48 protein-coding genes (1 of these 48 running past the window's edge) are annotated in these 57671 nt (G+C 29.6%); 12 read left to right on the forward strand and 36 right to left on the reverse strand.

Translation table 11 applies throughout. The features are described 5' to 3' along the window. The 6 genes from H612_RS09845 to nrdG all read right to left on the reverse strand — a co-directional run. Positions 1 to 396, reverse strand: a 396-nt coding sequence (locus H612_RS09845; RefSeq protein ID WP_035500109.1) for a YSIRK-type signal peptide-containing protein, incomplete at its 3' end; no start/stop codon positions are given. 222 nt (positions 397 to 618) lie between these two features. Continuing rightward, positions 619 to 972, reverse strand: coding sequence for a YlbF family regulator (locus tag H612_RS0101220; protein WP_027129797.1), 354 nt, complete (start codon positions 970 to 972; stop codon positions 619 to 621). A 175-nt stretch (positions 973 to 1147) separates the two neighbouring features. Continuing rightward, the gene (locus H612_RS0101225) at positions 1148 to 3172 is read right to left on the reverse strand and encodes a glycosyltransferase family 39 protein (protein ID WP_027129798.1); all 2025 of its coding nucleotides are present in this window, start codon (positions 3170 to 3172) and stop codon (positions 1148 to 1150) included. A gap of 1 nt (position 3173) precedes the next feature. After that, complete coding sequence (locus H612_RS0101230) at positions 3174 to 4175, reverse strand: glycosyltransferase family 2 protein (RefSeq protein ID WP_027129799.1); 1002 nt, start codon at positions 4173 to 4175, stop codon at positions 3174 to 3176. A 270-nt stretch (positions 4176 to 4445) separates the two neighbouring features. Next, the gene (locus tag H612_RS0101235; RefSeq protein WP_027129800.1) at positions 4446 to 6596 is read right to left on the reverse strand and encodes a YhgE/Pip domain-containing protein; all 2151 of its coding nucleotides are present in this window, start codon (positions 6594 to 6596) and stop codon (positions 4446 to 4448) included. A 325-nt stretch (positions 6597 to 6921) separates the two neighbouring features. Beyond that, the gene (nrdG, locus tag H612_RS0101240) at positions 6922 to 7572 is read right to left on the reverse strand and encodes an anaerobic ribonucleoside-triphosphate reductase activating protein (protein WP_027129801.1); all 651 of its coding nucleotides are present in this window, start codon (positions 7570 to 7572) and stop codon (positions 6922 to 6924) included. Positions 7573 to 7750: 178 nt separating this feature from the next. Between nrdG and pcp the strand changes: the two genes are divergently transcribed. From pcp to H612_RS0101255, 3 genes are all read left to right on the forward strand, one after another. Then, positions 7751 to 8398 (forward strand): pyroglutamyl-peptidase I, encoded by a 648-nt coding sequence (gene pcp, locus H612_RS0101245; RefSeq protein ID WP_027129802.1) that lies wholly within the window; start codon positions 7751 to 7753, stop codon positions 8396 to 8398. A gap of 160 nt (positions 8399 to 8558) precedes the next feature. Continuing rightward, positions 8559 to 8966 carry a MarR family winged helix-turn-helix transcriptional regulator gene (locus H612_RS0101250; protein ID WP_027129803.1) on the forward strand — a complete coding sequence of 136 codons (408 nt, stop codon included), beginning with the start codon at positions 8559 to 8561 and terminating at the stop codon, positions 8964 to 8966. Between the two features lie 17 nt (positions 8967 to 8983). Then, positions 8984 to 10357 (forward strand): MATE family efflux transporter, encoded by a 1374-nt coding sequence (locus tag H612_RS0101255; protein ID WP_027129804.1) that lies wholly within the window; start codon positions 8984 to 8986, stop codon positions 10355 to 10357. 58 nt (positions 10358 to 10415) lie between these two features. Here H612_RS0101255 and srtB read toward each other — a convergent pair whose 3' ends face one another. The 3 genes from srtB to lplA are packed head-to-tail and all read right to left on the reverse strand — an operon-like array spanning position 10416 to position 12608. Further along, complete coding sequence (gene srtB / locus H612_RS0101260) at positions 10416 to 11219, reverse strand: class B sortase, LPKTxAVK-specific (RefSeq protein WP_027129805.1); 804 nt, start codon at positions 11217 to 11219, stop codon at positions 10416 to 10418. 52 nt (positions 11220 to 11271) lie between these two features. After that, a complete protein-coding gene (locus H612_RS0101265; protein WP_027129806.1) occupies positions 11272 to 11595 on the reverse strand; it encodes a heavy metal-binding domain-containing protein in 324 nt (107 codons plus the stop codon). Between the two features lie 23 nt (positions 11596 to 11618). After that, positions 11619 to 12608 carry a lipoate--protein ligase gene (lplA, locus tag H612_RS0101270; protein ID WP_027129807.1) on the reverse strand — a complete coding sequence of 330 codons (990 nt, stop codon included), beginning with the start codon at positions 12606 to 12608 and terminating at the stop codon, positions 11619 to 11621. 188 nt (positions 12609 to 12796) lie between these two features. Here lplA and trpS point away from each other — a divergent pair, with 188 nt between their 5' ends. Together trpS and H612_RS0101280 are read left to right on the forward strand one after the other, a co-directional pair. Continuing rightward, the gene (trpS, locus tag H612_RS0101275; RefSeq protein WP_027129808.1) at positions 12797 to 13813 is read left to right on the forward strand and encodes a tryptophan--tRNA ligase; all 1017 of its coding nucleotides are present in this window, start codon (positions 12797 to 12799) and stop codon (positions 13811 to 13813) included. A 100-nt stretch (positions 13814 to 13913) separates the two neighbouring features. After that, on the forward strand, positions 13914 to 14660 hold the full coding sequence (locus H612_RS0101280; protein WP_027129809.1) for a DNA/RNA non-specific endonuclease: 747 nt from the start codon (positions 13914 to 13916) through the stop codon (positions 14658 to 14660). A gap of 225 nt (positions 14661 to 14885) precedes the next feature. On the opposite strand, the gene psiE is transcribed toward H612_RS0101280, so the two are convergent. From psiE to H612_RS0101305, 5 genes are all read right to left on the reverse strand, one after another. Then, positions 14886 to 15287 (reverse strand): phosphate-starvation-inducible protein PsiE, encoded by a 402-nt coding sequence (gene psiE, locus H612_RS0101285; protein WP_027129810.1) that lies wholly within the window; start codon positions 15285 to 15287, stop codon positions 14886 to 14888. Positions 15288 to 15785: 498 nt separating this feature from the next. Next, entirely contained in the window at positions 15786 to 17102 is a 1317-nt protein-coding gene (locus H612_RS0101290) for an APC family permease (RefSeq protein ID WP_027129811.1), read from the reverse strand. 104 nt (positions 17103 to 17206) lie between these two features. After that, positions 17207 to 18910, reverse strand: a complete 1704-nt coding sequence (locus tag H612_RS0101295) for an FAD-dependent oxidoreductase (protein WP_027129812.1) — start codon at positions 18908 to 18910, stop codon at positions 17207 to 17209. Between the two features lie 27 nt (positions 18911 to 18937). Next, positions 18938 to 20248: a YeeE/YedE family protein gene (locus tag H612_RS0101300; RefSeq protein WP_027129813.1), complete on the reverse strand. Its 1311-nt coding sequence runs from the start codon at positions 20246 to 20248 to the stop codon at positions 18938 to 18940. A 34-nt stretch (positions 20249 to 20282) separates the two neighbouring features. Further along, the gene (locus H612_RS0101305) at positions 20283 to 21557 is read right to left on the reverse strand and encodes a YeeE/YedE family protein (RefSeq protein WP_027129814.1); all 1275 of its coding nucleotides are present in this window, start codon (positions 21555 to 21557) and stop codon (positions 20283 to 20285) included. Positions 21558 to 22004: 447 nt separating this feature from the next. Here H612_RS0101305 and H612_RS0101310 point away from each other — a divergent pair, with 447 nt between their 5' ends. Next, positions 22005 to 22559, forward strand: a complete 555-nt coding sequence (locus H612_RS0101310) for a GNAT family N-acetyltransferase (RefSeq protein ID WP_051210082.1) — start codon at positions 22005 to 22007, stop codon at positions 22557 to 22559. Between the two features lie 152 nt (positions 22560 to 22711). Here H612_RS0101310 and lpdA read toward each other — a convergent pair whose 3' ends face one another. From lpdA to H612_RS0101330, 4 genes are read right to left on the reverse strand one after another with little or no spacing between them, the layout of a single operon-like run. Further along, on the reverse strand, positions 22712 to 24463 hold the full coding sequence (gene lpdA / locus H612_RS0101315; protein WP_027129816.1) for a dihydrolipoyl dehydrogenase: 1752 nt from the start codon (positions 24461 to 24463) through the stop codon (positions 22712 to 22714). Positions 24464 to 24520: 57 nt separating this feature from the next. Then, positions 24521 to 25909, reverse strand: coding sequence for a dihydrolipoamide acetyltransferase (locus H612_RS0101320; RefSeq protein WP_027129817.1), 1389 nt, complete (start codon positions 25907 to 25909; stop codon positions 24521 to 24523). 30 nt (positions 25910 to 25939) lie between these two features. After that, positions 25940 to 26932: an alpha-ketoacid dehydrogenase subunit beta gene (locus H612_RS0101325; protein WP_027129818.1), complete on the reverse strand. Its 993-nt coding sequence runs from the start codon at positions 26930 to 26932 to the stop codon at positions 25940 to 25942. A gap of 60 nt (positions 26933 to 26992) precedes the next feature. Next, positions 26993 to 27973 carry a thiamine pyrophosphate-dependent dehydrogenase E1 component subunit alpha gene (locus tag H612_RS0101330; RefSeq protein WP_027129819.1) on the reverse strand — a complete coding sequence of 327 codons (981 nt, stop codon included), beginning with the start codon at positions 27971 to 27973 and terminating at the stop codon, positions 26993 to 26995. A 562-nt stretch (positions 27974 to 28535) separates the two neighbouring features. On the opposite strand from H612_RS0101330, the gene H612_RS0101335 reads away from it, so the two are divergent. Continuing rightward, positions 28536 to 30185, forward strand: coding sequence for an L-lactate permease (locus H612_RS0101335; RefSeq protein ID WP_027129820.1), 1650 nt, complete (start codon positions 28536 to 28538; stop codon positions 30183 to 30185). Between the two features lie 53 nt (positions 30186 to 30238). Here the strand turns inward: H612_RS0101335 and H612_RS0101340 are convergent, their stop codons facing one another. From H612_RS0101340 to H612_RS0101360, 5 genes are all read right to left on the reverse strand, one after another. Further along, the gene (locus tag H612_RS0101340) at positions 30239 to 30430 is read right to left on the reverse strand and encodes a hypothetical protein (RefSeq protein WP_156882774.1); all 192 of its coding nucleotides are present in this window, start codon (positions 30428 to 30430) and stop codon (positions 30239 to 30241) included. 537 nt (positions 30431 to 30967) lie between these two features. Continuing rightward, positions 30968 to 32116 carry a mannitol-1-phosphate 5-dehydrogenase gene (locus H612_RS0101345; protein WP_027129822.1) on the reverse strand — a complete coding sequence of 383 codons (1149 nt, stop codon included), beginning with the start codon at positions 32114 to 32116 and terminating at the stop codon, positions 30968 to 30970. A gap of 25 nt (positions 32117 to 32141) precedes the next feature. Beyond that, positions 32142 to 32585: a PTS mannitol transporter subunit IIA gene (locus H612_RS0101350; RefSeq protein ID WP_027129823.1), complete on the reverse strand. Its 444-nt coding sequence runs from the start codon at positions 32583 to 32585 to the stop codon at positions 32142 to 32144. 189 nt (positions 32586 to 32774) lie between these two features. Beyond that, positions 32775 to 34754 carry a BglG family transcription antiterminator gene (locus H612_RS0101355; RefSeq protein WP_027129824.1) on the reverse strand — a complete coding sequence of 660 codons (1980 nt, stop codon included), beginning with the start codon at positions 34752 to 34754 and terminating at the stop codon, positions 32775 to 32777. A gap of 187 nt (positions 34755 to 34941) precedes the next feature. After that, positions 34942 to 36384, reverse strand: coding sequence for a PTS mannitol transporter subunit IIBC (locus H612_RS0101360; RefSeq protein WP_027129825.1), 1443 nt, complete (start codon positions 36382 to 36384; stop codon positions 34942 to 34944). A 244-nt stretch (positions 36385 to 36628) separates the two neighbouring features. Here H612_RS0101360 and H612_RS0101365 point away from each other — a divergent pair, with 244 nt between their 5' ends. After that, positions 36629 to 37009 carry a hypothetical protein gene (locus H612_RS0101365; protein ID WP_027129826.1) on the forward strand — a complete coding sequence of 127 codons (381 nt, stop codon included), beginning with the start codon at positions 36629 to 36631 and terminating at the stop codon, positions 37007 to 37009. A gap of 17 nt (positions 37010 to 37026) precedes the next feature. After that, positions 37027 to 37413, forward strand: a complete 387-nt coding sequence (locus H612_RS0101370; RefSeq protein WP_027129827.1) for a hypothetical protein — start codon at positions 37027 to 37029, stop codon at positions 37411 to 37413. Positions 37414 to 37905: 492 nt separating this feature from the next. Here H612_RS0101370 and H612_RS0101380 read toward each other — a convergent pair whose 3' ends face one another. From H612_RS0101380 to H612_RS0101440, 13 genes are all read right to left on the reverse strand, one after another. Further along, on the reverse strand, positions 37906 to 38505 hold the full coding sequence (locus tag H612_RS0101380) for a glycerol-3-phosphate acyltransferase (RefSeq protein ID WP_027129829.1): 600 nt from the start codon (positions 38503 to 38505) through the stop codon (positions 37906 to 37908). Then, positions 38495 to 39469, reverse strand: coding sequence for a lysylphosphatidylglycerol synthase domain-containing protein (locus H612_RS0101385; RefSeq protein WP_027129830.1), 975 nt, complete (start codon positions 39467 to 39469; stop codon positions 38495 to 38497). The genes H612_RS0101380 and H612_RS0101385 overlap by 11 nt, the downstream gene beginning before the upstream one ends. Positions 39470 to 39902: 433 nt before the next feature. After that, entirely contained in the window at positions 39903 to 40586 is a 684-nt protein-coding gene (locus H612_RS0101390; protein WP_027129831.1) for a 5'-methylthioadenosine/adenosylhomocysteine nucleosidase, read from the reverse strand. 5 nt (positions 40587 to 40591) lie between these two features. Continuing rightward, positions 40592 to 41080 carry a transcription elongation factor GreA gene (gene greA, locus H612_RS0101395; RefSeq protein ID WP_027129832.1) on the reverse strand — a complete coding sequence of 163 codons (489 nt, stop codon included), beginning with the start codon at positions 41078 to 41080 and terminating at the stop codon, positions 40592 to 40594. Positions 41081 to 41127: 47 nt separating this feature from the next. Continuing rightward, positions 41128 to 41754 carry a uridine kinase gene (gene udk / locus H612_RS0101400; protein WP_027129833.1) on the reverse strand — a complete coding sequence of 209 codons (627 nt, stop codon included), beginning with the start codon at positions 41752 to 41754 and terminating at the stop codon, positions 41128 to 41130. Next, the gene (locus H612_RS0101405) at positions 41754 to 43025 is read right to left on the reverse strand and encodes a peptidase U32 family protein (RefSeq protein WP_027129834.1); all 1272 of its coding nucleotides are present in this window, start codon (positions 43023 to 43025) and stop codon (positions 41754 to 41756) included. Before H612_RS0101405 ends, udk begins: the two co-directional genes overlap by 1 nt. Before the next feature lie 54 nt (positions 43026 to 43079). Further along, positions 43080 to 44006: a peptidase U32 family protein gene (locus tag H612_RS0101410; protein WP_027129835.1), complete on the reverse strand. Its 927-nt coding sequence runs from the start codon at positions 44004 to 44006 to the stop codon at positions 43080 to 43082. 83 nt (positions 44007 to 44089) lie between these two features. Beyond that, complete coding sequence (locus tag H612_RS0101415) at positions 44090 to 44737, reverse strand: O-methyltransferase (RefSeq protein WP_027129836.1); 648 nt, start codon at positions 44735 to 44737, stop codon at positions 44090 to 44092. Between the two features lie 217 nt (positions 44738 to 44954). After that, complete coding sequence (gene pta, locus H612_RS0101420; RefSeq protein ID WP_027129837.1) at positions 44955 to 45935, reverse strand: phosphate acetyltransferase; 981 nt, start codon at positions 45933 to 45935, stop codon at positions 44955 to 44957. A 12-nt stretch (positions 45936 to 45947) separates the two neighbouring features. Further along, entirely contained in the window at positions 45948 to 46115 is a 168-nt protein-coding gene (locus H612_RS09675) for a DNA-directed RNA polymerase subunit beta (RefSeq protein ID WP_084167225.1), read from the reverse strand. A 9-nt stretch (positions 46116 to 46124) separates the two neighbouring features. After that, positions 46125 to 47393 carry a UDP-N-acetylglucosamine 1-carboxyvinyltransferase gene (gene murA / locus H612_RS0101430; RefSeq protein ID WP_027129838.1) on the reverse strand — a complete coding sequence of 423 codons (1269 nt, stop codon included), beginning with the start codon at positions 47391 to 47393 and terminating at the stop codon, positions 46125 to 46127. A gap of 266 nt (positions 47394 to 47659) precedes the next feature. Continuing rightward, positions 47660 to 52000: a PolC-type DNA polymerase III gene (locus tag H612_RS0101435; RefSeq protein ID WP_027129839.1), complete on the reverse strand. Its 4341-nt coding sequence runs from the start codon at positions 51998 to 52000 to the stop codon at positions 47660 to 47662. 170 nt (positions 52001 to 52170) lie between these two features. Further along, positions 52171 to 53871, reverse strand: coding sequence for a proline--tRNA ligase (locus H612_RS0101440; RefSeq protein WP_027129840.1), 1701 nt, complete (start codon positions 53869 to 53871; stop codon positions 52171 to 52173). A 262-nt stretch (positions 53872 to 54133) separates the two neighbouring features. On the opposite strand from H612_RS0101440, the gene recU reads away from it, so the two are divergent. The 3 genes from recU to H612_RS0101455 form a co-directional block, all read left to right on the forward strand. Further along, on the forward strand, positions 54134 to 54709 hold the full coding sequence (gene recU / locus H612_RS0101445; RefSeq protein WP_027129841.1) for a Holliday junction resolvase RecU: 576 nt from the start codon (positions 54134 to 54136) through the stop codon (positions 54707 to 54709). A 59-nt stretch (positions 54710 to 54768) separates the two neighbouring features. Continuing rightward, positions 54769 to 56910 carry a transglycosylase domain-containing protein gene (locus H612_RS0101450; protein ID WP_245570431.1) on the forward strand — a complete coding sequence of 714 codons (2142 nt, stop codon included), beginning with the start codon at positions 54769 to 54771 and terminating at the stop codon, positions 56908 to 56910. 302 nt (positions 56911 to 57212) lie between these two features. After that, a protein-coding gene (locus H612_RS0101455) for a cation:proton antiporter (RefSeq protein WP_027129843.1) crosses the window boundary here: on the forward strand, positions 57213 to 57671 show its 5' end (the start). Its footprint extends 1659 nt past the window's final position; the window shows 459 of its 2118 coding nt (coding positions 1-459); its start codon is at positions 57213 to 57215; the stop codon falls past the right edge of the window.

The following is a 57671-nucleotide window of genomic DNA, read 5'->3' on the forward strand; positions in this document are numbered from 1 at the left end:
TTCTACTTTGGTAACTCCATTTTCATTATTTTTATGATTCATATCTTTTTTAGAACTTTTATCTTTACTTTGTGGTTTTGCTTCCATTACTTTGTCTGCTTCTTTTTTTTCTGTTTTAACATTTTCAGACATCATATCAGATTTTTTAGAGGTTTTTCCTGTCATTGTCATCTCTAACTTTTTATTAATATCATCGATACTTTGGGTTTTTATAGTTTCTTTTGCTTCTTTCATTTCAGCAATTTTATTAACTTTCGCATCATTTGCTTTTACTTCGGCAGCAGTCCCCACTAAACTACTCGCTACAATTACTGAAGCAACTCCTACTCCACTAAGGCGTCTAATCGACCACTTAGTACGTTTTTCATTATTTAAATTTCTAAGTTTGTTTTGCATAAATTATTCTCCTTATTTTTTCTTGTTGACTAAAGTATACAACATTAAAATTAAATACCTCTTAGAAAAAATTAAAATATTTCTTAAGTAATTCTTATTTATTCATTATATTTATTTTTTAATTGTGCTACCTATCTCTTACTTTCTGCTAACCTATATTTTAAATTATTAATAAAAAAACTAGAGATAAAAATTTATCTCTAGTTTTTTTATTAATAATTATTATTGATTTCCATATTTTTCAAATAATTCATCTAAAGGTTTATACATTATTTTATTCAAATCTTCAATTAAAAATTGTAATTTTTGTTGAACTTGTACAAATTCTAAAAACTTAGTATTCCCCATTAATTTTTGTTGAATTTCTTCAAATGATTTTAATTCTTCTTCTGACGGTTGTTCACCTGTTTGAGCACCCTCCATCAATTTTTTTTGAGTTGCTACAAATTCTGTATATAATTCCTTCGCTTCTGCATCTGCATATAATGCTTCTGAAGCTGAAATTGATGCTTTATACTCTTCACTTTCTCTTAATGCTCTTTCAAATTCATTTGCTTTATCATAAATATTTGTCATAACCTTTATACTCCTATTTTAATCTGACCTAATTATATCATAGTTTTACCTTTTTTAACAATTAAAATTGATTTTTCTAAATTTATACACATTCAATCGCTTCTTTTTCAAACATTTCTGCATTATTAATAAATATTATTGAAACACTAACTTTTTAAAATTTTAGTGTTTCACATTAATACCACCATAATTTTTTATATCTATGCCCTATTTGTAGGGATAAATCTTTTTTGTTTTGATCTACACCATTTATGTACAATTTCCCTGCTGTATACATATCAACTAACTCATTAGGAACACTTGATATTACAATACTTCCATTATTATCACTTTCTACTTGAGAAAATTTTACAGAATAATCCCCTGCTGGTAAATCATCGAAATACCAACGTAATGTATAAGTTTGTAGTGGTATTTCCCAATAAAGCTCTCTGTAAATGAACGTATGTTCTCTTACCACCTTATTTTCTTTTTTATCAATTATCTCAACTTTATACTTTGAGTTATTTTTTTCATCATATGATGATATGTATCCCCTAATATAATTAAAGCCTCTTGTAGCTTTAAAAGTTTGTTCTACTTCGGTATCTTTATTTACTCTAACTATTCCGTCTCTCAAATAATTATCTGTCGCATAAATACTTATTCCATTAATAACTCTTGAGTCATAGTCCAAGTTCATTGAATAAGATGGTCTTAAAAAACTATCACTCCCTATCTGGAGTGCAAAAACGATTCCAAATGCAATATACAATTTTTTCTTATATTTATCAAAAATTGTTGTCTCGTATCTTTCGGCAAATAATATTAATCCTTTTGCACCTAAAATAAAAATTATTGGCATCCATGCATAAACATATCTAGGTTTTGCTTCCCAAATCAGATGAAACATAAACACACCAAAAATTATTATTTGGAATAAAAAGCATGATGTTATGTATTCTTTTCGTCGTTTATAAATATAGTACACCATTCCAAAAAGAATAACTACATAAATCATCTGTGAGATATAAATGAAGAAACTATTATTACTACCATAGAATAATTGCCATAAGAAACCATCTCCACCACGTAATGCTCTTGTCCCATTCGTATAGTTTATAGAACCATCGCTCCAATTACCACGAATTTTTAACACTATCATTAATAAGTTCAAAAACAATGGTCTATGTGTTACTCGATTAAAAAATAAGCCAAAATCATCCGCCGCTTTATTTTGACTAAGATAAGTAAATTGGAAATCTTGCCAGTTATAACTTCCTCCCTGAATACTCATTCCCATCATTACCCAATGCATCATAGGGAATCTATATCCAGCATCTTGAATGAATCCATAATGATTCCAAAGCATATCAAATCCCTTGCCAAATAAAACAAAAGATATTCCAAATGTAACAATAAGTAGAATTAAATTCTTATACCATTTAAAAAATAACAGATAAATTATTAATGCAGGAATAATAATTATAATATTGGATCTCAAGTTCCAACCAAAAGCCACTAAAACTGCTACCGCAACTATATGTTTCGCTCTGAAAATAAAACTTCCATCAGATGGTATTAATACATATATTATTAATGCAACCATAACTACCATCAAACTGTCTGAATAGTAAAACAAGCTATACATTTGAAATGGAATATAAAGTAACATTAATCCAAAGATAATCGTTTGTTTTTGTTTTGATAATAGTTTCCCTGCTGTTTTGAAAGTTAGATACATAGTTAGTGAAGTTATTGCAAAACAAAAGATGTGCAAAGCCCACACTTCCGAGATATGTAAGAAATTTGCAATTCTATATATCCAATACAAAATTATTGTTGGATTAATATTATTCGGATAAACTAAAAAATACCTTTCTCCTGAAAACCTTCCATAGTTCAACATATAATGTGCTTCGTTTTCTATTTCCGCACCATCTGAAAAATTTAATGTATCCATTGATAAAATTATCGCTTGGAATATCAAATAAACAATCACAATTATCCTATTATACTTCGGAAGTATCTTTTCATCAGTAGCTAATATTTTCTTCACTGCATATATAAAAATAATAAAAACTACAGGAACTCCCAAAAGAAGTGCCAAAGGATTAAGTATTCTCTCATAAACAAAAGGAGCAACATAAGCCCATATCAATGCGACTGTAAACAAAGATATAAAGGTATACGAAAATACATTATGTAAAATTCTTCTCATATTAAATCCTTTCTTTCCTATTTAAGTGATTTGCAAATAAAATTGGTGACATATTAATCATAGTTCTATTAACAAAACTATCACTTGCAAAATATTCTTTTTTTGATTTTATTAATTCTAAAAGTTCTGTTTCTTCTGACATATTTTCATACATTCTTAAAACATCAAAAAGTAAATATCCACATAGTAAATTTAAACTAGATTCATATTTTTTCCCAACTTTAAACTCTTCAATTTTTTTTGTTGCTATCATTATTCTCCTTGTTGAAGCCTCTATCATAGCTTGATTGCGAATAGATTTTTTTTCTTGAATTTCTCTATAGCCTACCCTTGCACTTTGACACACTTTTGTCGCAAAATCAAAAGCTTTTAATTTAAAATATAAATTCTCTAAAGAAAGCATATCTTCTTGGAATCTCAAGTTATATACATCAAGAAATTTTTTTTTGAACATACACGATGTCAAGTTATAATCTAAATCACTTTTCAAGAGAGCTATTTCTTTTACCAAATGTTCAGAACCTGTTGTAACTCTTTCTGCTAAAGAACAAGTATACCCTCTTCTTGTTAGCATAGCTATATCTAACGAATGCACCGAAGCAAGAGAATATAAACTTTCTAAATAATTAGGTTCTAACCTTACATTTTCCTCTATAAAAATAATATAATCTCCCTTGGCAAAATCTAATGCACAATTTTTTGCTGAAGAATTAGAGCCAAGTTGTTTTTTTATGTAATTTATCTTAATATCATCATTTACAGAAATAAATTCCTCTATATCTTGTCCTGACGAATCATCAACAACCAAAATTTCAATATCTTTAAAACTTTGTTTGAAAAGATCTACTATTGTATTAGCAAAACTCGTTACACTTCTAAAAGCAGCCAATACTACCGTTATTTTTCTTTTATTAGTAGTCTTTATTTTTTTTATTAAAATTTCATTCCCCAAAAGCATCGTATCCAAAAAAATGTCTTTGGTTCTATCTAATGTTCTAGTCATAGTTCTTCCTCTACTTTAAGGTTTATATTTAAACAATTATAACATAATTTTTATTTTTTTTCATGCATGAGAAAAAATCAGAGTTACTAAGCACTCTGATTAAGGTTATTATTTTCTTTCCTATTCGTCCACTATATATAATTTCCTCGGTAATAATGATACAAAATAATCTATATACTCACTCGTACTAATAAGTTCAAATGTACATATTTTTTCACTACGCTATGTTTTAAAGTCATTCACTATAGATCATTTATTAAATATCAAAAACTATAAAAATAATTTTGATTTTGCTTTTTCTTCACTTAATTTTTTTGATTTTGCTTTTAAACTCACTAATACTGCCCCACCTATTAATACTATAATCAAGTAAATAAAGAGTATTTTCATATCCCTTTGAGCTGCTGGAATATAAACGCCACCTACTGCTTCACGAAGAAGTCTTATTGAATACGTAAACGGAACTTTAGGATATAAGATTTGGAAAAAATTTGAAGTCATCTGAATTGGAAATGTACCTCCCGAACTTCCAATTTGAAGTACTAAAAGTATAATACATATCGCCTTACCTACATTTCCAAAAATACAAACTATCGTATATATAATAGAAGAAAATAGTAATGCAATTAATAAACCATAAAATACGAATCTATATGGGGAAACTGCCTGCGTCCCTAATAAGTACATATCTCCTAATGTAACTACTAAAGTTTGGAATAACGAAATTATCACAAACAATAATCCACGACCAAAATATTTTTCATAAGGCTTATACTTATTCTCTTCATCTTCTACTTTTGTAGTTAAAAGTGAAGACATAAGAAGTGCTCCCACCCAAATAGACAATACTGTATAAAATGGTGTCATTGCTGAACCGTAGTTTTCGATATGATATAGTTTATTTTCTTGCAAACTTACTGGATTTGCAAAAAATTCTGCTTGCTGTTTATAGTCTACTTTTAATAAATTAAATATCGTGTTCGAATCTATTTCACTTTCTGCTTTTTTAATTTCTTCTGTTAGCTTTCCTAGTTTTTCTTTTATTGTTGGCATCTGTGACTGCAATTTTAAAAGTTTATTATGTGCGTCATTTATTTTTATTTCTGTTTCTGATAATTTTTCAGAAACGTATGGTAGTTGTCCTTGTGCATTATTAATTATATCATTTATTCCATTAATTTTTGCATCAGCTTTTTCTAATACTGTTTTTATGAGTGGTGCTACTTCATCATTCAAACCATTTTCAAAATTAGTTGCCAACTCATTAACATTCTGAGTATTCGTTACAAATTTTTCTTTTAATTCATCTGCAATTTCATCATAATGTTCTATATTATTATATAATGTAGTATTTAATTCGCTAAGTTTTGTTATACCATCACGTAGTGATTTTATTTTTTCTAACTGTACAAAAAATACATTCTCATCCGATAGATTATTAAAATATTCAAAAATATTTTTTACTATGTCTAATCTTTGAAGACTGATATCAAATCTATTATTCAGAGCTTGCATTTGAGATTTTAGATCATCTTTTTTACTCGGTTTTTCTCGAAAGTCTTTTGCAATCTCATTAGCTAGTTTTGATACTTCTTGAATAGATTCTAAATGTTCATTTATTTTTGGAACTAATCTCTCGTTAAAACTTTCAATATTGTTTATTGTAATATCTGCCTTTTGAGCAATCATAATACTATTGGTTGCAACACTATCTATCACAGGTAAAGTTTTTTGTACAGTATTTAAAATACTTTGGCCATGCTCTACTTTCCCAATAAGTTCTGTCAAAGAACTTTCATAACCATTAAAATGTGAGTTAAGTTTTAAAATCTCATTTTTTACTTTTTCTATTGAAGGAAGATTTTCTTCAAATTCGATTCCAGCTTCATGCATTTTTTCAAAAATAACTCCATTAGCCGTCTCAACAAACGATTTACTAATGTTATTAGCAATAGCTGATGCCCCACTATTAGTTATTTTAGGACTAATTGCATTAATTTTTTCGTTAACTGTATATTCTATTATTGCTTTTTTAGGCGTTCCTCTAGTAACAGATGTTATATCTTCACTAAAATTTTTTGGAATTACTATACTTGCGTAATAATCACCAATTTTCACACCATCTTCCGCTTCTTTTTTTGTATTAACAAATTGCCAATCTAAACTTTTATTATTTTTTAATCCCTCTACAAGATTTTCTCCTAAATTTATTTTTTTACCTTCTACCTCTGCACCAAGATCTTCTGTAGTAACAGCCACCTTAATATTATTTGCATGTCCATAAGGATCCCACGAAGCTAAAATATTTGGCCATGCATACATTGAAGGTAAGATAACTAAACCTATTATAATAATCCAAGTATTTGTTTTTCTAAAAACTTCTTTCAAATCATTTTTAAAAATTTGAAAAATATTCTCCACTTAAAAGACTCCTCTCTATATTAAAAAAACTAATTGGAGATATTAAAAATCTCTAATACTAAAAATCTATTTTATCAGAAAAAATATTTTTGGTCAAAAATATTTTTCTTTAATTTATCTCTGAATTAATTTCTGACTACTTTTTGTTTGAAAAATCAATAATACAAAAAAAGTATATAGAACGAAAATAAATTTTCTGGTTCTATATACATACTATTCTATTCTTAAAATATTCTTTAAAATAAATGATAATAAATAAAACTCTTATTTTTACATTTTTATTATATCTTTTAACTTTTTTGCTTGTAAATCAACTATTACCATTTTAACTAAGATATAATACCACATTATCTTTTGTTGATTTTTTTAAATCTATTATGCGCTGATTACTACTCCCTCTAAATTTCAAACTAAGATCTTTTAACGCTATTATAAATGGACCATCAACTAAAACATCACATAATGATAACAATTCCTTTTTATCTTCACTCCCTTCAAGAAGTTGCTCATAGGTATAACCACTATAAATCCATATATCTTTATTATTACCAAATTCTTTTCTAACTCTTTTTACTAGAGATAATGCTACTTGAGTATTTAAAAATGGTTCTCCTCCTAAAATAGTCAACCCCTGAACATAAGAATTTTTTAAATCTCTAATTATTACATCTTCTAATTCCTGCGTATATTCTTTACCTGCATTAAAATTTTGAATACTTTCATTAAAACATTCTTTGCAAGCAAACAGGCAACCGCTAAGGTAAATTGAACATCTTACACCTTCCCCATCAACAAATTGAAATGGTTTATAATCTGCATATTTTTTTTTTGAGTAAGTAGAAGCTAACCAAAAATCTTTTGCCTCTCTATAAGTTTTTATCTTACAATCTATTTCTATATCATCTTTTTTATTATTACTATACTCCGAACTGTCAATAGTACTAATAATAGTCCTCAATTTTTCTTCTCTTGACAAAAATATCACCCCTGTTCTAACTATCATATCATTTTTATTTTTGAAATACAATTTTAAATTAAATTTAAAAATAAAATTTTCAATTACTATTTTCAAACAAACAAAACTATTTTATAATATTATTTGTACTTATAAAAAATGTCAGCTATACCAATAATACTAATGGAGGTTATAAACTATGAAAGTTTTAGTTACTGGGTTTGATAGTTTTGGTGGTGAAAATCTTAATCCATCAAATTTAACCGTTCAAGAATTACCAAATAAACTTGGTAATATCGAAATAAAAAAGATAACTTTACCAACTGTTTTTAAAGAAAGCTCTAAAATTTTGGAAAAAAATATTGAAGATTTCAATCCAAATATTGTTATTTGTGTCGGACAGGCTGGTGGTCGAAGTAAAATAACCGTTGAACGAGTTGCAATAAATATTGATGATGCTCGAATTGGGGATAATAAAAATAATACTCCTATTGACGAAATTATTCGATACGATGGGGATAATGCTTACTTTTCTACTCTTCCTATTAAAGCAATAGTAGAAAATCTTAATATTAATAACATACCTGCGGCCGTCTCCAACACAGCTGGTACATTCGTTTGCAATCATATAATGTACGAAAGTCTATATCTTGCAAGCAAAAAATTTAAAAATATAACAACAGGATTCATCCATATTCCTTATATTGAAGAACAAGTTCAAAATAAACCTAATACACCTTTTATGAAGTTAGACACCATAATTGAAGCATTAAAAATTATTATAAAAACTTCTGCACACTATTACCTAAAAGAAGATATTAAAGTCACTGGCGGCCGTGAACATTAGCTTATAATTTTAAAAAAAAAAGAAGAAATAAATGATCTACTAATTTGAAAAGTCAAATAGTTTTGAATTAGTAAAATTAAAATTCTTCTTTTTTTATTGACAAATAGTATATTAAGTATATAATATATAAAGTATATTATTTTTTAGAGGAGGAGTTTTTTTGTTAAAAGACACTTTAGGTTATAAACTTGTAACTATTTTAGATAAAATAAAAAATTATTCCAAACATACTTTTTCTGAAATTGGAATTACTCATGGAAATTTTATAGTTTTACTTTATATTTCTGAAAATGAAGGTGTTACTCAAGCTAAACTTGCTGAAATAAGTAGAAAAGATAAAAATATCATAAGTAGAAATATAGATGTATTAGAAGAAAAAGGATTTGTTATACGTTCAAGAGGCGAACTAGATCGTCGTTCTTACACTTTATTTTTAACCGATAAAGGTAAAAATGTTATTTCTACTCATGAGCATTTAATTATAAATGGTGAACAAAATGTTTTAAAAAATCTAACATCAGAAGAGATAAAAACTTTATATATTCTATTAAATAAAGTTACTAAATAATTATTGGAGGAAAATATATGACAAATTCTACCATGAAAAATCCACTCGGAGAGAAAAGTATTAAAAAATTATTAATATCACTTGCATGGCCAGCTATTACTGCAAATATTATTAACTCACTTTATAGTATTATTGATCAAATTTTTATTGGACAAGGTGTTGGTTATTTAGGAAATGCCGCCACTAATGTTGCATTTCCAATTACAACTATTTGCTTAACAGTGGGGTTAACGATTGGAATTGGAGCTGCTTCTAATTTTAATTTAGAATTAGGGCGTGGTAATTCTGAAAAAGCGAAATCTGTTGTAGGTACTTCCGTATCATCATTAATTATTATTGGAATTATTCTTACAATTTTAATTCATATCTTTTTAAAACCATTGATGTACGCATTTGGTTCTACTGAAGAAATTCTAGAATATGCGATGACTTTTGCAGGAATTACTTCTTTAGGTATTCCATTTTTACTAATTTCTATCAGTACAAACCCTATTGTTAGGTCCGATAATAGCCCAAAATATTCTATGATTTCTATCGTTATTGGTGCTGTACTTAATATAATATTAAATCCCATTTTTATTTTTGGTTTCGGATGGGGAATTGCAGGATCTGCTTGGGCAACAGTAATAAGTCAATTTATTTCAGCAATGATTTTATTATTTTACTTCCCTAGATTTAAAAGTGTTAAATTTGAGAAAAAAGATTTTATTCCAAAATTCTCATTATTAAAAATCTCAGTTTCTCTTGGAATGACTTCCTTTGTCTTTCAAGGTTCTAATATGATTATCCAAATCGTAACGAATAATTTATTAAATATACATGGGGCTGAATCTGTTTATGGAAATGATATTCCTATAGCAGTTGCAGGCATTGTTGCAAAAATAAATATAATCTTTGTTTCTATTATAATAGGATTAGTTCAAGGTGCTCAACCAATTTTCGGTTTCAATTATGGTGCTAAAAAGTACGAAAGAGTTCGTGAAACTATGCGTTATATGATAAAATATGCCGTAATAATTTCTGTTTCCTTCTTTTTAATTTTTGAAATTTTTCCTAAACAAATAGTTAGCGTTTTTGGAAATGGTAATGAACTTTATTTTGATTTTGCTGTTAAGTATATGAGATTTTTCTTACTATTTACATTTATTAATGGTATCCAAATTTCTAGTTCAACATTTTTTGCTGCAATAGGAAAACCAAAAATTGGAGTTACGATAGCTTTAACTAAACAACTTATAATATTATTACCTATGCTACTCATTCTTTCACATTTATATGGAATTGATGGAATTATTTATGCTACACCAATTACAGACCTTTGTTCATTTTCAGTTTCATTGTTCTTTTTGGTGAGAGAATTTAAAACTATGCCTAAATATAATTTAGCATAATAAAAAATAAGAAATAACCATTTAGGTTATTTCTTATTTTACTTCATAATATTTTCTATTATCTAGTTGCTACATATTTTAATTCATCTTTGTGTTTGGCTATAAAATCATTCATTTCGTTATCTGGAATTTGACGAAGATATAAATTAGATCTTATAGTTTCATCTTCCTCACGACAAGTTGATAATACCAAGTATTTATCTTTTCCATCTAGTTTTACATTATCATTTTTAGTTTTTGCATCTTTTTTAACATTAGTTAATTGATTTAAGAAATCTTCATCATTTTCAAAATCTAAACGATAAAACGATGTTGTTTCTGGTACTATTGTTAAAAATGCTGCTTCATAATAATACTTTCTTTCTGGTGTTTCTACCACTACATATTTATGTTTATCCATATAATCTTGTTTATCATAAAAGTTTACGTCATTAAACATACGGTGATCTCCCACTTTACTTCCTCTTGCATGCCCAAATAACCAAGTTAATCTATCACCAAAATCTTTTTTATTATCCATATCCATGAATACTGTTCCTAAATATGGTGCATGTCCACCTTCAAAAGTTTTATCTAAGTATGTTTCGTTATCATTTGTTTGTACCACTGGCTCATCTAAATCAGTTCCTGGAGCATAAATATAAGCAACAACTTCATTATTTACTTTTGATAAATCGGTAAAACGTTTATTTAAATAGTCTTTTTCCTCTTTACTTACTTGATAAGTTGAAGTTTGTGAATTAGAATTATTTGACGCATCATCATTTTTACTACACCCTGATACAAAAACTACAGATGTAACTAATGCAACAACTAAAAGTAAAACAGAAAAAATCTTTCTGAAATTAAATATTTTTTTCATTTTTATATCCTTCCTTTTAACAATACTGTACTCTATTATATACTATATTCGCCTATCTTACAACTACTGCAGTACCGGTCGCTGTTACAAGAAGCATATTACTTCCATCACTACCTAGACCATCAAAATCTATTCTAATACCTACTACAGCATTAGCACCCATAGTTTCAGCACGCTCTTCCAGTTCTTTCAACACTTCTGTACGTGCTTTAATTATTTCTTCTTCATATCCTTGGCTACGTCCGCCAAAAAAATTTCTGAACCCTGCCCCAATATCCTTCAAAAAGTTAATACCAGCAACTATCTCCCCTGTTGCCAGTCCTCTATATTCTATTATTTCCATTCCGGGTACATTTTGTGTTGTTGTTAAAATCATAACCTTCCTCCTAAATTTATAAATTAATCAACTAGAATATCTAGTACTTCTTCTAATGTTGCACCTAAGAAATATGAATTTATATCTATTCGTTCCAATATATTTTTTATATCCTCTTTTTGGTATTTAATCCCCACCAGTTTTTTAGCAATATCTTCTACATCCATAACTCCGAAGAAATCCCCAAAGAATTTAATACTTGTGATAACACCTTGTTCTACCATAATATTAGCTTCTATTTTTCCAGTTTTTAATCTTCTGTTACGTTTAATATTAAAATCAGGATTTTTACCATATACCCAATCCCAAGAATTATTCTTTTCTTCTTGAATTTTTAGAATAGCTTTTTCATCTTCCTCTGTTGCAACGAAACTTACCATTTCATATTTTTCACTCATATATTTTTTCAGTGCTTCAACAAAGTCCCCCACAGTCATATCTTTGTTAGGTAAATGATTTTTGATATTCGTTACACGAGAACGAACAGATTTTATTCCCTTAGATTCTATTTTATCTTTTGAAACTTTTAGTGCATCTGCTAAAACAGTCGTATCGACATCAAACATCAAACATCCATGATGCATAATTCTTCCTGCACGAACATATTGTGCATTCCCGCAGAATTTTCTTCCATCAATTTCTAAATCATTTCTTCCTGTAAATTCTGCCTTAACTCCTAATGATGCTAACGCATCGATTACTGGTTGAGAAAATGATTTAAAGTCAAATTCTTCTCCGCTTCTTCCGTTAGAAATAATTGTATAATTTAAATTGTTCAAATCATGATAAACAGCTCCACCGCCACTTACACGACGAACTATTTTTATTCCATTTTCATCACAGAACTTCTGATTAACTTCTTCTGTTGTATTTTGATTTTTTCCAACCACTATACATGGTTCATTAATCCATAACATAAATACATCGTCCTTTTTTGCAAGTTCGTTAAATGCATAAAACTCCAATGCTGTGTTATAGCGTGGATCATTGCTTTTTGATTCTATGTATATCATTACTAATCTCCTTAAAATTAAACTTATTCCTTTACACTATATTATAATATAAAAATTACTTTTTAAAAACTAAAACACTAAATATTTTTTTTAATATAAGTTTTTGAGTTTATTCAACAAACTTTTGTAATAATGTGATATAATTAAGAGAAATTATTAAATTTTATTTTAAAGGAGTTTACCCACTTATGACAAAAATTATTTTAACTGGAGATAGACCTACAGGAAAACTTCACCTAGGCCACTATGTTGGCTCTTTAAAAAATAGAGTTAAATTACAAAATGAAGATGATACAGAAATATTTATTATGGTTGCAGATCAACAAGCATTAACTGACAATGCTGATAATCCTGGAAAAGTCATCGAGAATATCACTGAAGTCGCACTAGACTACCTTGCCGTCGGAATTGATCCTACAAAAACAACAATATTTATTCAATCACAAATTCCTCAACTTGCAGAACTTTATATGTATTATATGAATTTAGTTACAGTATCAAGATTACAACGTAATCCTACTGTTAAACAAGAAATTAACGACAAAAAATTTGGAGAAAGTATCCCAGCCGGTTTTTTCACATATCCAGTAAGTCAGGCTGCAGATATAACTGCATTTAAGGCAACTCATGTTCCTGTTGGAGAAGATCAAAAACCAATGATTGAACAAACTCGCGAAATTGTTAGAGATTTCAATAGGACTTACAACAAAGAAGTTCTTGTACTTCCTGAAATAGTTCTTCCACCAAAAAATCATGCACGTTTAGTTGGAATTGATGGACAAGGAAAAATGAGTAAAAGTCTTAACAATGGAATCTATCTTGGAGATAGTGAAGAAAATATTAAAGCTAAAATTATGAAAATGTACACCGATCCTAATCATATCCGTGTAGAAGATCCTGGGCAAGTAGAGGGAAATGTTGTTTTTAAATATCTTGATATTTTTGATTCTAGATCCGATGAAATTGCTGAACTTAAAGAACATTACAGTCGTGGCGGCCTAGGAGACGTAAAACTTAAAAAGCGTCTTAATGAAGTTATGCAAGAATACTTAAAACCTATTCGTACTCGTCGTGAAGAATTTGCGAAAGATAAAGCTGAAGTTTATAATATACTAAAAGCTGGAAGTGAAAAAGCAGAACGTGTTGCAGCCAAAACACTTGATGAAGTAAAAGATGCTATGGGAATTAACTACTTTAAAAAATAATAAATTATACTAATCTATTTGTTCATAAGTGTATTTAATTCAACTACATTGATTAATGTTTTATTTTTTATTAATATAAATTTATTTTTTAGGAGGTAATATGGCAAAAAAGAAAAAACAAAATTTGTCATTTTTTTCAATTATTTCTATCATAATAGTTGTTCTTGTTGCATTTATTATTAGTAGATATACTTACAATAAATCACATTCTACTTCAACTAGTCAAACTACTTTTTCTAGTACATCAGCTATTCCCCAAGATGTTATAAATTCACTCTCAGCACCTAAAGAAAATGAAGCATCAGACAATAATAAATATAAAGTTCTAAATAATAATAATCCTTATTTTAGCAAAGAAGATTTATCAACTTCTTCGTTTGAAAATTATAGTAATCTTGATAAACTTGGACGTGTTGGTCAAGCTAACGCTATTATTGGAGTTGATCTTATGCCAACTGAAAAACGTGAAGAAATATCAAAAGTTCGTCCTAGCGGTTGGCAAAGCAATAGAGGTTCCCATGTTTATGATCGTTCACATCTAATTGCATTCCAACTAGCCGGTGAGAATGCTAATGAAAAAAATTTAATGACTGGTACTCGATTTATGAATTTAAACATGATTCCATTTGAAAATCAAGTAGCAGACTACGTTAAAAATACTAAAAAACATGTTCGTTATCGTGTAACTCCTGTTTATAAAGATAATGACTTGGTAGCCCAAGGTGTCATAATGGAGGCTATGTCAGTTGAAGACAGTGGAGCTAGCATTAAATATAACGTATTTATTTATAACTACCAAAAAGGTGTAACCATAGATTATAAAACTGGCAAATATACGGTTAAATAACTGATCTTTATAAAATTTTCCAATATTAACTTGAACGTCTAAAATAATAACAAAATTTTACTAAATATATACAAAAGCAAAATTTTATCTGTTTCAAAATTAACTTCACAGAAAGATTTAAAAAATAGGAGTAACTTAAGAATAATGATTTCATAAAAATCTATTTTTTAAGTTATTCCTATTTTTTATTATTGATCATTAATACATAAAAGAGTGATTTTATTTCTAATCATTTCTTATAAATTTTTCCGCTATTGCTAAACTTATTATTAAAAGTAAAATAGCTCCAGCCCAAATTAAAACACTTTCAGGCTCATTATGTTCAACTATAATAAGTCTTACTATCGCTGTTATTCCAATATAAATGAAGTATCTTAATGGAAAATGATAGTTATTTTTAAAATATTTCACTATTAACGCAATAAACTCAAAGTATAAAAAGAAAATTACAATTTCTTCTATCAAACTTTGATAATTTCCATCTCCATTTAAAAATTTCATAGTTTGAATCACAATCTCTTTAGTTTCTATTAACAATGAAAATGATAAAATTATACCCATAACTATTAAAGCTATATTCATTATCCACAAAAATACATTTGATATTTTCTTAGCAAAATTATCCATGCAAACCTCCTTCTATTCAATAAACAATTCTACCACAACTATAACTATAATTCTACTTATCCTTATTACGTTTTTTAATAGTATCTTTACACACACTACAGTCCATTGATAATTACTTTTCTATATTTTTCTTAAAAAAATTAAGGAGTACTACTTTTAAAGAAATATTCTCAATATTCTTCTCAAGGAAAAATCGCTTAGCTTTCAAGATATAATAATCAAGTAAAATATTTTTTTGTGATTATCAAATAATAATCGGTAACCTCTTTTTTATTATTCTTTCAAAATAATAAATTCAATAAATAAAAAAGAGGCACTACTTTGTTTTTAATTCTTTTGTGTATTTTGGCATGAAAAAACCCCTCCATCCCTATTCCGGATTTTGGGGTTCGGCTCATATTTATTACCTCTTTTTTTATATGAAAATATAACTTTATAAAATAAATATTTGTAGCTAGTTTTTATAGAACAAAGATCTAAATATAAATTATTTCTTTTTTAGCTGGTAGTATGATTATAGTATACAATTATACCAAACACTGTCCACAATATTAAAAATATTAGTGCAGGCATCTTTAACATTGCAGGCGAATAAGGAAATAGTAATAATAATATAAATCCTATTGATACAATCATTGCAGCAAAACATAATATCTTGACATATTTTACTTTAGAATTTTTGTAACTAATATAACTAACATACCCATAAGCAACTGCTGCCAAAACACTTGCCATATCTACGATATACAAAATAACTTCTCTTCCAATCCATGGAGCAATTAAACTCACAACTGCTACAAAAATTATTGCATACGGATATACATCATTTGCATTTTTTTTGCTATATTTTTTATCCATTATACCTTTTTGTGAAAGTGAAGCAATTAGTTTGCTACTCGCAATCATAAAACCATTTATTCCACCTGTTATAGCCGCCCACAAAGCAACCAACATAATTGAAAAACCTACATATCCTAATTTACTAATAACAGAATCTGCTACTGCCCAATTTGTTTGAATGGCTTGTTCTCGAGAAAAACTAAATCCTGCTACAAGATTTAAACCTGCATATATAAAAACTCCAATTAATATTGATATCAGGGCTAACAGTGTTGCCCTATGTGCTTTAAACTTCAATTCTCTTGCTACTTGTGGAATCACATCAAAACCAACAAATAAAAATGGGACTATTGAGATTACCGTTGAAATCTCTTTAAAAGAAAAACTATAATTTTCTAAATAATTCTTTTGAAATACTTTTAAATCACTCTTATATCCTACAAAAAAAACTAATAAAAAAACTATAATAACCAGTAAAAAACTCATTATATTTTGAACTTTCGAACTCACCTTCAATCCTTTTATATTAATGTATGAAAAAATAATAATTACCAAACTCATTATTAAAACATCACTAACATAAACCTTATAACTGGCAACAGTATACAAATATCCAAAACTATATTTTTCTCCAAAAATAACCTTAAATAAAAGTACATATGCACTTGCATTTAGTGGTATCATACTCAAATAACACAGACTTAATGACCATCCTACTATAAAGCCATGTCCACGCCCTAAATTATTTAAAGTATAAGTAAATTCTCCACCTTCTTCTATATGTCCATGCAGCATAACATGATAAGCAACCTGAATTAACATTACAAGTACACCACCAGCAATTAAGCCTATTGTTGTATTAATTACACCTGATTGATTTAAAAATTGTTTTCCTGGTAATGTAAAAGAACCCCAACCAATAATGGAGCCAATTACTAGAGCTAGTACATCAAAACGTCCTAACTTTTTCTCCATTCTCAAACTCCTTTTTACATTTTTATTTTATTAAATATAAGAGTGGGACGAGAAACATAAATTCCCAACTCCCCACTCTTATTTTTCATCTAATTTTCTACCTATTATAGTAAATTAAATCTATAATTTGTAACAATAGGTTCTCTTCCTGTTGTAATATCTGTAAAATATTCATAAAGTGAGATTGCTAAAAATGAACCAGAAATATTGACTACATTTTTATATCCACGCATGTTTAATTCTCTAACCATATAATAACTACGTTGTGATGATAAACAATGTACATATACTGGACGATCTGTTGGAATTTCATCTAGTCTGTCTCTAAATTCACTAAGTGGAATATTTACAGCACCTTTTATATGCCCTTCTTCATACTCAACTTTTTCTCTTGAGTCAATAATAAAAGCTCCATCTTCAACTAATTTTCTAACTTTACTAGTTCTTACTTGTTTATATTCTCCATTTAGTAAGTTACAAGCTACTAATGCAGCCATATTTGTCGCATCTTTTGCAGTCGTAAAATACGGAGAATAACATAATTCTAGTTCTTTTAAATCTTCTATGTTAGCTCTATTCATTATCATAGCAGCAATAATATCCACTCGTTTATCAACAGTACCTTTACCTACAGACTGAGCTCCAAGAATTTGACCAGTTGGTACTTGGAATATTAATTTAAAATGAATTGGATTTGCTTTCGGCATTAGACCAACTTTGTCTTTCGGAATAACATATGCAACCTCATAATCTATTCCTAGTTTCTTACAATCTTTTTCATTTAATCCTGTACTTGCTGCATTATAATCAAAAATTTTCACTACTGAAGATCCTATAACTCCTGTGTTTCTATAAGTTCTTCCATAAATATGGTCTGCAGCTGCACGTGCTTGTCTTTGTGCTGGACCTGCTAAAGTCAAACGAACTTTTTTATTTGTAATAAAATGGGTTACTTCTATAGCATCACCTACTGCATAAATATCTGGATTTGAAGTTTGATAATGATGATTTACTAAAATACCTCCAGTTTCTCCAAACTCTAAGCCAGCGTCTTTTGCCAATTTGGCATCTGGAACTACACCAATCGCAAGTACAACTGCTCCTGCTTTAATTTCTTTTCCAGATTCTAAAACTATTTTACCATCCACTACTTCTGCTAATTTTTCATTATATAAAAGATTAACACCTTTATCATAAATTTCTTTATTTAACACTTGTACCAAATCATAATCCATCGGAGCAAGTATTTGATTCGTCCCTTCTACTAAAGTTACATTTTTTCCAACTTCTCTCAAGCTTTCCATAACTTCTAAACCAATAAAACCACCACCTATTACGGCAACATCTTCTATTTTGTTCGAATCAATGTATTTTTTTAATCTATCAATATCCACAACATTTTTTACTGTGAAGACATTCTCTCTGTCAACTCCCTTAATGGAGGAAGGTCGTATTGCTTTTGCCCCTGGTGATAAAATCAATTTATCATAACTTTCTTCATACTCTTCACCAGTATCTACTTTTTTTATAGTAATAATTTTTCTTTCTTTATCAATGCTAAGTACTTCATGCTGAACTTTCACGTTTAAATTATATTGATTTTTTAAAAGTTCTGGTGTCATTAAAATTAAATCATCTGCTTCCTCTATTATTCCAGATAAGTGAAATGGCAAACAACAATTTGAAAAACTTACATGCGGTCCTTTTTCAAATACTTGAATATCTGCATATGGATCTAATCTTCTTAAACGAGCTGCTGTAGACATTCCTCCAGCTACTCCTCCTACTACTAAATATTTTTTGCTCATATTTTGAGACCTCCTCTTATATATTTTTTATTTAAAATCATTAATATCTCTATGTCTTGGCGGAATTAGACATGAACTTCCTTTAAACAGTTTTAATCCAGCTACTGCTCCAAGCGAAATTGCTACTAAGAACACCCATCCTGAAATAGAAAAATTAGGTAATGAAGAATATAATGCTCCTATGTTACAGCCTTTTGCTAAACGAGAACCAAATCCCATAAGCAATCCACCAAGTCCAAATAAAAATGCATTGGTTGAGTTAAATTTTAAACTAAGTTTAAATCTTCCTGCCATAAGAAATGCTAAAAATGATCCTACAACAATTCCGATATCTAAAATTACTCCTGCATCTGCCAAAATTCCGTTTGAAATAGCTTTATAAACAGAATCAAAAGCTTTATCATCAAAGTGAATTCCAAATAATCCTAAAAACCATACTGCAATATGCGTAAACGCTGAAGTTACACCCCATGCTTTATTTGTAAAAATTATATAGCATCCTGAAATGACTGCAAGAATAAATGCACCAGTTTTAAAGCTCCATCTTTCCACAAAAACTTTATGATACAGTGCAGCTCCCCATGGACTAACATCTAAATTATCTTTTAATTCTTTTTCAAAATCTTCATAATCTGATTTAGGATCTAAATATGTTCCTTCTTTCTTTCTTCTATTTTCATATTTTTTAGTTATAATGTATAGAACTAATAACCCTATAAGTGTTAAAATAATTGCTCCTAAGTATCCTACATATTGAGGAAAATGCATCCTTACTCCAACTTTCCCTATAGGATTTCTATCAATTACTTCTCTTAAATAATGACCAGGAATAGTACCTAAAATAAATAATGGGAAAGCAATCATAGCATGACCTTCACCTTCACCAAAATCGGCAAGAGTTCCTGATGCACACCCCCCTGCAATTATCATTCCTATACCAAATAAAAATCCTCCTAAAACTGTCCCTATGTTAGTCATAAAAACATTTTGGGTTCCTGGAATTATAGCTTCACCATGCTTGGCCATGAAGGCTGGAATTGCCCCCTTAGTGCTTGCTGTCCATTGGATCGCACCATAAATTAATGTTACTACTGCAAAAGTAATTAATAGTGCTTTTGTTAAACTACCTTCACCTCTGACATAAATTCTCTTTATACCACCCGCAAATCCAAATCTTGATCTAGTTAACGTATATCCGAATCCTAACCCTATTAATAATCCAAATATTAATTTCGGTGTATGCAATTTAAATGAAAACCAAATCAAAAACAATACTATTACACATCCTATCATAGGTTGTACTTTATTAAATTTTTTTGAAAATTCTTCTGTATTCATACTTTTTCTCCTTTAATTAATCTTATTTTATTTGTTAAATGCCCACTTTTTTTGATAATTTATTTCCTAAAACACCTCCTACAACCAAAAATACTAGAAATATCCATCCTGATAGTGAAAAATTAGCTATTGGTGTATATAATGCACCAACATTACAACCATTTGCCAAACGTGTTCCAAATCCCATACACAACCCACCTATTGCATAAAAAATTCCAAGTTTAGGGCTTATTTTAAATTCTGCTGAAAAAGTTTTGACGAATAATTTAGCACTAAGTAAATATATCAAGGCACCTAAAAATATTCCTATATTTTGTACAGTTATCGGATGTTCAAAAAATGGCAAAACGAATGGCTTAGATGACATTTTTGTAAAACTTTCAATACTATCTGGCGATACTCCAAAAAACATAAGTGCTTTACCAAACCAAAAACCATAAGGAGTACTTGCTCCCCAGCCAGCTCTAGTTATCCCCATTAGTAAAACAAAAATTCCTGATATAACAAATGCTCCAGTCTTCATACTCCAAGGTTTTACAAATAAATTATAGTAATATCCTTGATTTTTTTCTTTTTTCTCATTTTTTTCTATTACTTTTTTATTTTCTAAATCTTGAATCTTTTCACTAAAATACCCTACATAACTCCCTTCAGCTTTTCTTTTATTTTCATAATAATTTGATATCCAAACAACTATAAAACAAAAAATTCCTGTTACCAATATCGCTCCTAGATATCCTTGCATTCCGTCAAATTTAAATAAATCTGGAAAATAAACTCCTTTAGTTCCTATTTTTTCTCCCGTTTCTGTTGAAAACCAACTATTATTTATCCAATCTTGTGAATTTTGCACAGGAAATCCGATAAATACCCCTAAACAAAAGAATACTAAAGTAATAAAAGCTCGTGGTAATGAACTTGCTAAATCTGTAAGAACTCCTGAAGCACAACAGCAAGAAAATGACATTCCAAAACCAAACAATATTCCCCCTAAAATTAAACCAGCATTTATTGGGTTTACCCATAAATCAAAGGTTGTAACATCCGCGTTAAATAAAACGGCTGTTGAGAACAATGCTGTTATAAAAAACATCAACATTAAAGTTTTCATAAGTCTTGTTGATCCTGTTATATAAGCTCTATTTACACTTCCTGCAAAACCCATATAAGCTCGTGTTAATACATAACCTAACCCTACTCCTACTAATAATCTAAAAAATAAAATATCTGTTTTTAAATAAAATCTACCAAATAGTAAAATAAATAAGACGAGTATTCCAGACAGATATATTTCTAATTTCTTGGTCATCAATTACCCCTCCTTTAAAACTGTGATATAACAACTAATAATATTATATATACAGATTCCTATATTGTCAACCCTTTCTTTAGAAAATATTTTTTTATTTTTTTTAATTATATTATAGCAATGTTTTTACTGCAACAATCTGCTATTATATTTATTATTTGAAAAAATGTGATATAACAATTAATACTACATTACATTAAGTATAAGTTACATTAGTAGACAATGTCAAGGAATCAGTTTCACAAGTACATCAAATAAAGAATTCTATTATATAATAATTTTAATTTTTTAAAAATATATTTGTATCATTTTTTATTTAATAGCTAATTTCTAAAAAATAATTTCCATTTTTATTTCCCTTAATTTATGTTATAATTTCATTAAAGTATTTTTATATTAAACTACTACAGAAATATTTATACTAATTTATTTTATGAGGTGATTTTTTTGAAATTAAAAAAAATAACTAAATCAAATTTAGTAGATCTTTACAATATTATATATAATTCCCAACATCCTGAGTGGGCAAAATACAATGCCCCTTATTTTAATGAATATAAATTTTTAAATCTTGATACTTTTCTTTTAAAAAATCATCATGAATTTTATTTAAGTGATAAAGTACGTGGAATATTCTTAGATGATAAAATTATCGGTATAGTTACTTGTCATTGGGAAAACTTTGCAACACGTTGGCTAGAAGTTGGGATTATTATATATGATGATACCCACTGGTCAAAAGGATTTGGAGAAGATGCACTAAGGCTTTGGATTGATAAATGTTTTTGTAATTATCCTGAAATAGCACGCCTTGGTCTTACTACTTGGAGCGGAAATATAGGAATGATGAAGCTTTCTGAAAAATTAGGTCTAATTCTTGAGGGACGACTGCGAAAAGTTAGGTACTATAAGGGTATTTACTATGATTCATTAAAATATGGTATTCTACGAGAAGAGTTCTATAATACCGAAAATAAAATTAACATCCAAAACCTTAACTAAATATATAAAATTTTTAAAAAAAGAATTGCTATAATATGAAACAATGTAAGAACTTATAAATGATAATGCTCTTAGCCGAAAAAATAATATTGTTTTTTTGTACAAAAAAAGATGATTGGCATTTACCAATCATCTTTTTTATTTTATCTTAATTATTTACTGCTTTTTTTCTTAGGTGCATGGATACACATATCTATACAATCAGCCATTGCTTCATACAATGCTTCTGAATACGTTGGATGTCCATGAATTATATCCATAACATCATCAATAGTCATTTCTGTTTGAATAAGAGTTGAACCTTCATTAATAATTTCTGCTGCAACTGGTCCTACAATGTGCATACCTAAAATTTCTCTATACTTAGTATCCATAATTACTTTTACAAAACCTTCACCATGATTTGATGCCAATGAACGCCCATTAGCTGCAAAATTGAATCTACCAATTTTAATATCATATTTCTCACGTGCTTGGTCCTCTGTTAATCCAACCATTGCAATTTCTGGATGGGTGTAGATTGCTGCTGGAGTAGATTTAAGATCAACTTTTTTACGATGTCCCATTGCATTTTCTGCTGCAACTTCTCCCATTTTAAATGCTGCATGTGCTAGCATCTTAGTTCCATTAATATCTCCAGGTGCATAAATTCCTGAAACTGATGTTTCCATATACTCATCAACTTTAACTCTTCCACGTTCCATCTCGAACTTGTCTGCTAATTCTCCAAGACATGTATTATCTGGTACACGTCCGATAGATAATAATACTTTATCAGCAACGATATCTTCTTTTCCTTCAACTTTAACTACTACTTCATGACCTTTATCAACAATTTCTAACAATTTAGTTGAAGTAAGTACATTAATACCTTGTTTTCTGAATTGTTTTTCTAATGCAACTGAAGCATCTTTATCCATATTTGCAATTAATCTATCTGCCATCTCTACAATAGTGACTTTAGAACCGAATGTAGCAAATGCTTGTCCTAATTCAGAACCGATTACTCCTCCACCAATTACTGCTAACCTTGATGGTACTTCTGTAATATCTAGGAATTCATCACTTGTAAGTACTTTATCACTATCCATTCCTGGAATATTAATTCTACTTACTTTAGATCCACCAGCTAAAATTACATTATCTGCATCAATGGTTGTTTTATCATCAACTACTACTTTTTTGTCAGATGTTAGCTGTCCTACTCCGTTAAATACTTTAACTCCGTATGATTTTAGCAACCCAGCTACACCACCTGATAAAGTTTTTGATACTTTATTTTTTACTGCTACTGTTTGTTCCATATCTACTGTAAATGCGTCATTTACAAGTTTGATTCCACGATCTTTTGCTGAGCGTATATAGTTAATAATTTCTGCATTATGTAAGAAAGTTTTTGTTGGAATACATCCACGGTTTAAACATGTTCCACCTAATTCGCGATTTTCTACTAATGCTACTTTTCCACCTAGTTGAGCAGCTTTAATAGCTGCCACATATCCAGCTGGTCCTCCACCAATTACTGCTACATCATACTCACCACGTCTTTCACGTTTTGGTAATACTTCTTCTTTTTTAGTTTCTGGTACTTTTACATCAGCTGCTACTTCTTTAACAACTTCTTGTGCCACTGCAGTTGCACCGCTTCCATCTGGAATAGCTTCACCAGGTTGTCCAATCCATGCAATTGTTTGTACTACTGGTACTGTTGAACCAGCTGGATGAACAATTTTTAACAGTGTTCCACTTGCTTCAGCTTCTACTTCCATATTCACTTTATCAGTTACGATTTCAAGTAGGACTTCTCCTTCTTTTACTTCTTCGCCTTCTTGCTTAAACCATTGTACGATTTCGCCTTCTTCCATTTCACTTCCGGCTTTAGGCATAATAACTTCTACTGCCATGTCTTAATCACTCCTTAATACACTTTTCTTTAGTTTTCTTTTATAATTATATCATTATTAAATTAGTAATGATAGTGGATTTTCTATAGCTTCTTTCAATGTCTTCATGAATTTTGCTCCTTCTAATCCATCTACTACACGGTGATCCGCTGTTAATGTCAATGTCATAATAGGTCTTACAACAATTTCTCCATTAAATACTACTGGTTTTGGTACAGTAGCACTCACGCCTAAAATTGCTGTATTAGGTTGGTTAATGATTGGTACGAAACTTTTTACTCCGTACATACCTAAGTTACTAATAGTAAATGTTGAATCTGCCATTTCATCTGGTTTTAATTTACCAGCAAGAGCTTTTGTAGTGATTTCTTTAGAAGCAACTACTAGCTCTTTAAGACTCATCTTATCTGCACCTTTTATTACTGGTACTACTAATCCGCTATCCATACCAACAGCTATAGATAAGTTTACATAGTGGTGTAGATACATTTCTTTTTCATCATTTGATAATGAAGCATTAACATATGGGTGTTTCATTAAGGATTTAATTACCGCTAATGAAATAAAGTCAGTAACTGTTGCTTTTTTACCCGTTTCTTCGATAATTGCATCAACAACTTTTTTACGTAATGCTAATAATTCTGTCATATCAACTTCAACATTAACAACAAATGTTGGCGCACTAAAGTATGACTCACTCATACGTTTAGAAATAACTTTACGCATTGGTGACATTGGAATCGTCTCAACAACACCCCATTGATTTTCATTTGGTGCTTTAGGAGTTTTAGCTGCTTTAGGTGCAATCTCTTCTTTTTTGGCTGGTGCTTGTTTTGGAACATTGTTAAGAACTGCGAGCACGTCTGCTTTCATAATCTTACTATTCGGCCCTGTACCTATGATACTTTCAATGTTAATTCCTTCTAATTCAGCTATACGAGCTGCAAGTGGAGAAATTTTCACTTTAGAGTTAAGTTTATATTCAAGAACATCATCTTTGTGAATACGACCTTTTGATCCACTTCCTTTAACTTTTGTCAAATCAATTCCTTTTTTTCGTGCATAAGCTCTAGCGGCTGGTGTAGCACGAAGTCCAGAATAATCTATTTTTTCAATTTCTTTTACTGGAGTGTGATCAACTTTTTTCTCAACTATAGTTTTTGCTGGAGCAACCTCTCCTGTTTCATTAGCACCTGGAATAGCTTCTCCCGCTTCTCCAATCCATGCGATTGTTTGCACCACTGGTACAACATCTCCTGCTTGTGCTAAAATTTTTAAAAGTGTCCCGCTCGCTTCAACTTCAACTTCCATATTTACTTTATCTGTTACGATTTCTAACAGGACTTCACCTTCTTCTACTTGGTCACCTTCATTTTTAAACCATTGTACGATTTCGCCCTCTTCCATTTCACTACCGGCTTTTGGCATTATAACCTCTACTGCCATCTTTTATTCACATCCTTCGCTAATCAAATTTTATTTTTTATTTACAGCTTTTTTAATTGTTTCTTTAATGTCTTCAACATCTGGTACAACTAATTTTTCTAAATTTTTAGCTGATGGAATGTTTGTATCCGCTCCTGCCACACGATAGATTGGACTGTCTAAGAAATCAAATGCATCACTCTCTGCGATTCTTGCTACGATTTCTCCTCCAAATCCACCAGTTTTGAATGAGTCGTGACATACAACTAATTTTCCTGTTTTTTGTACAGATTTTACTATTATATCAGTATCTAATGGTACTAATGTTATTGGATCTACTACCTCTACCGAAATACCTTCTTGTTTTAATTCTTCAGCAGCTTGTAAACTACGTTCTAACATTCTTCCCCACGATACTAATGTAATATCATTTCCTTCAACTTTGATGTCCCCTTTTCCTATAACACCAATTTTTCCTACTTCAACTTCACCTTTACGCCCGAATAATGCTTTAGGTTCAATAAAAATAACGGGATTATTATCTCTTACAGACGCTCTTAAAATAGAATATACATCTCCTGCAGTCCCTGGTGCTACAACTTTTAATCCAGGAATATGGCAGAACCATGCTTCTAGTGCTTTAGTATGCTGAGCTGCTGCTCCTGTTCCTGCACCCGATGCACAACGATATACCACTGGTACTTGAACCTCTCCTCCAAGCATGTAACGCATTGGAGCTGCTTGGTTAACAATAGCATCCATAGCTATTGTAACAAAATCCATGAACGTCACGTCAACAATTGGACGCATTCCTACTGAAGCCGCACCTGCAGCGGCACCTGCAATTGCAGCTTCACTAATTGGCGTATCTATAACACGTTCTGATCCGAACTCTTCTAGCATTCCTACAGTTGTTCCAAAGTCTCCTCCGAAAATACCAACATCTTCACCCATTAAAAATACATTTTCATCTTCACGCATTTCGTGAGTCATAGCTTCTTTAATAGCTTCACGAACTGTCATAATTTTTGTCTCTTTAGTCATAATTATTAATCTCCTGTCATATTATGTAAAATATTATTATAATTATTTTAATTTTAAAAATTAGTCAGCATAATTGTCTTGGAATGCAATCGCACCATCCGCAAATGGCGATTCTTTTGCAAACTCAACAGCGTCATCAATAGTAGCTTTTGCTCTATCTTCTATTTCTTTTAATTCTTCTTCTGTTGCAATTCCACTTTCTAATAGGTAGTTTTTATATTTTACGTTAGGATCTTTAAGTTTCCATTCTGCTACTTCTTCACGACTACGGTATTTCCCAGCATCTGATGCAGAGTGTCCAAACCATCTATAAGACACAGCTTCTACCAACACTGGTCCCTTTCCACTTCTTGCATGTTCAATAGCTTCTTGCATTGCATCATAAACAGCAAGAACATCATTACCATCTTCTACATGAATTCCTTTTATTCTATATGAGGCAGCACGTTCAGTAATTTTTTCAACACGCATACATCTTTCTTGGGCCATTGAAATACCATATTTATTATTAATTACATAGAAAATAAGTGGTAAATCCCAATTAGATGCCATATTCAAACATTCATGGAAACTTCCTTCATTAGTAGCTCCGTCACCCATGCAACAAATAACAACATTATCTGTTTTTTTCATTTTCTGAGCCAATGCTGCACCAGTACTTAGACCATGTCCTCCACCAACGATACCATTACATCCCATGTTACCTTGCTCTAAGTCATATACGTGCATACTTCCACCACGACCTTTACATTGCCCTGTTTCCTTGCCTAAAATTTCTGCCATCATGCGATCAATTTCTATTCCTTTTGCAATAGTTTGACCATGTCCACGGTGATTAGAATACATTAAATCTTCTTTTTTAAGTGGATAAATTGCTCCAACATTAGCCGCTTCTTCTCCTACTGAATAGTGAGTCATTCCGTGAACTAAACCACGAGAGTATAGTTTACTTAACTCCATATCAAAATCTCTAATAAGGTGCATTAGTTCGTACATTTCTAAATGCTCTTGTTTAGTTAAATCTTTTGATGTTTTTGCCATAATAACCTCCAAAGTTGTGTATATATTTATTAAATGTATATAAATTATTTTTTAATCATATATTACTTTATTAATATACATCTTTTATTTTGAAAAGTCAAATTACTGAACTGAAATAAAATAATAATATTTGCTTTACCTTAAAATAAATTATTTTCTTAACACAAAAATATAATCAATATAAACAGGAGTAAATTTTGTCATTTATTTATCATTATTTTAGTTTTAATCTGTATTATTTCTTAATAAATTTTCCATCAATTATTTTAAAACAGTTTTTCAAAAATAAATTTTTTTTAAGTTTTAAATATTTTTTTAGGAATATATACATTTTCTTAATAAAATTAAGGTAGAAAACTATTAAAAACTTCCTTTTATTGTATTCATTGCGTTTTCATTCCTTTTATTATGATGTTTTTTTTATGAAAAATGATATATATTTTTATTTTCTTAATGATTAACTCACTAAATTAAAAGCAAATCCCTTTTATTTAAAAACATTTTATAATAGAATCTAAAACATATATATAATATATTTTTATAGAATTTAGGAGGATTATTTATGATTTTAAACTCGATTTGGGAGCAACAATACAACCCAACAGGAAATATATGGTTATCAGCACTTATCGCTGCGATACCTATTGTAGTTTTTATTATTTCATTAGTTTTTTTGAAATTAAAAGGATATTACGCAGGACTTATTAGTGTTATTGTTTCTGCATTCATTTCTATATTTATTTACAAAATGCCTGCTGACAAAATAGCAGGGGCTGCTGCACAAGGTATAGTTTCTGGTTTGTGGCCAGTTGCAAGTATTGTAATAGCAGCAATTTTCTTATATAAACTTACCGTGAAAATTGGCTGTTTTGATATTATGAAGGACAGTATTTCTTCTATTTCTCCTGATAAGAGAATACAAGTTTTACTTATTGCTTTTTCATTTGGTGCATTTTTAGAGGGAGCTGCCGGGTTTGGAGCTCCAGTTGCAATTACAGCTGCCATCTTGGTAGGTTTAGGCTTTAAACCTCTCCATGCTGCTACCCTATGCTTAATTGCCAATATCACTGGTGGAGCATACGGTGCTATGGGAATACCAGTTACCGTTCCTGCTGGACTAACCGAATTAGATTCATTGATCGTTGGACAAAACACAGCACTTATTCTTTGTTTGGTTACGATTATTATTGCATTTTTGCTTGTTTTCCTTGTTGATGGATTTAAAGGAATTAGAGAAACATTCCCTGCAATTTTAGTATCAGGTGGTTCTTTCGCAATTACTCAATACTTATTATTGCATTTTTCTGGTCCAGAACTAGTTGATGTCGCAGCAGCTATTGTCAGTTTAATTTCATTGATTGCATTCTTACGAATTTGGAAACCCAAAAATGAATTATCTGCTCCTAAGAAAGCTATTCAAAAAGAAATTCAACATTCCGGAAAAGCTGTAATTCGTGCTTGGCTTCCATTTATATTATTAACAATTTTTGTTACAATATTAAATACAGCGTTTTTCAAAGCACTTGTGCAAGATGCCAATCCAAAAACTGGTACAAAGGCAGGTGCTTTGAATTCATTAATTTTTAAATTTGAATATTTTAATATGAATGAAAGTGTCGCAAGAGTTTCTCCAATAGTTGATAACCCTACACCAATTAAAGCAATATTCTCATTCGCTCCATTCACATCAACTACAACAGCGATTGTTTTGGCTGCAATTTTTACTATATTTATTTTTAAAGTACATAGTCGCATTGTAAAATTGGTAATTAAAGAAACGTTCATAGAATTATGGGCTCCTATACTTACAATATGTTCTGTATTAGCTTTCGCTTATATTTCTACATATTCAGGTATGTCATCAACTCTAGGTTTAGCGTTTGCTAACACTGGAAAAATATTCCCACTATTCTCTCCTATTTTAGGTTGGATTGGAGTATTTCTTACTGGCTCTGTTGTAAATAGCGGATCTTTATTCGCAGGATTACAATCAGTAACAGCCTCTCAAATTGGAACTGATCCAGCACTCTTGGTTGCATCTAATGTTATCGGCGGAGCTATTGCAAAAATGATTTCACCACAATCTATCGCTGTAGCAGCAGCTGCTGTAGGACTTACTAATAAGGATAGTGAAATTTTTGGTAAAACTATAAAATGGAGTGTTATTCTATTAATTCTAGCCGGTATTTGTAATTATTTATTAACTAGATAACAATAAAAAATATCAGACTAACTAACTTAATTAGTCTGATATTTTTTATATCTTTATGCTGCATGATTATTGCAATGACATTCCCCTGTTTTACAATTTCCACATTCACAATCTTCTTTTGCACTGTGGCAGCCACATTCACAACCTTCTTGACAGTTGCAATTTCCAGCTTTACAGTTTCCACATTTGCAATTTTCTACAGCATCATGACAATGACAGTGGTGTTCACATTCACATTTGTTCATTTTCTTGCCCCCCTAATATTTTTATCTTATAATTAGATTTTATATCGTTTACAATAGTTAGTCAATAGATTTTCGTCTTAAGGAAATATTACGATTTACAAAAAATTTCCCTAAATAATATTTTAATGGGCTATAATTTAAAGTTTTGTAGAATATTATATTCTTTTCTTTATAATCTGCATTAATAAAATAAACTATGGGAATGGAAATTATTAACGTACCAAATTGTGTAAATACTGTGTATGGAGGCAATGTTAATTAATAAAATTTACTTTGGATATATTATCTATAATAGTTTTTAATAAAATATATCCAAAAATAAACATCATATAAACAGAAGAAATGCAAAATAGTACTAGTCTATTATTTATATTAAATATTTTAATATTATTTGTGAAATATATGTAAAGGTTATAAAATTAAAATTTTCACTTATCTTGTTTTCAAAGAACAAACATTAATAGGCTATTAATACTTAAATTTTACTCATGTATTAATAGCCCAAAGCCCTCTTATATAAACTTTTTATTTTTTGTCTTATATCAGATTTTCATATCCTGTTTTTATTTTGTTCAAAATATTTTCATCTGAAAGTTCTGTTATTTCTCTTAGTGATTCTATAACTCCTTGTTCATTAATTAACTGCGATAATTTTTGTGATTGCTCATCATCTTGTGACTTAAATGTTAATATATATGAACATACTTTTAATAACGCCTCATTTGATAAACCACGTTCTTGTGCTTCTCTAATAGGTTTAATAAAACGTTCATTATATCCAAGTTTTCTTATTGGTGTACGACAAATTCTAGATACATTATCGATAATACGTGGATTTTCAAATCGTTTAATAGTTTTTTCCCTATATGTTTTCATATCTTCTGCATCAAATTTCCATTTTTCAACTAATAAAGCACTAGTTTCTTCTAATACTGCGATAAAATCTTCACGAACTTGCTTATCTCTAGCCCCATCAGATACTAGTTCTATTCCTAAGTAATTTGCTATGTAACTAAGTGCTGCATGTCCTGTGTTTACTGTAAATAGTTTTCTTTCTATAAACGGATTTAAATCTTCTACATAATGAACATTTTCTATTTTTTTATTTTCTTCTACTTTGATTTTATCTTTTTCTACTACCCATTCACAGAATTTTTCCACTTCCACTAGAAGTACATCTTCGTGTTTTTGTGCTGGAACTATTCTGTCTACTGCAGAATTAGGAAAACCAACATACTTATTAACAAAATCTTGTTCTTCATTACTTAGATGCTTAAAGATTTCATTTTTTAAAAAGTCTGTTCCTTCTATCATGTTTTCACATGCAATAATATCTAATAACTTCTCGTTATTTTCAGCAACTTTTTGTTTTAGTCCTTCTGCAATATCTTTCGCTATTATGGGCAGTACGTTTGGTCCAATAGATGTTGTAATTAATTCCACTTCATTTATTTTATTATAAATTTTTTCTTTTTCTGTGGCGATATTTAACGCATCAAAGTTATTTATAATTACTTCTTCAACATTTTCATCCAATATTCTTATAGTATATGTTTCACGAGCTTTTAAATTATTAACTACTTCTTCATTAATATCGACAAAAGTCACATGATAATTTGATTTATTAAGGAGTTCTCCTATAAATCCTCGTCCTATATTTCCAGCTCCAAAGTGTAAATCTTTCATTTTCGATACCTTCTTTTTTAAATAATTATTCTACTTCTGATAATAATGCTATTACTTCATCTTCTGAAGATGCGTTTACTAATTTGATTACATTTTCTTGTTCTGAACAGAAAATTGCAATTTTCGATAATAATTCTAAATGTTCTCCATCTTTTCCTGCGATACCAAAAACAACAAATACCATTTTATCTTCTGTATCATCTTCTTTTGCGAATGATACGCCTCCTGGAATTTGAATAATAGAAATTCCAGTATTTTTAATTGATTTTTTCGCATCATCTGTACCATGAGGAATTGCAATAAAATTTCCCATATATGTAGAAACTATTTCCTCACGTTCTAACATCGCTGGAATATAATCACTATCTACATAACCATTAGCAACCAATACCTCTCCTGCTTTTTTAATAGCTTCTTCTTTTGTATTAATTTCTTGATCTAATAATATATCTTGTTTAGTTAATTTCATTTTCTTGCTCCTTAGTTTTTCTTTTCTTTATCTTATGACTTTATTATATCGTGTTATAAATATTCAAACAATATCAAAGTCGGCAAAAGAAACTTTGTCAAAATAATGTTACACATACCTAGATAAATAAAATACGCAGCAAGAGAGAGTATCCTTTTAACATATTTTATAATTATTTCAAGACTCTTCCTAGTACTGCAATATATAATTTTTCATTATCAACTCTAATTTAGTTTTTATAAAATCTTCATTCCCTGAAACAAGTGCCTTTTTCAACACTTCATCATTTAGAATAGCAATACTTATTTGCCCTAATAAACTTGTATAATTTTCTTTATTTGGACTGACCATTACAAAAAAGATATTCACATCTTCGCTGGAGTCACTCACATCTTTCATTTCAATGTTATTTTTTAATTTACAAATCACAATAAATGGAGTTTCTAAATTATTATTTAAAGTGTGAAATAAAGCTAGATTAGTCGTCGGTATTACAATCGAACTCTTTTCATGACGTTCTAATAAACTTTGAACAATCTCTTCCTTACTATTTAACGTTAAATTTGCCACTTCTAATGCCTTTAATAAACTCTCTTTATTGTTCTGATCATTATCTATTTCTACACAATTAACGTTTTTCAAAATGTCGTTACAAAAAGTAGATACTTCATCCAAATTAACAGTACTCTCTAATTCTACTGAATTTTTCCGCCTAAAGCTCCTATTTTCCAAAATTTTCTTCCTTATACGCTCTATATCTTTTTCTTTTAAAATAGTAGGTAGTAATAAATAATCTATATCTTTATTCAGTTCTATTGTAGAAATAATTACGTCATAATTTTCCGAAAACTTCTTCGTTATTTTACTAGGAATTGTATATTCTAAATTTTTAATTTCAGGTATACTTTTTCTTATTTGACTTCCTAATATTTTTGAACTTCCGATACCACTTGCACATATAACAAGTGCCCTTATGAAATTTTTTCTATAAATTTGTTCATAGCTTGATGCAAAATGAATAACTATATAACTAAGTTCTGTAGAATTAAAATTAATTTCATCAAAAACAACTAATAATTCTGATTTTATAACTAAGTAAAGCTCATTATAATTTTTCAAAACAAATTCTAATAAATCTTCATTTTCTTCCGTTAACTTCATTTGATACCTTTTTATCGCAGATTCAATATGTGCAATTAAACCACTAGAAAGATTTGTATCTTGAGTAAAATCAACATTCATCTTCTCAGAAACATGCTTTATAAGTTGATTTATCTTATAAATAAGAGTATATGAGTATTTATCATTAAAGTATGATAATTGTTCTATTAGACGGCATGTTTTTAATATTTTTACAAGAAATTCTATTATATCCTCACTAATTTCATAATCAATTATGTTTTTTGAGGCAGTTAATAAAGAAACAATATATTCTCGTTCATCGCTAGAAATTTTTTCTTTAATCTCTACTTCATAATCTATTCTTAAAAATACTATATTTAAACTTATAAGTAATTTTTTTATACTAGAGTCTGTATAAACATTAAAAATTTCTAATTCTCTATTTTTATTAAATAACTCTGATAAAAAATCAAAATTCAAAAATTTTATAAACGGATTACTAGATAATGTTTCTTTTTTATTTATTCTTGTAAAAAATTCTTCATCCCCTATTTCATTACACAGCAGTGATACAAGTAGTGTTCTACGTTCTACCTCTCCTCCAATTATCTCAATACCTTGTCCCTTTTTTCTAATTAATTTCAACTTATAGTCTATTAAAATTTTTTCTACTGTTACAATAGTTGAAGCCACTGTATTATAGCTTAACATCAATTTTTCTGATATTTCTTTTATTGATGTATCTTCATTTAAAATTAAAAAACATAATATTAAGTTAAGTCTAGTCTCTGTGGAATATGCATGATCTTCAAAATTAGTTTCGAATAATGAGGAATCTAGTGAAGATTTATTACCTTGTATTAAATACTTTGACTTTTCTTTAACTAGCTCTACACCTAGACTATTTAGCGAATCTTCTAAATTTTTTATTTCTCTATATAAAGTTCTTTCCTTTATCTTAGTTGCTTTAGCGATTTCTTTTATACTAAGTGCTTCATTGTTTTTAAGTAAAATTTGCAATATAAGTTTCTCACGCTCGCTAAACATATAACCTCCATCAATTTTAACTTCTTAATTTTAGTATTTTTTCTTTAAACCTCTGATGATTAAAAACAAAAGCATCCTTGATTAATTAATAAACAAAATATGACTCCACCTTAGTAATGTACATTACTTTTAAGATGAAGTCATAATCATTACCGCTGTCTTTACAAATTATTATATAGCTTTTAATCTATTTTTGCAAATTTTCAACGATTTCATCATATTTTGGACTATTCAAGAAATTGTCCACTGAAATATGAAGTGCTTTTGCGTTCATTTGTTTCGCTCGTGGTGTCAATTCGTTTTGAGTTACAATTAGCAATCCACTTTCGTTTGTTAAGTTTCTGATTGCTACATTGGTAACTTCATAAGCCAGACCTGCTTTTTTCACTTTGTTTCTAAGAATCGATGCCCCCATTGCCGAACTTCCCATTCCAGCATCACAAGCAAAAATTATTTTTTTAACATCTGCATATGCAGTTTCACTTTCAGAATTTGGTTCAATCGCTTGTACTCCTACTCCTTTTGATTCAGCTTTCATACCACTTACTTTACTTTGAGCAGCTGCTAAATCACCTTCTCCTTTATCACGACGAAGAATAATACTTGCAATAACAAATGTTACCAAGGTAGAAACTACAACCCCAGCAACAACTGCAAAATAACTTCCTGATGCTGCTTGTGCCAATACTGCTACAATACTTCCTGGAGAAGCTGGTGCACGAAGTCCTGCATCTAGTAATTGGAATGTTGCTGTTCCACTAACACCTCCAGCCATAGCTGCAATAATTAATGAAGGTTTCATTAAAATATATGGAAAATAAATTTCATGAATACCACCTATAAAATGAATTATCATTGCACCTGGTGCAGAGGCTTTAGCTGAACCTTTACCAAAGAATGTGTATGCTAGTAAAATACCAAGACCTACTCCTGGGTTAGCTTCTAATAAATATAAAACTGATTTTCCTGTATTAAGTGCTTGTTCGGTTGCAATTGGAGTTAAAATTCCATGATTAATTGCGTTGTTTAAAAATAAAATTTTCGCTGGTTCTATAAAAATATTCGCAAGTGGCAATAAGTGGGCATTAATAATAATGTCTACACCACTACTTAAAATAGAAGTTATCGCCTTAATAACTGGCCCAATTCCATAATATCCAATAATTGAAAGTATAAATCCTAGAATTCCTAATGAAAAGTTGTTAACAAGCATTTCAAGTCCTGTTTTAATTTTTGGTTGAACAACTTTATCAAATCTTTTCATCAAGTATGCAGCAATAGGTCCCATCACCATTGCCCCTAAAAACATTGGTGTCCCACTAAGACCTTTCCCATCAATAGTAACTGTTCCAACTATAACACCCATAGTTGCAATAGTAGCTATAACTCCACCACGTTCTTCATAAATATTTTTTCCTGCAGAATATGCAATAAGAAGCGGTAATAAGAAAAATACCATCGGATTTACTAACTTCGCAAGTTCAGCATTCGGAGTCCAGCCAGTTTCAATAAAGAAAGCAGTAATAAGCCCCCATGCAATAAATGCTCCTATGTTCGGCATAACCATACCTGAAAGAGCAGTTCCCATTTTTTGAACTAAGACTTTTAATCCATTTTTATTCTCACTCATAACACTAAAATCTCCTTTTATTTTTTCTTTTATCTTATGAATTCATTATACATTTATACGTAACTTCAAACAATATCAAAAAAGGCAGAACAAATTTTGCCAAATTGAAATATATTTTGTCAAATTCGCCTTCATAATTTATTAAACCTATAAAATTAATGCTTATACAATATATTATTACTATCTTTTTTAAAAATTATGTTATACAATGTAATTGGGAATAATTTCAAAGGGAGAGAGTTTTATGAACGATGAAAAAAAATTAAAAGTTACTATTACTGTTTTACTTAGTTTATTACTCTTAGCAATTTCTGGACACTTTAAATTTATTTTTGGTGTAATTTGTTCAGTATTTCCATTACTTTTTGTACTTATTTATTTCCATAATGTAGAAAAGTCTAAATTAAAAACCGATAATTTTTTGATGATTTGTCTTTTAAATTCAAGATTATTGCTAAGGATCATAGCCTTATTTTCAGCTATAGTGCTACTTTTAGAGATAATGTTTAATTTTGAATTTAACTTATCTAATATTTTAGTTACTTTATTGCCTTGTATAGGAATATTAGATAGTATAATTCAGCTTATTATCCTTATACTTTCAAAGTGGGGGATAAAAAATTAACTGGAGGAAGTAGGTTTATGAAAAAAGGAACTAAAAAAAATTTATTGATTATATCTTTAATTGTAATCATATGTTTAGTAGCATTAGCTTTTATTACCCAAAATTATATTCTTGTAATTATTACTTTTGCTATACTATCTTTATCTTCTATTCCTACCTATTATAGTAGGAAAAAAATGGTAGATAAAAAAATGCATAATTATCTACTAGCAGAAGCTGTGACTCTTACGTTAGGATACTTTTCAATAGGAATAAGTCATGCTGGAAATATTTATTATTCTAATAACGGAGAGACAACAACAGAGTTAAAAATATTATTTTCTACGTTACCACTAATATTCTTTATTTTGTATCTTATTATTTTATATCTTGGACGTAGAAAAATTAAAGAAATTGAAAGTTAGGCAAGTTATAAAATAAATATTAATCTGGAGAATTTTAATGAAAAATACTGTTTATTTTATTGGAAGCTATATTTTATTTGTGATATTGTTATCATTATTTTTATATACAAAAAATTCTATTTTCTACTTCTTAGCTCTATTATTTTATGGAATTGTAGGAATTACAAATTACATCTATCAAAAAGAAAAATTAGAATTTAGAACAACAGCTATATTAAAGCCATTAAAAGTAGAGGTTTTCATACAATGTTTTTCTACACTTACATTGTTTGTGATATTATATATATATATATATCAATTAAGTTCACCCCTTATATTGATTATTATCCATATATTTTTGCTGTAATTTTACTACTAACTATCGTTTATTTTATAATCCACGCAAAAAGGGAACTGAAAATCCGTCAACTTAGAAGAATCAGCTCTGCTCCCGTTAGAAAAAAATAATAAAGAAACTAAAAATAAACAACAATAAAAAAAGAAATCAGCTCTCTAACGAACTGACTTCTTTTTTTCTTTTGTATTAAAATACTTATCAAATGCACCTTCTATATCTGAAACAGCTACTACACTCAAAAGTATCACTATTAAAATAAATAATCCTAAAATTATAACCGATGGATTTTCCATATAATTTAAATAAATAATAAGCGGTAAACTAGAATAAAAACCTATTGTCAAACTCTTAACTATAATCGCTATTACCAAGGTACACAGTACTAACACTAAAAATAAATTAAGTGATAAAGCTGCTATACTTCCAAAGAATGTTGCAACACCCTTTCCGCCCTTAAAACGAAACACTACTGGCTTAATATGACCAAGTAAAACAAGAAGTATTGCAATATAAATAATCTTTGAATCAACATTTAATATTTTCAGCAAAATAACTACTAAAAATCCTTTGAAAAAATCTACAGCTAAGACGAAAATAAAAGATCTAGCACCTAATACACGACCAGCATTTCTTGCTCCAACATTTCCCGAGCCTTTATTAGTGAATTCTTCCTTATATATCATTTCTAATAGTTTGCCACCCATAATATTTCCTAAAAAATAAGCAACAATACAATAAATAATATTAGTTATCATACTTTTCTCCTCTCTTTGTAAATTTATCCCTTATTATTCTAATTCCTTCAGACACAAACATTAAGCAACCTATAGAAAAAGGTATCACATAATATGCTAATCTATATATTATTATTGTTGCCCCTATTATTTCTGGATTAATCCCAAGATTTTTGAGTCCTATTAAAACTAAAGTATCAAATGTCCCAAGCCCCCCTGGAACCATCGTTAATAATCCTATAATCGATGCTATTATAATCACTCCTACAATTTGAAGCTCTTTATTATAAACTAAATCACCTGTATAGAAGTAAAGAATAATTAATATAATAATAGCAGCAAATACCCACTCTAAAAAAGAAATAATAGTAAGTTTTACACTTAAATATTTATCTCCACGTATTTTTGGTTTTTTCAAACTAACAAATAAATACAATGGCAAAAATACAGACATCAATATTAAACAATAATAAAATATTTTATTTTCTGAATATAATGCTTGACCTGGAAAAACATTAAAAATAACGAAAATGGATAACAAACTTATTCCAGATAACATAGAAACTAAAATCATACCTATTGCTGTTACTAAAGTTTTTCCACTTTTTGCATAAGGTCTATACATGTAATACCTAAGCCCCGCTCCAATGAAACCACCGAATCCCAATACCATGTTAAGTGTGTTGGTCATAAAACTAATTTTAAAAATGCGAAACGAAGACATATGTTTAGCTAAATTAATAGCTTTCAATACAAAATAATCGTATAAACATAAAATTGTTATTCCAAACAAACCGCATAATAATACGAAGAAAAATTTAACATTACCTAATTGTAATGTTAAGTGTCTTATTTGTTTAAAATCCAAACTAGTAATTTCTTTCTTGAAATAGGAAAAAATCAAATAAAATATTAACAATCCTAAAACCATTTGTGCAATATTTTTCAAATAATTAAGAGACTTTTTGTCTTTTGTAATATTCATACTTCTTTTCCTTATATAATATTTATCTACACTATGATAACATTTTATAATATTTTTTTCAACAATATTAATAAAAATAAAATATTTATTATCTAATAATAATGGTAAAGACTTACATCATATTTCAATTATACACTATTTTTTATATAAAATTATGAATAAATATAATAATATCTCTACATTTTAATCAAAATTAAAAAAAAGTTTTAAAAATTTAAAACAAAATTTTTTCGTTTTTATTTTCATAAATTATATATTATTTTTTAAAATATTTCTAAATTTATATAAATTTATTGCATTTTCTTTTTTTAAAAAATAAATAATACTTTATTAATAAAATATTTTTACCTTTTACTAAGTTAAATTAAAAAAATTCAGCAAAAAACTATAACTTATATTTTTTGCTGAATAATTAACTACTTTGAACATTTCCTTATAATTTTTTTATTAACTCTGTTGTTAATATTGAAGAATTTTGTGCGGCAATTTTTAAAAACTCATCAAAAGTAATCCTGTTTCCTTCTTCTGCTTTATCACTAATACTTCGACATACTATAAATTTAGTACCAAACTGATAACAGGTTTGTGCTATGGCTGCCGCTTCCATCTCTACCACTTGCATAGTAGGAAAGTCAGCTAGGATATTTCTCTTTAATTCTTTATTTGAAATAAATGAATCTGATGTTCCTACTAATCCAAAATGAATTTTATGATTAGGTAGATTAATTTCTCCTGCTAACTTTTGCAACATTTCATCACTTTTGTAGTAAGCAGGCATTTGAGGTACCTGCCCAATCTCATATCCAAACTCAGTTGCATCAACATCAAAATGTCTTACCTCAGTTGCTACAATCATATCTCCAATTTCCATATTTCCTTGTAATGCACCACAAGTACCAATATTAATTACATAATCAATATTATAGTTATCTAATAATAACGTTGTTGCAATAGCAGCATTGACTTTCCCTGGAAGACTAAGCATTAAAACTATATTTTTGTTTTCATAGATTCCTTCGTAAAAGGTAACATGTGCTATTTTTTTTTCTTCAAGATTTATTATTCTTTCTTTTATGATCGCCACTTCTTCTGGCATCGCACCTATTAAAGCTATCATAATAATTATTCTACCGCTAAAATTTTGATATCCATAGAATCCTCAGGTCCAGTTGGCAATGAAACCTTAGCAACATCTCCAATTTCTTTTCCTAGTAATGCTTGTGCTACTGGAGATTCGTTTGAAATCTTAAATTCAAATGGATCTGCTTCTGCACTACCCACTATCTTATAAGTTTCTGTTGCTCCATCTGGTAATTCTTGATAAGTTACTGTATTTCCTAAACGTATTGCACTAGATTTCTCATCTAATTCTACAATAACAGCATAACGTATCATTTGTTCCATCTCAAGAATTCTTTGTTCAATAAATCCTTGTTCATCTTTTGCTGCATCATACTCAGAGTTCTCAGAAAGATCTCCAAAACTACGAGCAACTTTAATTTTTTCGATTACTTCTGGACGTTTTACTTTTTTATAATGTTCTAATTCTTCTACAAGTTTATCATAACCTTCTTGGGTCATTTGATATTCTAATTTTTCTTCTAAAGCCATAGTGATACTCCTTTTTTTAATCTTCTTTCTATTATATCTTTTTTTTATTATTTTGCTAGTAGTGATTTAATTTTTGTTATTAAAATATCTATAGCAATATCGTTATATCCACCATCTGGTACTATTATATCAGCATATTGTTTAGTTGGCTTAATATATTTTTCATGCATAGGCCTTACAGATATTAAATACTGGTTGATAACTGATTCAACAGTTCTTCCTCTTTCATTAATATCACGTAAAAGTCTTCGTAATATCCTAAGATCACTTGGAGTATCAACAAAAATTTTAATATCCATTAATTCTCGTAGTTTTTCCGAATAAAGACCAAACATTCCTTCAATTATAATTACATCCTTTGGTTCTTGATGTTTTTTTTCAGTACTACGGGTATGATTTACATAATCATAAACTGGTAATTCCACTGCTTTCCCATCAATTAATTCTAATAATTGATTATATAATAACTCATTATCAAAAGCATTGGGATGATCATAGTTTGTTTTTACTCTCTCATCCATTGTCATATGGCTTTGATCTTTGTAATAATAATCTTGTTCTATCAATGCTACTTTATCAATAGTTAATTCGTCTATAATTCTTTTTGTTACAGTAGTTTTCCCACTACCGCTACCACCAACTATACCAATAATTTTAGGTTTTTTTGCAGTCATTATCTCCCCATTTCCTTTCTCATCATATTACTTTTAAATACTCTACTATCTAATTTAGTTCTAATAATCTGTAACGGATGTCTTGCAGCATCAAGCAATTCACCATCTTCGTCATAAATTTCTCCAATAACTTGTCTAAAAGTATCAATCTCTGGACCAAAAAATTCTACCTCTTGTCCTGTTTTGAAAAAATTACGTTGTTGAATAGTTGCTATTCCTGTTTTATCATCATAATGAAGAACTTGACCTACAAAATCATAGTTAGTTTTTTTGCTACCTTCATTTCCAAACATTTGTTCAGTAAATTGTGGGATTTCATAAAAGAATGACATAGCTGTATCACGATTTGCACATTTATAAAGTTCTAATTTATACTCTGGACTCATCACAAAATTATCTGGATCTGCACAATAATCGTCTATCAATTTTCTATAGACGCTAGCAACAGTGGCTACGTAGTGAATTGATTTCATACGTCCTTCTACTTTTAGTGAATCTATTCCAAGTTCTATAATTTCTGGAACAGCTTCAATAAGCGTTAAATCTTTCGGACTCATCGCATAAGGATTAGCTCCTTCATCAAAAAGTTTTATGTCATCTTTTGAAGTTTCTTCATACAAATCATAGTTCCAACGACATGATTGGCAACATCCTCCACGGTTACTATCACGGGCAGTCATGTAGTTGCTTAATGTACATCTTCCTGAATAAGCTATACACATTGCACCATGAACAAACATTTCAATCTCAACATCTGTCTTTTCACGGATTTCTTTTATCTCTTCATACCCAGTTTCTCTAGCAAGAACGACACGATGGACACCCTCATCTTCCCAATACTGCACTTCTTTATAATTAGAAATGGATTGTTGTGTACTAATATGAATCTCAATATTTGGTGCGACTATTTTTGCTCTTTCTATAATATATGGATCCGCAACAATTATCCCACGAATTCCTGCATCTTGAAGCGCCACAAGATACTCATCAAGTCCTTCAAAATTTTCATTATGCATAATTATATTCGTAGTTACATAAATGTCCGCTCCATATTTTTTAGCAAACTCACAACCTTCTCTTATCTCTTCTATCGTAAAGTTATCCGCATTACTACGAAGCCCAAATTCCTGCCCACCTAAAAATATGGCATCTGCACCATAATGAACAGCTATTTTCAACTTTTCTAAATTACCTGCTGGTAGGAGTAGTTCTGGTTTTTTTATTATAACTCTCTTACCATCTCTTATTTCTGATATATTTCCTATTGCCATAAAGTTAAGTCATATTCAAGTATGACCTACCCTCCTCACATATTTTTAAATTAATTAATACATAGTTTTTTTATAGAAAAATCCTAAATCAACTTCTCTATATTTTGGTTTTATTCTCTCTATATCGTTGTAAAAATCTTGTTTTTCATCTTCATATGCTTCTTTATCTTCATAATAAAGATCAATTGCATCACGATATATAGTTACTACCTCTGTAATATACTCTTCTGATTTTAAAACCCCTTCTATTTTAAATGCACTAACTCCTGCTTCAATAAGTCTATCTAATTCTTCTATAGCACAAATATCATTTGCACTCATTATATGCGTACCATTCGAATCTTCAAAAATTGGATATCTTTCATCTCTATCTTGACTGTATAAAAATAATTTTTTTGAATTACTATATTCTTCTATATAATTTTCTTTTTTACTGTACATAAAATAATTATCGACCAATTTCCTCACAGATTGGAACATACAAAGCATCCCCTGAATCTGAACTTCTATTTCATATTCACTTTCTTTGGTAATCTCCAAAATTTCTTCAATAGTTAATTCTTTTGATAGACACGTCCTTACTGCACCACGTTTCCCCCAATAATTACATGAAAAAGAATTAGTCGCTAAAGTATGTGGATCCCACTGAAGTTTAAACTCAAGATTTTCTTCTTTCAATATAGTTATAATCGTTGGTTCCCCAAATATTAAGGCATCTACTTCTAAATTAGATAAATAGTGCAAGTACTCTGTTAAATCATCTATATGCTCATTATGGAAAATTGCGTTCACACTAACATATGCTTTTTTTCCCGCTTGATGAATAATTTCAATGGCTTTTTTTAATTCATCACGCTTAAATTCACCTGCAAGTCTTAAGCCATACTTCTCTTCTCCAATTATAAAACTGTCCGCACCTACATTTATCAATTCATATATATGTTCAATGCTCTTTGGAGTAACTACCAATTCTACTGTCATTTTATTTTTCCTTTCATTAAAAGTAAAAAATTATTTCAATATAAAACTAATTTTTAATTTATCCATTCTCTTAAACAAATAATTTACTTTCTTGTTGTTATAGTTATACCATCACCAAATGGCAATATCACACTATCATAATTTTCATGATTTAATAACCAAGTATTATAGTTATTTATTTTTCTAGAGAGTTGTTTCAAATCCCTGCTATGTTTTATAATACTTGGATCTGCTACCATCCCTTTAAACAAAACATTATCTGTAATAACAACTACATCTTTAGCAAAATATGGCTCATATAATTCAAAAAATTTTCTACTTTGACTTTTAGCACCATCAATAAAAACAATATCATAAGGTGCATTGACAATAACCTCATCTTGTAGATTTAATGCGTCTGCATGAAGCAAAGTAATTCTATCAGAAAGATCTCTTTTCTCAATATTTTTTTTTGCTTCATTATACATCACATCATCTCGCTCTATAGTCGTAACTGAGCAACCTATACTTTCTGCTAATTTTATGGAAGTATATCCTATTGCAGTTCCTATTTCAAGTACGTTTTTTGCTTTCTTTATTTTTAAAATTTGAATTAAAAATCTAATTCCAATTTTATCAATAATAGGAACTTTATTTTCCTCAGCATATTTTTCTAGTTCTATATAAAATTCGTCAAAGTTTTCTAATAAATCTATTACATAAAGATCATCTTTTGATTCTATCGCAACCATATTCTCCTCCATATTTATACATCATATTATAATATCATAAAATGCTTTGTAAATGCAATTATAAAGACTATACTATGCAAATTTATTCAAAAATTTTCCCAATATAATTTTTATTTATAATTTTAAATATGCATATAAAAAATATATATCAAAAATAAAAGAACAATAAGTATTTTCAAATACATACTGTTCTTTCATTACTTAATCACATTTTTTATTATTCTGAAATAGCCTGAACTGCTGTAATTAAAGCTAATTTTAGTACATCTCCTGATGAACAACCACGAGATAAATCATTAACTGGAGCATTTAATCCTTGTAAAATTGGACCTACTGCTTCAAATCCGCCCAAACGTTGAGCAATTTTGTATCCAATATTTCCTGCTTCTAAACTTGGGAAAACGAACACCGTTGCATCCCCTTGAATTTCTGAATTTGGAGCTTTTAATCTCGCAACTGGTGGTACAAAAGCAGCATCAAATTGTAATTCACCACCTACTGGAAGTGTTGGAGCTTTTTCACGAACAAGTCTTGTAGCTTCTGCTACTTTCTTAGTTTCATCTGTTACTGCTGATCCCATTGTTGAAAAACTTAACATCGCAACTTTAGGATTAATATTGAAGCTTTTTGCTGTTTTTGCACTCTCCACAGCAATTTCTGCTAAACCTTGTGCATCTAAAGAAGTATTAATTGCACAATCTGCAAAAATAAATCTTGAAGCATTGCGTGACATAATAAATGCACCACTCGTTCTACTTACTCCTGGTTTAGTTTTAATAATTTGAAGTGCAGGACGAACCGTATCTCCTGTTGAATGAATAGCCCCAGATACTAAACCTGCCACTTCTCCCATATAAACCAGCATAGTCCCAAAATAGTTAACATCTTTTAAAAGTTCACGAGCTTTTTCTTCTGATACTTTTCCTGCACGTCTTTCCAAAAACTTAGCCAGCATCTCATCATATTTCTCGTAATTCTCATGATCGATAAATTCTATCCCTGAAACATTTAAAAATAGCGGTTGTGCTAACTTTTCAACTTCTTCTCTTTTTCCGATAAGAACTGGTTGCACATAACTTGTAGCACTAAGTTTTACCGCAGCTTCTAAAATACGTTCATCGTATGCTTCTGGCAATACTATACGAATTTTTTTCCCTTCTAATTTTTCTTGAAGTTCCACAAATAAATTATTTGTCATCTCCATATCCTCCTAATTGTATATAATATCTTTAATATGTTTTATTGACTTTAAACTTAAAGCATCTATGATGCTACCCTTACCTAAAATTACATAGCCTAAAATAGTTCCAATATAAAATACAAGAATTATTAATACTATGTTTCTCAAATATCTCAAAAATCTATTTTCTATTTTCATACTGAGTACCTACTCATCTATTCTCTTGATATCTGCACCTAATTTTCTCATTTTTTCTTCTATATCAACATAACCTCTATCAATATGATAAATATCAATAATTTTTGTAGTTCCCTTAGCAATTAATCCAGCAATAATAAGTGCTGCTCCTGAACGAAGATCAGTCGCTCTTACTGTAGTTCCCTCTAGATGTGCAGGACCTTCTATCAGTGCGCTTCTTCCCTCTATTCTTATTTTTGCATTCATTCTTCTAAGTTCTTCTACGTGCATAAATCTATTTTCAAAAACAGTTTCGGTTATCGTACTTGTTCCATTTCCTAATAAAGTTAAAACACTTACTATTGATTGCATGTCTGTTAAGAAACCTGGATGTGGGAGAGTTTTTACATCAATTGGTTTTAAAACATCTAAGTTATTACTGACTCTCATTGAATCCTCATAAATTTCAATATTTACACCCATTTCCCTCATTTTGCTTACTAATGCAACATTGTCTTTATATGGTGCACCTTTTATTAGAACATTACCTTTAGTAACTGCTGCAGCTATCATATAGGTTGCAGCTTCAACACGATCTGACATAATCGTATACTCAGCACCTATAAGTTTTTCTACACCTTCTATTTCTAAAACAGAAGTTCCCTTCCCTGATATTTTCGCTCCCATTTTTGTTAAGAAGTTAATCATATCTTCTATTTCAGGCTCTTGTGCTGCATTCACTATTATTGTTTTTCCTTTAGCTAAACAACTGGCCATAATAACATTCTGAGTTGCTCCTACGCTCGGAAAATCAAAGAAGATTGTTGTCCCAACCAAATCACCTTCAGCTTTTGCCTCAACAAAACCAGCATCTTGAATAATTTTAGCTCCTAACGATTCAAAACCTTTCAAATGCTGATCAATTGGTCTACTCCCTATTGAACATCCTCCTGGCATGGCAACCTTCGCTGATTTTTCGCGTGCTAGCATCGGCCCTAAAACAAGAAAAGATGCTCTCATTTTACTAACAAACTCGAACGATGCTTCTGTTATTAATGGTTTTCTCGCATCAATTTCAAGAGTATTTTCTTCAGGGTTATAATCCACCTTAACTCCTAACGATTCAAATAATAAACTAATTGTTTTAATATCCGAGAGTTTAGGAACATTATAAAATTTACTAGTACCTTCTGTTGCTAATAATCCCGCTGCCACTATCGGCAACGCTGCATTTTTGGCACCAGATACTTGTACTTCACCTATTAAAGGAGTTCCTCCTTTAACCACTATTTTTTCCAAGTTTATTCCTCCATATCTTTATTCAACATTCATACAGTTACTATACTACCACAAATCAAACAATAAATAAAGTTTGAATTTTTGTTTTTGTATATATCTGTGCTAAAAGTATATTTTTGTATACTTGCTAGTTATATATTTTTATGTATATCTCAATTAGAGAGAAACTTTTCACATTATTTTTTCAATAAAAATCCAGTTTCTCTCTTTGTTTTTATCTTTTAAATAAAGATTAAACTATTTTTACATATTTTAAATCTAGGTGTCTATAATTCATCAAAAAAAGATAGTTGTGCTCTTTCAGGGAGTCCTTTTAGAGTCCCCATTTCCCTCAAGTATTCTATTATTGTTGTAGAAACACTACCTCGTTTTGTTAAATCTTCAATCGATAAAAATGCTTTTTCTGCTCTTGCTTGAACAATTTTATTTGCAACATTATCACCCAATCCAGGCACTATCGAAAAAGGAGGAATCAAAGTATTATCCTCTATTATGTAATCATGACTTAATGACTTTTCTAAATCAACTTTTGAAAAAGAAAATCCACGCTCTAACATCTCGTTCGCTATTTCATAACTCACTAAAGCATCTTGATCTTTTTTAGTTACTTCATTTTTATCTTTTTCTTTTATTTCTTTTATTTTTGCTTTTAGCGTTTTTTCACCTTTTACCACTGTAATTATATCAAAATCACTGGCTCTTACTGAATAATATGCACAATAATAAATTAAAGGTTCATGCACTTTGAACCATGCTATTCTAAGTGCCATTAATACATAAGCACAAGCATGGGCTTTTGGAAACATGTATTTTATCTTCTTGCATGAATCAATATACCAATTTGGCACATTATTGTCTTTCATCGCTTTTTCAAATTCTTCTGTAAGTCCTTTACCTTTCCTTACACTCTCCATTATTTTAAATGATAATCCCTCTTCTAGCCCAGCATGAATTAAGTACACCATAATATCATCACGACATCCAATTACATCTTTTAATTTACATGTGCCATTACGAATTAATTCTTGAGCATTTCCTAACCACACATCAGTCCCGTGTGATAATCCAGAAATTTGTACCAATTCTGAATATGTCGTTGGTTTTGTGTCATCCAACATCTGGATTACAAAATTAGTACCAAATTCTGGAATACCAAATGTTCCACTAGCTGAGTCAACCTGTTCACGAGTTACCCCTAATGCCTCTACTCCAGAAAATATTTCCATAACTTTGGTATCAGATACATCTATAGTTTTTGGATCTATTCCTGATAAATCTTGAAGTTTTCTTATCATAGTTGGATCATCATGCCCTAGTATATCAAATTTTAAAATATTGTCATGAATTGAATGGAAGTCAAAGTGAGTTGTACGCCATGGACTAGTCTCATCATCTGCTGGATATTGATACGGAGTAAAATCAAATATATCCATATCATTTGGCACAACCAATATACCACCTGGGTGTTGTCCTGTTGTTCTCTTAGCTCCTTCACAACCTGCAGCTATTCTTTCAATATCAATACTTCTTTTCTCTATTTCATTTTTCTCATAATAATCACGCGTAAAAGAATATGCTGTTTTTTCTGCAACGGTTGATATTGTTCCTGCTCTATAGACATAATCTTCTCCAAAAATCTCTTTTGTAAAATTATGTGCAGTAGCCTGATATTCCCCAGAAAAATTCAAATCTATATCAGGAACTTTATCACCATTAAAACCTAAGAAAGTTTCAAATGGAATATCTTGTCCATCTTTTATCATCTTGACATCACAGTGTGGACAATTTTTATTTGGAAGGTCAAAACCAGATGCATATTCTGCATTTAAAAAGAATTCATTGTGCTTACATTTCGGACAAACGTAGTGCGGAGCTAGAGGATTTACCTCTGTTATCTCCATCATTGTAGCGACTAATGAAGAACCTACAGATCCCCTTGACCCTACTAAATAACCATCATCAAGTGATTTTTTTACTAATTTATGAGATATTAAATAAACCACAGAAAATCCATTACCTATAATTGAATCTAATTCTTTTTCTAACCTTTTTTCTACTATTTCTGGAAGATTCTCACCGTATATTCTATGTGCCATAGTATAACTTAAATCACGAACCTCATCTGCTGCACCCTCAATATTCGGCGTATACAACTTATCTTTTAATGGCACCACAACTTCAATCATATTAGAAATTTTATGAGTATTTTCTATAACAATCTCTTTACAAAGTTCTTCATCCAAATATGAAAACTCTTTTAGCATTTCCTCTGTTGTTAAAAACGTTGACATTGGCTTTATATCCCTTGCTCCAGGGTTATTTTTTACTGTAAGACGTAAAATTTGTCTGTAATCACGTTGATAATCATCCAAGTAATAACAATCTCCTGTTGCTACTACTACTTTCCCCTTTTTTTGTGCTAACTCTATTAATTTTTTTAATAAGATTTCCAATTCATCTTTATCAAATATTCTCTCATTTCTTATAAAATTCTCATAATGATTTTTAGGTTGAATTTCTATATAATCATAAAATTCGATTATATTCTCTACTTTATCTTCTTTAGAATTTAATAATTCTTCAAAGACTTCATTATCAGAATTACCACTTCCTATTAGCAAGTTTTCTCTGTATTTTGAAAGAAGACTTCTTGGAATAGTTGGTTTTCCCGATGATAAATAATCTGTACAACTATATGAAACTAACCTGAATAAATCTTTTAATCCAGCAGCATTTTTTACTAATATTGAACACGGAAAAGACCTTGAACGCTTATGTGCAAGTTTTAAATCTATTTTATCATCAATTTCACTATGATATTCTATCCCTAAATCATAAAGTTGATCTAACATTTTTACAAAGATTTCTGCTGTTGCTTTTGTATCATAAATTGCTCTATGATGTTGAACTAAACGAACTTTATATAACTTAGCTAAATTACTAAGTCCATGTCTTTTAGCTTCTTTATTCTCTGCTCTTGAAATAAACAATGTATCTATACTTGCATTATTTTTATTCCTCAAACCTATTCTTTCAAAACTTTTATCTAAAAATCCTAAATCAAATTTTGCGTTGTGTGCTACTAAAATATCATCTTCATCAATCCAATTGTAGAAGTTTGTCATTACTTCTTCCTCAAATGGTGCATCCTTCACATCATCATCAGTTATGCTAGTAAGTCGCGTAATTAACTCAGAAATAGACCTCCTAGGATTTATATAACTTTCAAAACTATCAACCTCTACCCCATTTCTCACTTTTACTGCCGCTATTTCTATCAGTCTATCACGTTCTGCTGACAAACCTGTTGTTTCTACGTCAAATACTACATACGTCGATTCTTTTAATTTTAACTCTTTTTTATTTGTCGTTGCAGTAATATCATCATCCATAATAAAAGCATTTAAACCATAAATGGGTTTTATTTCTTTTCCTTTTGATTTTAAGCAAATTTCTGGATAGGCTTGAACACCATATGTATCTGTAAAAGCTATAGCTTCATGCCCCCATGACAGTGCTCTATTTATATAATCTTCTGCAGAAGATATTCCCTCAAGTTGACTCATTTTAGTGTGAGTATTCAATTCGATTCTCTTCTTGCCTTCATATTTATCTTTTTTCTCTTCTTTACTCGCCACTTCCAATGACTTCGGCTCTATAATAGTATCACGAAGATAAGGATCATTACTTACTGTTCCATGAACTTTTATCCATTGACCTTTTTTTATATCCTTAACTAGTTCAATTAACTGATTTCTTCTATTGTTCTGAAATTTTGAATTAGGATTGTTTCCAAATAGTCTTAAAACAATAGAATCACTGTAGTCTGTTATCTTCAATCTATGTTGACTAGAACCATTTCTATGCACAATCTCTTCTTTGCCGAATACTTGAGCCATTATTGTGACATCACCTGAATAGCCAATCACATCTTTGATTTCTACTATATCAACATCTCGAATTTCTTTTCCATACCTATTACCACCACCAAAATTTGAGAACTTCTTCTCCGTTTCTTTTGGTTTTCGCTCAGCTTCTTTTCGTTCAAATTCTTCTAATTTTTCTATTTCCTTGGAAATTTTTTCTTCTTGACGCTCAATCACATCTTCTACATTTGTTTTTGCAAATTTAGGTTTAATATCTTTTATTTCTATCCCTAGTCTATCATAACTTAAAATTAAATTTTCTTTTTTTTCGTTTATAAAATTGTTCCAAATTGATGGAACCATATTTTTTACAAAAAGAATATTTTCTTTTATGTCAACTTCACCAAGCAAAATACTTTCCAACAAAATTTCGGATAGATCTGAAAAATTTTCTAAAATAATATATTTCCAATAATCTTTAATTTGCTCATCAGTAATTTCCTCGCTCACACTTAGACGATAATTAACGAGATAGTCTCCTAAAAAACTATCTCGCAATTTTTGAATAAGTAGCGTTAGAGAGGTAGTACTTGGCAAACTTTTTCCACTAAAATTAAAAGTCCAAACTTTATTTTTATTGTCTTTTTCTATATTATCTAAAGAAAAATTTACAAATTCAGTATTGGCTAATTCTTCTAATTCTAGTGTTCTGATTAATAGAGAAAAATGCTTATTACTCATAGTTCCTCCTTAATTTATATACGCAATTTCTTCAAAGACTATTTAAATTCTTCTTTATCTATTATACTATATAATGCCGACCAAAAACAAATTTTAGTAACAAAATATACTTTTTATATTTTTCTAAAATTTTTGTTTTTGATCGGCATAAATTATAATTTTAGTATTTTTTATTTATAAAATACTTCTACTTTTTCTAAGATGCTCTCTACGCCCACATCTTCTTTTTCTAACGTTTTTCTATCTTTTATCTCTACTATATTCTCGCTAGCTTTTTTACCTACGATAATTTGTAGGGGCATTCCAATTAAATCTGCATCATTAAATTTAACTCCTGCACGCTCATTTCTATCATCATATAATACTTCATAACCAGCTTTAGTTAATTTCTCATATAATTCTTCACTTAATTTCACTTGCTCTTCTTTCTTAGTATCTAAGCACAGCAAATGCACTTGATAAGGTGTTACTTCTTTTGGCCAAATAATACCATTTTTGTCATTGTGTTGCTCTATAATTGCAGAAACAAGTCTCGTTATACCAATACCATAACATCCCATATGGAAATAATTAGCACGACCATTTGCATCAAGATAAGTTACATTCATAGCTTCTGAATATCCTTGACCAAGTTCAAAAACTTGTCCTATTTCTATCCCCTTAGCAAATTTTACTGGACCTGATAAATCTTCTGCTAAATCTCCTTCTTCTATCATGCGCAAATCATAATGAGCATCGATAGGATAATCACCAGGATTTACATTAATGTAGTGGAATCCTTTTTTATTTGCTCCACAACTGTGATTGTACATATATTTAATTGCATTATCACCAATTACTTTACAGTTTTTGATATCGAATGGTCCCATATAACCTACGCAACTACCCATAACTTTTTCAATTTCATCTTCTGTTGCCATTTCAACTTCAGAAGTTCCAGTAGCTTTCTTAAATTTAAGTTCGTTAAGTTGATCATTACCACGCATAAGGACTAAATAAAACTCGCCATCTGCTTTTAGAGCTAATGCTTTCATCGCTCGATTAGTTTCCACACCACAATAAGCTGCTATATCATCAATAGTCTGTTGATTTGGCGTTTCTAGTAATTCACGTTCTTTTTTCTCAAATCCAGTTGGCATTGTATAATTATCTTCCACAACAACCGCTGTCTCTATGTTAGCTGCATAATCACTCTCTTCAGTATAAACTATTGTATCTTCACCTACTTCTGCAAGTGCTTGAAATTCATGTGTATAACTTCCTCCAATATTTCCTGAATCAGCTTTTACAGCACGATATTTCAAATCAAATCTATCATAAATTCTACAGTATGCATTATAATAATCTACATACGTCTCTCTTAACGATTCTGGTGAATCATGGAATGAATAACCATCTTTCATGATAAATTCTTTTCCGCGTAATAAACCTAAACGCGGTCTCATTTCATCACGGAACTTAGTTTGAATTTGATATAAATTTACTGGAAGTTGTTTATAAGATGTAACCATATTATTTACAGTTTGACAAATAATTTCTTCTGCAGTTGGGCTTAGTGCATAACCTGCACCTTTTCTGTCAATAAGCCTCATAAGCTCATCACCCATTTTATACCAACGTCCAGATTCTTTCCAATAATCTTCTGATTGTAAAATCGGCATAAGCAATTCAACTGCTCCAAATGCCTCATGTTCTTCTCTTACTACTCTTTCAATATTTCTTATTACTTTATAAGCTAAGGGAAGATAAGTATAAACTCCCGCAGATACCTGCTTCACCATCCCCGCTTTTATAAGCAACTTATGACTGATTGCTTCTGCAGAGGATGGTACTTCTCTTGTTGTTGGAATAAATGTTCTTGATTGTCTCATAACAATACCACCTCTCATTTTTAAATTACTATTATTATAACATAGATTTCAAATATTTTCTTAACAAATTTTATAAAATTAATTTTTTTATTTACATTTCATATGTTATACAAAATACGACCATAAACATTTTCCTAAAATTAGACAAATTCTGGGTATAAAATTAAAAAATATTATGAAAAATAAAAGATTAAAACTATAGTATTTTCATTTTTTATTAGAATATAGTATAATAAAAGGATAATAATTTGTGGAGGGATACATGTTTAATTATCCTAATAAAAAAAACAACTTTACCCAAAAAGTTAATTACTCTAATAGAGGAATGGAACTTGAGGAAGATATTAACTTTGCAAATAAATATTATTTAAACAATGACATTGCAGTTATACATAAAAAACCTATTCCTATACAAATAGTAGAAGTTAATTATCCAAATAGATCAAGTGCAATGATTACAAAAGCATTTTATAAAGTTCCATCTACTACAGATTATAATGGGATATGGAATGGAAAATACATAGATTTTGAAGCAAAAGAAACTAATTCAAAAACTTCTTTTTCTCTTAGTAATATCCATGAACATCAAATTATTCATATGGAGAAAATAATTTCTCATGGAGGGATTGCCTTCATTATTGTTAGATTTAAAAAAATAGATAGAACATTTCTTCTACCCTTTAAAAAGTTTTTGTTCTTTTATAAAAGAGCAAAAGACGGAGGTAGAAAATCTATTAAACTAACTGAGTTCATAGAAGTATCTTTCGAACTATCATTCCATTATAAAATTAGAATAGACTATTTAAATATTATAAAAAATAACGAAAGTGAGTTTTAATTTTAATGAAAACTTTATTCAAATACATTAGCTCAATATTTTTTACGATATCCTTGATTTTGTTTTTTGTAGTCTTAGCAGTTTTTGCCAAAGAACTAAAAAATGTACCAGATATTACAAAAGCAAATCTTCAAGATCCGCTATCGTCTGAAATATATGATAAAAATCTCAATTTAATTGCCACTGTTGGTGCAGAAAAAAGAGAGTATATCCCTATTTCTGATGTTCCAAATAAAATAAAAGACTCCGTCCTTTCAGTGGAGGATTCAAGATTTTATTCACATATAGGAATTGATCCTAAACGTTTATTGAAAGCTATCTTAGTAAATTTACAATCAAATTCTGCTAGAGAAGGTGCCAGTACAATAACTCAACAAGTTATTAAACACTCCCTTTTAACATCAGAAAAAACTATGGAAAGAAAAATTCAAGAAGCATTCCTTTCCTTAAAATTAGAAAACAAATACTCTAAAGATGATATTTTAGAAATGTACCTTAATAAAATTTATTATTCTGATGGACAATATGGCATAAAAACAGCTGCAAAATACTTTTATAACAAAGAACTTAACGACCTAACAATTCCTCAAATTGCTCTTCTTGCAGGAATACCTCAACAACCTGTTCAATACAATCCATATGATTACCCTGAACAAGCTAAAGAGCGTCGTGATACTGTCCTTTATGCCATGTATAATAACGGAAAAATCTCCAAAGATGATTACGAGAAATATGTGCAAACACCTATAAATGATGGATTAGTTTCTAAAACAAAAGAAGAAAGAGCAAACCAACATACGTATAATCCCAAATACGCAGCCTATATTGATGAAATCACTAAAGAATTAAAACAAAATAAAAATTTTGAAAATGTAAGTGATCCTTTATCAATGGGATTAAAAATTTATACAAACCTTAATTCTGATCTTCAAATATACGTTCAAGATATGTTAGATAACCAAAGTAAACCTATGAAACCACATGCTTCACAAGCTGCTATAACAGTTATCAACACAAAAACTGGATTAATTGAAGCTATTGGTGGAGGAAAAAATTATAAAGCTGGTGGTTATAATTACGCAGTTGATGCTAAAGTACAACCTGGTTCAGCAATAAAACCTATAGTAGACTATGCACCAGGTATTGAATACTATGGTTGGGATTCTCAAACTACATTTTCTGACACTCCTTATCGTATTGCTGGAACTAATTTCTATATTCAAAACTGGGATAGACTTTATCATGGGAATGTAACTATGCGCCGTGCTCTATCATGGTCATACAATATTCCTGCTGTTCGAGCATTTGAAACTGTAGGTTATGAACGCTCAAAATATTTCGCAGAAAAATTAGGAATACCTGTATCCAAAGACGAACCTACTACTGCTATTGGAGGAAATGTTGATGGTGTTTCTCCTCTTCAAATGGCAGGTGCATTTGCCGCATTTGGTAATAAAGGTTATTACAACAAACCATCTACCATTGTTAAAATATTTAATGCTAATGGAAAAGAATTACCTTCTGCAAAAGAAGAACCAGTTAAAGCAATGTCTGAAGAAACTGCGTACCTTATGACTAGTATTTTAAAAGATGTGTTAACTAGTAATGGTACATCACCTAGAGGAAAAGTAAGTGGCTTTGACATGGCTGGAAAATCTGGATCAAGTACCTTTGATGAAAGTGCCTATAGAAACTATGGCATTGATGTTGTAAACTCCACAAAAGATAGTTGGATGGTTGGATATTCAACAGACTATACCGTATCTGTTTGGCAAGGAGCCGATATGGTGGATTCAGCAAGTAAAGCCTTGTCTTCCGCCCAAGCACAAACCACTCAAGAAATTATGGCAGATGTCATGAAGAAAGCAGCTGACAATAAAGCACCTGCTTCCTTTGAAAAACCTGCAGGTATAGCTACTAAAAATGGTGTTGAATACGCAAAAGAAAGAAATACAGAAACAGATTATCTGTATCCAAATACAGATAGGGATGCAGTATATCAAGCTAAAATTGCTGAAAGACAGCGTGATAGTCGCTCAGCCTTAACATCCATTTATAACTCTTTTTCTAGTCCGACTCCACCAAGTACAAGTGGTTCAAATAATTCTAGTTCACAAAATGGGAATTCTACTGGTACTGCAAGGAGTGGTACAAACAGAAACTCATCATCACAAAGTAGTAGCCAGAATAATAGGCGGTAATTTGTAAAAACATATTTGTTGTACAAAAAAAACTTTATTATAGCTATATGTAAAATTCGGAACACAATAAAGATATGTGTTCCGAATTTATTTTATTTTTTCAATATACACGAAACCACAAAAAATTAACGATGATATTTTTATTGCTTTAAAGTTAGAATAATTGTAAAATATATAATGATAAATTTTTGTTTCTTTATTTCATGTTAATAAAAACTCTATAGTTTTAAATAAAAATTTATTATCTAAAAGTTATAAAAAATAATTTAACTTTAATATAAATCATTGTAAAGGAGATTTTTATGGAAATTTTATATACATTGTCGATATTTATAATCCTTGTTATAGCTGGTTCATTTCTTAATAGATACATTCCAAAAGTACCAGCTGCCCTTTTCCAAGTTATGCTTGGATTTTTGATAACATATTTACCTATTTCGCTTCATTTCGAATTTGAAACAGAAACTTTTATGATTCTTGTTATAGCACCTTTATTATTTACAGATGCTTATAAAGCCTTTAGAAGTGAACTTTGGCTTTATAAAAGACCTATAATTTACATGGCAATTGGGCTTGTTATTGCAACAGTATTTATAGTAGGACCCTTTATTAATTTCATTATACCTAGCATTCCTTTAGGTGCTGCATTTGCTCTCGCAGCAATTTTATCACCTACCGATGCTGTTGCTGTTAAATCTATTACTGCTAATATGAAATTACCAAAAGGACTTATGTCCATTTTGGAAGGAGAATCCCTTCTA

The sequence above is a fragment of the Gemella cuniculi DSM 15828 genome, assembly GCF_000425665.1.
GTDB classification, from domain to species: domain Bacteria; phylum Bacillota; class Bacilli; order Staphylococcales; family Gemellaceae; genus Gemella; species Gemella cuniculi.

What these genes read in the sequence shown, in the direction of transcription:
- H612_RS0101220 (WP_027129797.1), bottom strand. Translation starts at nt 972, where the DNA reads ATGACAAATATTTATGATAAAGCAAATGAATTTGAAAGAGCATTAAGA.
- H612_RS0101225 (WP_027129798.1), bottom strand. Translation starts at nt 3,172, where the DNA reads ATGAGAAGAATTTTACATAATGTATTTTCGTATACCTTTATATCTTTG.
- H612_RS0101230 (WP_027129799.1), bottom strand. Translation starts at nt 4,175, where the DNA reads ATGACTAGAACATTAGATAGAACCAAAGACATTTTTTTGGATACGATG.
- pcp (WP_027129802.1), top strand. Translation starts at nt 7,751, where the DNA reads ATGAAAGTTTTAGTTACTGGGTTTGATAGTTTTGGTGGTGAAAATCTT.
- H612_RS0101255 (WP_027129804.1), top strand. Translation starts at nt 8,984, where the DNA reads ATGACAAATTCTACCATGAAAAATCCACTCGGAGAGAAAAGTATTAAA.
- srtB (WP_027129805.1), bottom strand. Translation starts at nt 11,219, where the DNA reads ATGAAAAAAATATTTAATTTCAGAAAGATTTTTTCTGTTTTACTTTTA.
- H612_RS0101265 (WP_027129806.1), bottom strand. Translation starts at nt 11,595, where the DNA reads ATGATTTTAACAACAACACAAAATGTACCCGGAATGGAAATAATAGAA.
- lplA (WP_027129807.1), bottom strand. Translation starts at nt 12,608, where the DNA reads ATGATATACATAGAATCAAAAAGCAATGATCCACGCTATAACACAGCA.
- trpS (WP_027129808.1), top strand. Translation starts at nt 12,797, where the DNA reads ATGACAAAAATTATTTTAACTGGAGATAGACCTACAGGAAAACTTCAC.
- H612_RS0101280 (WP_027129809.1), top strand. Translation starts at nt 13,914, where the DNA reads ATGGCAAAAAAGAAAAAACAAAATTTGTCATTTTTTTCAATTATTTCT.
- psiE (WP_027129810.1), bottom strand. Translation starts at nt 15,287, where the DNA reads ATGGATAATTTTGCTAAGAAAATATCAAATGTATTTTTGTGGATAATG.
- H612_RS0101290 (WP_027129811.1), bottom strand. Translation starts at nt 17,102, where the DNA reads ATGGAGAAAAAGTTAGGACGTTTTGATGTACTAGCTCTAGTAATTGGC.
- H612_RS0101295 (WP_027129812.1), bottom strand. Translation starts at nt 18,910, where the DNA reads ATGAGCAAAAAATATTTAGTAGTAGGAGGAGTAGCTGGAGGAATGTCT.
- H612_RS0101300 (WP_027129813.1), bottom strand. Translation starts at nt 20,248, where the DNA reads ATGAATACAGAAGAATTTTCAAAAAAATTTAATAAAGTACAACCTATG.
- H612_RS0101305 (WP_027129814.1), bottom strand. Translation starts at nt 21,557, where the DNA reads ATGACCAAGAAATTAGAAATATATCTGTCTGGAATACTCGTCTTATTT.
- lpdA (WP_027129816.1), bottom strand. Translation starts at nt 24,463, where the DNA reads ATGGCAGTAGAAGTTATTATGCCTAAAGCCGGAAGTGAAATGGAAGAA.
- H612_RS0101320 (WP_027129817.1), bottom strand. Translation starts at nt 25,909, where the DNA reads ATGGCAGTAGAGGTTATAATGCCAAAAGCCGGTAGTGAAATGGAAGAG.
- H612_RS0101325 (WP_027129818.1), bottom strand. Translation starts at nt 26,932, where the DNA reads ATGACTAAAGAGACAAAAATTATGACAGTTCGTGAAGCTATTAAAGAA.
- H612_RS0101330 (WP_027129819.1), bottom strand. Translation starts at nt 27,973, where the DNA reads ATGGCAAAAACATCAAAAGATTTAACTAAACAAGAGCATTTAGAAATG.
- H612_RS0101335 (WP_027129820.1), top strand. Translation starts at nt 28,536, where the DNA reads ATGATTTTAAACTCGATTTGGGAGCAACAATACAACCCAACAGGAAAT.
- H612_RS0101340 (WP_156882774.1), bottom strand. Translation starts at nt 30,430, where the DNA reads ATGAACAAATGTGAATGTGAACACCACTGTCATTGTCATGATGCTGTA.
- H612_RS0101345 (WP_027129822.1), bottom strand. Translation starts at nt 32,116, where the DNA reads ATGAAAGATTTACACTTTGGAGCTGGAAATATAGGACGAGGATTTATA.
- H612_RS0101350 (WP_027129823.1), bottom strand. Translation starts at nt 32,585, where the DNA reads ATGAAATTAACTAAACAAGATATATTATTAGATCAAGAAATTAATACA.
- H612_RS0101355 (WP_027129824.1), bottom strand. Translation starts at nt 34,754, where the DNA reads ATGTTTAGCGAGCGTGAGAAACTTATATTGCAAATTTTACTTAAAAAC.
- H612_RS0101360 (WP_027129825.1), bottom strand. Translation starts at nt 36,384, where the DNA reads ATGAGTGAGAATAAAAATGGATTAAAAGTCTTAGTTCAAAAAATGGGA.
- H612_RS0101365 (WP_027129826.1), top strand. Translation starts at nt 36,629, where the DNA reads ATGAACGATGAAAAAAAATTAAAAGTTACTATTACTGTTTTACTTAGT.
- H612_RS0101370 (WP_027129827.1), top strand. Translation starts at nt 37,027, where the DNA reads ATGAAAAAAGGAACTAAAAAAAATTTATTGATTATATCTTTAATTGTA.
- H612_RS0101380 (WP_027129829.1), bottom strand. Translation starts at nt 38,505, where the DNA reads ATGATAACTAATATTATTTATTGTATTGTTGCTTATTTTTTAGGAAAT.
- H612_RS0101385 (WP_027129830.1), bottom strand. Translation starts at nt 39,469, where the DNA reads ATGAATATTACAAAAGACAAAAAGTCTCTTAATTATTTGAAAAATATT.
- H612_RS0101390 (WP_027129831.1), bottom strand. Translation starts at nt 40,586, where the DNA reads ATGATAGCTTTAATAGGTGCGATGCCAGAAGAAGTGGCGATCATAAAA.
- greA (WP_027129832.1), bottom strand. Translation starts at nt 41,080, where the DNA reads ATGGCTTTAGAAGAAAAATTAGAATATCAAATGACCCAAGAAGGTTAT.
- udk (WP_027129833.1), bottom strand. Translation starts at nt 41,754, where the DNA reads ATGACTGCAAAAAAACCTAAAATTATTGGTATAGTTGGTGGTAGCGGT.
- H612_RS0101405 (WP_027129834.1), bottom strand. Translation starts at nt 43,025, where the DNA reads ATGGCAATAGGAAATATATCAGAAATAAGAGATGGTAAGAGAGTTATA.
- H612_RS0101410 (WP_027129835.1), bottom strand. Translation starts at nt 44,006, where the DNA reads ATGACAGTAGAATTGGTAGTTACTCCAAAGAGCATTGAACATATATAT.
- H612_RS0101415 (WP_027129836.1), bottom strand. Translation starts at nt 44,737, where the DNA reads ATGGTTGCGATAGAATCAAAAGATGATCTTTATGTAATAGATTTATTA.
- pta (WP_027129837.1), bottom strand. Translation starts at nt 45,935, where the DNA reads ATGACAAATAATTTATTTGTGGAACTTCAAGAAAAATTAGAAGGGAAA.
- H612_RS09675 (WP_084167225.1), bottom strand. Translation starts at nt 46,115, where the DNA reads ATGAAAATAGAAAATAGATTTTTGAGATATTTGAGAAACATAGTATTA.
- H612_RS0101435 (WP_027129839.1), bottom strand. Translation starts at nt 52,000, where the DNA reads ATGAGTAATAAGCATTTTTCTCTATTAATCAGAACACTAGAATTAGAA.
- H612_RS0101440 (WP_027129840.1), bottom strand. Translation starts at nt 53,871, where the DNA reads ATGAGACAATCAAGAACATTTATTCCAACAACAAGAGAAGTACCATCC.
- recU (WP_027129841.1), top strand. Translation starts at nt 54,134, where the DNA reads ATGTTTAATTATCCTAATAAAAAAAACAACTTTACCCAAAAAGTTAAT.